The organism is Streptomyces sp. NPDC088116 (genome assembly GCF_044741745.1).
Taxonomy (GTDB): Bacteria; Actinomycetota; Actinomycetes; order Streptomycetales; family Streptomycetaceae; genus Streptomyces.
The window spans coordinates 113,817-171,487 of the sequence record NZ_JBIUTF010000007.1 but is presented as its reverse complement, the minus strand read 5'-3'; the positions used below and the strand labels follow the sequence as shown (position 1 = coordinate 171,487).

The following is a 57,671-nucleotide window of genomic DNA, read 5'->3' as shown; positions in this document are numbered from 1 at the left end:
CAGGCTCTTCGCCTTCGGCGCCGGGCACTCCTCGCTGGCCGCCCAGGACGTCGTCTACCGGGCCGGCGGGTTCGCCGTGATGAACCTGCTCTCCGTGCCCGGGGCGGTGGGCGTCGACGTCATGCCGGCCCCGCTCGGCTCCGCGCTGGAACGGATCGACGGGCTGGCGAGCGCCGTGCTCGACTCCAGTCCCGCCGCCGCGGGGGACATCCTGGTGATCATCTCGCTCTCCGGACGCAACGCGCTGCCCGTCGAGATGGCGATGCACGCCCGGGAGCTGGGCCTGAAGGTCATCGGCGTGACGTCGGTGGCGTACGCGACGCGGACCGGGTCCCGCCACCGCACCGGGACGTATCTGAAGGACCACTGCGACATCGTGCTCGACAGCGGGATCGCGGTCGGGGACGCGGAGTTGACGGCCGACGGCATCGAGGCCCCGTTCGCGCCCGCCTCGACGGTCGTCACCAGTGCCCTGATGCAGGCGATGATGGCCGCCGCCGCGGGCGAGCTGGCCGAGCGCGGCATCGAGCCCCCGTTGCTGCGGTCGGGCAATGTCGACGGCGGGCCCGAGTGGAACCGCCGGGTGATGACCGAGAACGGCGACCGGATCTTCTACCGCCACCGCTGAGGGCGCGAGTACCGCCGCATTCGTGAGTACCGCCCGATCGCCGAGAGCGCGAGCCGTCGCGGGCTCGGCTCGGGTCCAGCCCTCGGGGGCGGTTTCGCATCCGGCCCCGCCCCGAACCGGGACCGGTTTCGCGTTCGGTGTCGCGTTCGGTTCCGGCTCGCCCCGATCTTCAGGTTCGGACCAGCACCGGAACTCGACCTGATAAGTAAGGCCGAGGTAAAGGGTTTTTATTTCAATCGCGTTAACTGACGTAACGGGCCGCACACGAGGCGACTGTCGGTGACCGGAACCTCAGGGGCAACACCGCAGGCTGCGAAGACCGCCCTCCGTGCGCCCCAGGTCGCACAGCCCTCCACCACGCACTACTTTGCGTCACGAAAGACCCGCTTGGCGAAATTTTGATCTTTCATGGGAAGGTAATGTTGAGGCAAAGTAGATGAGGCTGCGTTGAGGCATCATCGAAGCAAGCGGCTTGCCGCGCCCTCAACGGCGCTGTAAGCGGTGATGAACACCGGCCCGTCCGTGCCGAGAGGCATGACCAGCGGACGGCCGGACCAGAGCAGGACGGAACGGAAAGGGCGAGCAGTGAAAATCCGAGCGGACCGCGAGTCCACCGTCAGACGCGGGACAGCCGCCGTCTGACCCGGACCTCCGGGCCATCGCACGGCCGGCCGACCGGCGGTCGTACAGGGACTCCCGCGACTGCCGCGATCCGGCAGGAAGTGACGCCCGCTCAGCGCCCGGACATCTCCGATGTCCCGCCCTCTCCCACCTCTTCTACTTCCGCACCACCGCAGCACCGCAGCACCGGAAACACAGCAGGACGAAACACGGCACGACAGCAAGACCGACCGCAGCAACATCTGTCACAACTCCCCCACTGACCCGACCACACCGCGCCTCGGCCAGACCGAGGGTGCAGGAGGCAGGCCATCATGAAGTCACTCATCGACAACGCACGTTCCTTTTCCGCCCAGGTGGCGGAGCGCCACGAGGAGTTCCGCGAGCTGGCAGCAGGCCAGGCGCCCGAGGTGCTGTTCATCACCTGCTCGGACTCCCGGGTCATCCCGTCCCTGATCACCGGCGCACGTCCGGGTGAGCTGTTCGAACTCCGTACGGCGGGCAACATCGTTCCCCGGTACGACGAGGACCGCCCCTGCGGCGAGACCGCCACCATCGAGTACGCGCTGCGCGTGCTGGGTATCCGCGACATCATCGTCTGCGGGCACTCGCACTGCGGCGCCGTCGGCGCCCTCGTGCACGGCACCGACCTGTCCACGCTGCCCGCCGTCCGCGGCTGGCTCGACTACGGAGTCTCGGGGCTGCCGTCCGACAACGGCCTCGCCCACGCGGTACGCCACCACGCGGCGGCACAGCTCGACACCCTCCGCGAGTACCCGGCGGTCCAGGAGCGCCTGGCCGAGGGAACCCTTTCCCTGCACGCCTGGTACTACGAGGTGGACACCGGCTCCATCAGCACCCACCGAGCTGAGCTGGACGGAGAGTTCAGACCGCTCTGAGACCAACTCAGCAGCGCGTCCTCCCCGTCGGCCGTCCGTACGCGGACCGCACAGCTAGGAAAACCAACCCTCATGTTCACCTTGTTGAAGGACAAGACCGTCCTGAGGCGCGACATACTCGCGTCCCTCGTCGTCTTTCTCGTAGCCCTGCCACTCTGTGTCGGTGTGGCGGTGGCCTCCGGTGTACCCGCCGAACTCGGCCTGGTCACCGGCATAGTCGGCGGAATCGTCGTGGGCTTCCTGCCCGGCAGTTCGCTCCAGGTCAGTGGCCCCGCGGCCGGTCTGACCGTGCTCGTGTACGACGCGGTCCAGGAGTTCGGCCTCGGCGTGCTCGGCGCCATCGTCCTCGTCTCGGGCCTGCTCCAACTCGCGCTCGGCGCCTTCGGCTTCGGCCGCTGGTTCCGTGCCATCTCGGTCGCCGTGGTCCAGGGCATGCTGGCGGGCATCGGCCTGGTGCTCGTCCTCGGCCAGGTGTACGCCATGGCCGACACCGCGCAGCCGTCCGGCGGCCCCGGCAAGATCGCCGGACTGCCCGGACTGGTCGGCGACATCTTCACGAACAGCACGGCGCTGACCGCGTTCGCCATCGGCGCCGGGACCATCGCCGTCCTCGTGGTGTGGCCGAAGCTTCCGGCCCGGGTCCGCGTCGTACCCGGTCCGCTGGCCGCGGTGGCGCTCGCCACCGGTGTGACCATGCTGCTGGACCTGTCCATCGCCAAGGTCGAGGTCAAGGGTCTGCTGGAATCGATCAGCCCGCCCGGCCTCGGCGAATTCGGCGAGCTGGCGAGCGTGGCCGCGATCGGCAGCGTGCTCGCCTTCACCCTGATCGCCTCGGCGGAGAGCCTGTTCAGCGCGGCGGCGGTGGACCGTATGCACGACGGTCCGCGCACCGACTACAACAAGGAACTGATGGCGCAGGGCGTGGGCAACACGATCTGCGGGGCGCTCGGCGCGCTGCCGATGACCGCCGTCATCGTGCGCAGTGCCGCCAATGTCCAGGCGGGAGCCCGGACTCCGCTCTCCCGGATCCTGCACGGCCTGTGGCTGCTGCTGTTCGCCGCGCTGCTGCCCGCCGCGATCGGGATCATCCCGCTGGCGGCGCTCGCCGGTGTCCTGGTGCACGCCGGCTGCAAGCTGGTGCCCTTCAAGGACATCGTGCCGCTGTGGCGTGAGCACCGCGGTGAGGCGATCATCCTCGCCATCACGGCGGTGGCCGTCCTGGTCACGAACCTCTTCGAGGGTGTGATCCTCGGACTGCTGCTCGCGGTGGTCAAGACGGCGTGGGAGATCTCCCACCTGCACGTCGACGTACGCGAACTGACCGGTGGCCGGATGGTCGTGTCCGTCACGGGCAACGCGACGTTCCTGCGGCTGCCCCGGATAATGGAACAGCTGGAGGAGCTGCCGAAGGACCAGCCCATCGAGCTGGACCTCTCCGGCCTCCGCCACCTCGACCACGCGTGCCGCATCTCCCTGGAGAACTGGGCGCTGCGCCACAACGACGCGGAGACGGAACCGGTCAAGATGCTGCCGCCGCTCGCGGCCGCGGTGCCGGAGGCCGCTGCGGCGGGCACGGAGAGCAGCACCAAGGCCGGGGCTTCCTGACGCTCCCCGGGGAGGCACGGAGCCGTACCTCCCCGGGTACAGCGGAGGCACGGCAGAGGCACTGCTGTAGGCACTGAGCGGTACGACACGACGTCCGGCGGCATCAAGTCGCCGGGCGTCGTCTCGCGTCGGGACGCGCTTCGCGTGATCCCGCGCATCCCGGACCACGCGCATCCGGTTCAGCCGGACGCCGTCCGGGCGAGATCCAGCGCCGCCGCTATACGGCCCGTGACCTCCTCCGCGTACACCGCGTCCGGCCGCTCGAACGGGCCCCGGCTCGCTCCGCGCAGGAAGGTCACCACACCCAGCGACCGGCCCCGGCTGCGCAGCACCGTGCACAGGGCGTGCACCGAGTCCGGCGGCCACTGGCGCGAGGCCGCCCACGCCGAGGACGGAAGGGAACCGGACCGGGGCGCTCCGCTCGGAGCGCCGCCCGACGGGACGGACCCGGGCGGCGCGGCAGCCGCCGCGGGGGCGCTCGCGCGCACCGAGCCGATACGGTCCATCGCCTGGAGCGCCGGATGCCCGGCCGCGTACCGCACCGGGATCTCGCCCCCTTCGACCGGCGCGCTCGGCCCCGATTCACCGCCCGTGGGGGTCGCCACCGTACGTATCAGCCGTACCGGAGCATCCGGCCCCGAGGGGGCCGCGCCCGTACCGCCCGCCGCGCCGTCGGAACGCGATGGGCGCGCGCCCGTCGGCCGCCCCCGCTCCTCCAGCACCACATCGATCAGGGCGTGATCGGCGAATCCCGCCAGCGCGAAGTCCAGCTGGACCGTCGCCGCCTCCATCGGGTCCTCGCACTCCGCGGCCGCCCGCCCCGCCCGGTGCAGCTGGCCGGCGCGGAAGCGCACCCGGTCCGCTCCCCGCACGGCCAGCTTCGCGTCGGTCACGTCCTGGAACATCCAGCCCACGCCCAGCGGCACGGGCTCCTCCGCCAGTGGGGACGCCAGCCGCAGGAAGCCGCTGCGCCAGCAGCGGCGCTCCTCGCCCTCCGCCGTACGGACCGTCACCCACAGGTCGGCGGGCGATGTCGGCGCCCCTTCGGCGAGCACGTGGTGGAGCGCGGCCTCCAGCTCCTCGACGCCGTGGACGAGCAGCTCGGCCAGCGGGCGGCCCAGTACCGACGTACGCCCGGAGCCGAACGCCTTCGCCGCCTGCCCGTTGATCACGGTCGGCCGCAGATCGACATCGACCAGGACGACGCCCCAGGACGCCTCCTCGAAGAGCGCCTCGCTGAGCGCGATGGTCCGTTCCAGGTCGATCTGCGCGTGGACCTCGCTGAACGCGGAATACACCCCTGCTGGCTTGCCGTCCGATCCGCGCACCCTGGCGGTCTGCGTGCGCAGGAGCACCCGGCCGCCGTCCTTGCGCAGCAGCGCGAACTCGTCCACCTGCCGCCCGGGGGCGCCCATCACGGCCATCAGCCGGCCCTGCACCTCGTCCGCGTCGGCGGTCCGTACCGCCCACCCGGCGAAGCCCTGCCGTCCGACGGCCTCCTCGGCGGACCAGCCGAGTATGCGCTCCGCCTCGCGGTTCCAGTGCGTGATCACCCCGCCCGCGTCGAAGGCGAACAGGGCGGCGTCCATGCCGTCGAGCAGCGCCGCGAGCAGATCCGCCCCGGGCCCGTCCCGCTCCGCGCCGGGCACACCGTCCGAGCCGGCCCCGGGCACGGTGTCCGCCTCGGGATCGGGCTCCGGTCCGTCGGGTCCGGGCACATCGGTGGTCTCGCTCCGAGAAGCACTCATCCTGGCACCCCCTGAAGGGCGTCTCCGCCTGGTGCAGACACACGTCCGGTCATTGAACTCGAACGTGACCCAGCACACACAAGGTTCCCCGAAATCGTTACGTCCAACAGTCTCCGGCAGGTTCTCCGCCCGCACGTCCAACAGTCTCCGGCAGGTTCTCCGCCCGCACGTCCAATTGTCGGCCCCGGCCGCTCCGGCCGCACGAGCGGTGTGCGCGGGCGGCGTACATCGGCGGCGTACGCGGGCGGCCCGGCGCGATCTTCACCGCCCGGTCCGGCAGGCGTCAAAATCCTCGTAAATCACTTGTGACGCCCCCGGACGGGTTCCTAGTGTGTGGAGCACACAAGAAGGGAGGTGGTTCGGCAGATGTATGCAATCCGGACGCGTGAGGTGACTGCGGGCTAGCGCCCGTTCGTCGCACTCTGTGCGGTGCCGGCTCCGCCGGCCGAAATCCCAAGCAGTCACCGCCCCGCAGGTTCGCCGGTACGTCCGGCCGGCTCCTCCCCGGAGGAACCCGAGCCTGCGGGGTTCTGCTTTCCCCGTACCGCCCGCCGTGTCTTCGGGCGACGCGCCGCCGCTACGGGCAGAGCCGCTCCACCCGCCACACACTCCCGTCGCTCTCGTCACTCACGTACCGCAGCCGGTCGTGCAGCCGGTTCGCGTTGCCCTGCCAGAACTCGACCGTCCGGGGGGTGACGCGGTAGCCGCCCCACTGCGGGGGCACCGGCACCTGCTCGTCCTGCGGGTAGCGGGCCGCCAGCTCCTCGTAGTGCCGGAGCAGGGCCTCGCGGGAGGCGATCGGGGCGGACTGGTCGCTGGCCCAGGCGCCGAGCTGGGAGCCGTGGGGGCGGGTGCGGAAGTACGCGGCCGTCTCGTCGCGGCCGATACGGGCGGCCATGCCCGTGACGATGACCTGGCGGGCCAGCGGGTGCCAGGGGAAGAGCAGCGAGACGTAGGGGTTCGCGTCGATCTCGGTGCCCTTGCGGGACGTGTAGTTCGTGAAGAAGACGAAGCCGCGGTCGTCGTGCTGCTTCAGCAGGACCGTACGGGAGGACGGGCGGCCCTCGGGGGTGGCCGTCGAGACCACCATCGCGTTCGGCTCGTGGAGGCCGGAGGCCGCGACGTCCTTGAACCAGTGGGCGAACTGATCCATCGGAGTGGGGGCGAGATCCGACTCCAGAAGCGGAGTGCTGCGGTACTGCTCGCGCATGGCTGCGGGATCCAGAGTCTGCTGAAGAGGGACGTACGGCGGCTCGTACGGAGGCTGCTGCGGCGTCTCGTGCGGGGTCTCGTGAGGCACGGGAACATCCTGCCGCAGGCCGAGTTTGCCCGGCGCCGAGCGCCGCTAATCCCCCGCGCGGAAAGTCTGGAAGTGTGCCGGTCATCACGCTTCCCCGCACCGGGGGAACTCGCGAAAATCTTGGAACGGGCCGCTGTGGCCCCCGTACATCGGGGCTATCGTTCCTGCCTTTGGGATCAGCCCCGCCCGACGAGACCGCACACACCGAGACACGCGTACGCCGAAGCACGTCGCCGCCATCATGAGGAGCCGCCTGATGTCCGACTTCGACACCTCCTTTGTCCCCGGACTCGAAGGAGTCGTCGCCTTCGAGACGGAGATCGCCGAACCGGACAAGGAGGGCGGCTCGCTCCGCTACCGCGGCGTCGACATCGAGGATCTGGTCGGGCAGGTGTCCTTCGGGCAGGTGTGGGGTCTGCTGGTCGACGGGGCGTTCGAACCCGGTCTGCCACCGGCCGAGCCCTTCCCCATCCCGGTCCACTCCGGTGACATCCGGGTCGATGTGCAGTCCGCGCTGGCCATGCTGGCGCCCGTCTGGGGCCTGAAGCCGCTTCTCGACATCGATGAGCGCACGGCCCGCGACAATCTGGCGCGGGCCGCGGTGATGGCCCTGTCGTACGTCGCCCAGTCGGCCCGCGGGCAGGGCCGGCCGATGGTTCCGCAGCGCGAGATCGACAAGGCGGACTCGGTGGTCGAGCGCTTCATGACGCGCTGGCGCGGGGACCCGGACCCGAAGCATGTGCGGGCCGTCGACGCGTACTGGACCTCGGCCGCCGAGCACGGCATGAACGCGTCCACGTTCGCGGCCCGCGTCATCGCCTCCACCGGCGCGGACGTGGCGGCGGCCCTGTCCGGCGCGGTCGGCGCGATGTCGGGACCGCTGCACGGCGGCGCGCCCTCGCGGGTCCTCGGCATGATCGAGGAGATCGAGCGCACGGGCGACGCGTCCGGGTACGTCAAGCGGGCCCTGGACAAGGGCGAGCGGCTGATGGGCTTCGGCCACCGGGTCTACCGGGCCGAGGACCCGCGGGCGCGGGTCCTGCGGCGTACGGCGAAGGAACTGGCCGCGCCCCGGTTCGAGGTGGCTCAGGCCCTGGAGAAGGCCGCGCTGGCGGAGCTGCACGCGCGGCGGCCCGACCGGGTGCTGGCGACGAACGTGGAGTTCTGGGCGGCGATCATGCTGGACTTCGCGGAGGTCCCGGCGCACATGTTCACGTCGATGTTCACCTGTGCCCGTACGGCCGGCTGGTCGGCGCACATCCTGGAGCAGAAGCGGACGGGCCGGCTGGTGCGGCCTTCGGCGCGTTATGTGGGGCCGGGGGCGCGGGAGCCGCGGGAGATCGAGGGATTCGGCGAGGGGTAGGGCGGGGGCCCGGGGCGGGGCGTGTTGCGGCTTCGTACGTCCGGGTCAGCCCAGTACCCGGTCCAGGATCAGCGACCACTGCGCCACCACCCGGTCCCGCCGCGCCCTGTCGTCCGTCAGCAGCGTCGCCAGGCCCAGCCCCCGCGCCATGTCGAGCAGCCCCTGGACGGTTTCGCGCACCCCCGGTACGGATTCGTCGGCGCCCAGCAGCTCCACCGCGATCCGGTGCGACTCACGGCCGACGCGGGACTCCAACTCGGTTACCCGGGGCCGTAGTTGATCCTCGTCGGAGGCCGCCACCCACAGGTGCAGCGCGGCGCGGAACAGCGGGCCGATGAAGAGGTCCACGATCCCCTCCACCGCCTCCCGGCGGTGCGCGGGGCCGGCCGGGACCAGGGCGCGCAGTGCGGACGACCGTTCCTCGGCGACGTATTCGACGGCGGCGGTGAACAGGTCCTCGCGCGTCGGGAAGTGGTGCTGGGCCGCGCCGCGCGAGACACCGGCCCGCTCGGCGACGACGGAGACCGTGGAGCCTGCCCAGCCGTACTCGGCGAGGCAGGCCACGGCGGCCTCCAGCAGCCGTCGGCGGGTGGCGCGGCTGCGGTCCTGCTGGGGCGCGGCGCCGCGCGCGGGCCCCGGGTTCACAGCACCCATGAGGCGTCCCGTCGTTCGAGGAACGCCGTGATGCCCTCGCGGGCCTGTGCCGACATGAAGAGCGACGCGGAGCGCTGGACGGCGTCCTCGGCGTACCGGTCGAAGGCGTCCAGCACCCCGACCGTCAGCAGCTTCTTGGATTCCGCGAGCCCCTGGGGCGAGGCTCTGCGCAGCCCGTCCAGTACGGGCGCGAGCGCGGCGTCCACGTCGTCGGCGGCCTCGGTGATCAGCCCGGCGGCGGCGGCGCGCGCCGCGTCGAAGACCTCTCCTGTGAGGTAGTAGCGGGCCGCCGCGCGCGGTTCGACGCGGGCCAGGAGCGGCAGCGCGATCACGGCCGGGGCGACTCCGATCCGTACCTCCGTGAACGCGAAGTCGGAACCACGGTCCGCGATGGCGATGTCACAGGCGCCGAGCAGCCCGAGCCCGCCCGCCCGGACATGGCCACTGACGCGGGCGACGACCGGCTTGGGCAGTTCGACGATCTGCCGCATCAGGGCGACGAAGGTGTACGGGCTCGCCGGTGCCTTGAGGTCGGCGCCCGCGCTGAAGGTGGTGCCGGTGTGGGTGAGGACGACGGCGCGTACGGAGGGGTCCTCGGCGCACGCGGTGAGGGCGTCGCGCAGGGTGCCGACGAGCCGCGCCGACAGGGCGTTGCGGTTGGCCGGCGAGTCCAGGGTCAGGGTGGCGATGCCCCGCTCGTACGCGGTCGTGACCAGCGGCGGCGGGGGCGTCGGCGGAGGCGTCACCCGGTCCTTCGCTGGGTCGCTCGCGGGGCCGCCGGCGGGATGCGTCACGTCTTCTTCTCCCTTTCGCGGTCCCGCCGTTCACGGTCCCGCAGCTCACGTCTGAGGATCTTGCCCGAGGCGGCGCGGGGCACACCGCCAATGAATTCGACCCGTCGGACCTTCTTGTATGGAGCGACGCGCTCGGCGACGAACGTCATCACGTCATCCTCGGTGAGCGCCTCCGTACGGGACGGGCTCACCGTGCCCAACGCGTCGGACTGTCGAACAATGTATGCCTTCGGCACCTCGTCGCCGTTCGCGTCACGGACGCCGATCACCGCCGCGTCCGCGATGGACTCGTGCGTGAGCAGGTCGCGGGGGCCGCATCTCTGTTTCTGGAAGCCGTAGAACACTGAACGGCTCCGGAAGTCCAACCAGTCCTCTGAAGAGTGGCCCGGCCTGATCCAGTGCAGCTGGTAGAGCTACGTCGGCAGGGTCGATGATCGCCCATTCGCATTTCCCGGAGTGCCCTCGCCATAGGCAACAGGCCGATAACCGATATCCGTCGCGTCGAATGGCGCTCTCCAGCGACAACATGACGAGTTTCAGGTCAATCACCCGCCGGGACGTGCAGCACTACGACACTGCGCTTCTCCCGAAGACATGAGGAGGCCCCGGTCATCTCCCACGGGGGAGGGAGACGGCCGGGGCCCGTTCAGGGCCGCTCAGCGCGGCGGGGGCTGCTGCTGGCTCCGAGACGTGGCCGGCGGAGGCCCGCCCGGCGGATCAGGCCCCGACGTAATTGCCGGAACGACTACCCTCCTTGGTGTTCCCCTCCTCTCACGATGGTTGGGAGCCGGCGCCTCGGCCACGTGACCTTTGCCAGAGTGAGCGTGGTCGGGGCGTCATCCCGCGTACTGCGGGAAGTAGGTGGGTTTCGTTTCGATGTGCTCGGCGGCGAGTTCCGGCACCGTGAGGTTGCCAGTAACCAATACGTCCTGGTTGCACCAGGGGCCGCCGAGCTCCACGAGCCAACCACCAGGCTCCATCTCCCAATCCGCGTCGGGGAGCCTCCGAACAACGTCACTGCCGCAGATGAACGCACGGAAAGCCTGAGAGACGATCCACTGTGCTTTTCTCGATTCCGAGGCCCCGTCTGAATGGCACCTCTCCGCCATCCGCCAGAGCTTTCGCCAGTTGACTCCGGGCGTCAGTGGACCGATGTAGGCGACCTGTTGGTTGTCTACGAGAGTGCTTGCGTAGCCGAAGACGGGCCCGAACAGTGAGAAGGCAAGCACCCTTCCCCGGCCCTTTGATCCTTCGGCAGATGCCATTGAATCTCCCCTTTATGCCTAAAGTTCCGACAGTGAGGGCCGGACTGTAGCGGCTGGCACTGACATTGATGCTGATACTCAGGTTCCGGTGGTCGTGGCTCGGGCACTGACCGACAGCGGCCGGCATCAGCAGCAAGGGCCGTCGCCGCAGCAGGTCGGTTCGTTGCAGTCGGCCTTGGTGCCCCACAGGGAGTTGTCGACCTCGTAGCCGTGGGCGCGGACCTTCGCCACAACGTCCACCATCGTTGCCCTGTCCCGGTAACGGGACTTGGGCGCGTGGTGGATAAAGCGGCCGTACCGCGTCTGGCAGAACTCGGCGTACTCCTCCGTATGGAGCATGAACGTGTGCCATCCTGGGTCGACGGCCTGCGAGGGAGACATGCCCTCTCCGGTCTGGCCCATCACGTCCAGGAACGCCAGAGCCTCACTCATGATCCGCTCGGCTGTAGCGCGCTCGTGCCCGTACTCCTCGGCACAGAAGTTCGTCAGGCGCTCGAACAGTTCGGGCGAGACGAGGTCTTGGCCGTGCCGCAGAGCGACCGGCCTTTCAGGTGCGACAGTCATGGGAATTCCGTTCCTCCATCCGATCTGGCATGTCCTTGCCAACCCACCCCGGTTGCTCCTCACCGACGGGGACAACCGGAGCGGGAGTCTTGTCAGCCGCCGTAGAAAAGCCGGCCTTCGCGGTATCCCTTTTCGTGAAGATTTTCCCCAGACATCGTCGGCGCAGCCGTCATCGCGCAGCGGTGGCCCGCGCGCCGTCGGAGTCCATCACTTGCAGGAACCCACCCGCGCTCTCGACCTTGCGCGCCACCTCGTCGAACTCCTGCGGAACAGGAGAGATCATCGACCGCCACGGCGTCAGCAGTACGCCCGCTTCCCTCCTCTTGATGCGCTCGAGGGCCTGCGCAAGTCCGGTACGGCCCTCGGGCTTGTTGAGTCTGTCGCGGTCCTCGATCTCTGCCGCGATCTCCCACCCGAACGCCTCGGCGTACCCGTGGCACCGGTCTTGCTCTGCGCTGAGGTTCGCGTTCGGCGCCCCGCACAAATAGATGACTACTCGGAATCTGCTGACTTTGGCTGACACATCGTCAGTCGGGATGAGAGTGGTCTGATTCGTCATGCCGCTTGTTCCCTCCATTGCCCCTTGTTGTCTGGCGATTCCTAGTCAACGGCGTCTGTGACATCCTGGACAGGTGAAACAGGGGGGTCCGCCATCGCATGACCCCGGTGATTTTTACCTTCATCCGTGTCCCTGAGGATGCTCAGAGCTACCGTGAAGACATGCCACAGTTAAACCGGAAGCTCGCAGACCGGATTGCTGATCTCGGCTTCAGCCAGGCCGAGTTAGCACGTCACATCAATGTCGAGATCGAGCTTCTGACCGGGACGCCGGGCAACGTCACCGATGCGGATGTACGCCGATGGGTACGCGGCGCGACCAAGTGGCCGCAGGATCGCATCAGGCTCTGTCTGGAACGGGTTCTCTCCGCTCGTGCCGAGGATCTAGGGTTCGTGCCGCGCAGGAAGAGCACTGCACCACCGGAGGAAGATCCCGTGCAGCGTCGTACGCTCCTCGCCGTGGCGAGTGGTTCCGTCCTTCCCGTTGGGACCTCAGGCACCAGCGGCCGTGCACGACTCGGCGTCAATGACGTGCGGCGTTTCCATCAGGACTATGTGGCAATCCTTCGTCATGACGATGCGGGTCGGGGCTCACAGAAGGTGGAGAACCTTGCGGTAGAACTGGCTACCCGAGTCCAGTCCGCTCTAGCACTGTCAACCGCCTCAACTCGCGTACGGGACATGCTTCATCGACTCGCCGCTGCGGTCATCAGCTCGGCCGCCTTCGCCTCGATCGATGGCAGCGCACCGCAGCGGGCACGCGCACATCTCGACAAGGCCCTGACCTTCGCCGGCCTGTCCCGGGACAGTGAGGCGATGTATCACGTCTGGAACTACATCACCCTGACGTCCACTCAGCGGGAGAATCACGCCGAAGCTATCGCCGGCGCAGAGGTCATGAAGCGCTCGTCAATCGCACGGCGAGACCCGCTGTACGCCTCTCTCGGACACATGCGCAACGCCAACGGACTGGCGCGCCTGCGGCGACAGTCTGAGGCTCTGCGCGCCCTCAACGATGCCGAGCACGCCTTTGCACGCACCACCGACCAACAGCGGCCCGAGTGGATCAGGTTCTACGACAACAGCGAACTTGACGCCCTGTCCTCGTTCATATGGTCGGCACTCGGGGATCATGGAAGGGCCGAATACTGCCTGCACCGCACCCTCGCGGCCATCCCAGACGACATGATCCGTAACCGAGCCTTGTACACCGCGCACTTGTCCCTCACCCAGGCCAGGCAAGAGGACTTGGAACTTGCCTGCGCGACAGGCCGGAAGGCACACACGATGCTTCCCTCGCTGTCCGGATCACGGCGCACGATCAACACCCTGGCAGCCACACGCAAGGTGCTCGTAGCCTCGGGCTCGAAGGCCCCCGAAGTCGCCGAGTGGATTGAGGAGTCTGCCCAATGGATCTGAAGCGCTACACGCACGCGGACGCACGGGACGTGCGTTCTCTGCTACTGGACATCCACGACGAGGCATACGCCGACGATCCGGACCCGTTCCACTCGCGTGAGCGCTTCTCCTACTTCGTCGACCTCTGGTCCGCGCGGGAAAACTGGCAGTGCGTTTCGGGTTGGGAAGACGGAGGCCCGGTTGGCTATGCGTACGGCTCCACGTTCAAGCCGGGTGGCTGGTGGAAGGGCCACCGGCGCCCCTCCGGCCTCAGGGGCTCCGTGTTCGCGTTGTCCGAACTCATGGTGACTCCCAAATGGCGCGGTACTGGACGTGCACAGCAAATTCATGACGAACTGCTCACGTCGGTCTCAGCCGACATGGTGACGCTCCTGGTGGAGGCTGGGCACCCCAGAGTTCAGGCGTTGTATGAGCGCTGGAACTACAGCAAGGCGGGCGAGGCAAAGCCCTCTGACGACTCCCCGTTGTATGCCGTCATGGTCCGAAAGCTGTAAGCGGGCTGCAAGCTCGCCTGCTTTCGTCAGATCCGACCGTACGGCTACGACTGCGTGTCAGTACGACTTGGGGAGGCCCAGGGACTGGTGGGACACGTAGTTGAGGATCATCTCCCGGCTGACGGGCGCGATCCGGGCCACGCGGGCGGCGGTGATGAGGGACGCCAGGCCGTACTCCCGGGTGAGACCGTTGCCGCCGAGGGTGTGTACGGCCTGGTCGACGGCCTTGACGCAGGCCTCGGCCGCCGCGTACTTGGCCATGTTGGCCGCCTCGCCCGCGCCGGTGTCGTCACCCGCGTCGTAGAGATGGGCGGCCTTGCGCATCATCAGGCGCGCGAGTTCGAGTTCGATATGGGCCTGGGCGAGGGGGTGGGCGATGGCCTGGTGGGCGCCGATGGGCTCCTTCCAGACCTGCCGGGTCCTGGCGTACTCGACGGCTCTGCCCAGGGCGTAGCGGCCCATGCCGAGGGCGAAGGCGGCGGTCATGACGCGTTCCGGGTTGAGGCCCGCGAAGAGCTGGCGCAGTCCGGCGTCCTCGTCACCGACGAGGGCGTCGGCTGGCAGCCGTACGTCGTCCAGCACCAGCTCGAACTGCTTCTCCACGGCGTGCAGTTCCATGTCGATCCGTGAGCGCCGGAAGCCTTCGGCGTCGCGCGGGACGATGAAGAGGCACGGCTTGAGCGTGCCGGTCCTGGCGTCCTCGGTGCGGCCGACGACGAGGGTCGCGTCGGCGAGGTCGACGCCGGAGACGAAGACCTTCCGGCCGTTCAGCACCCAGCCGGTCCCGTCCCTGCGTGCCGTCGTCGTGATCCGGTGGGAGTTGGAGCCGGCGTCGGGCTCGGTGATGCCGAAGGCCATGATGCGGGAGCCGTCCGCGAGGCCGGGCAGCCACTGCCGCTTCTGGGCGTCCGTACCGAAGCGGGCGATCACGGTGCCGCAGATGGCCGGTGAGACGACCATCAGGAGGAGAGGGCAGCCCGCCGCCCCCAGCTCCTCCAATATGAGCGAGAGTTCGGCGATACCGCCGCCTCCGCCTCCGTACTCCTCGGGCAGGTTCGCACCGAGGTGGCCGAGCTTGCCCGCCTCGCGCCAGAGGGTCTCGTGGTCGTAACCGCGTCCGTGCCGGCGGCCGAGAGCGGCGACGGCCGCACGGAGCGCCTGGTGTTCCTCGCTCTCCACGAGGCCGCCGGTCACGGCGTGCGTGGCGGTGTCGGTGGCGGTGGCAGTGTCGGTGGCGGTGTCGTTCACGCTGTGGCTGCTGCTCATGAAGACGGTTCCTCCGGTACGTCGCTGACGACAGCGAGCAGGGCACCGACCTCGACCTGACGGCCGGGGACGGCGTGGAGCGCGGTGAGCGTGCCGGAGGCGGGGGCGGTGACGGGGTGGTTCATCTTCATGGCCTCCAGCCAGACGAGCGGCTGCCCGGCGGTGACGGCGACGCCCTCCGCCAGTCCGTCCGCGAGCCGTACGACGGTCCCGGGCATGGGCGCGAGCAGCGATCCGGGCTCGGCCCGCCGGCCGCTGTCGGGGAAGCGGGGGCGGGCGAGGAGGCGGTACGAACCGGCGGCGCTGTCCACATGGACCTCATGATCCTCGTCGCCGTACGTCCGCACCGCGAAGTGCCGTACGACTCCGTCGAGTTCGCCGACTTCGAGACGGACGCTGCCGGGTGCGACGGCGACGACTCGTACGTCCTCGGCCTCGACTTCGAAGCCGTCCCGGGTCGCCCGGTAGCGGACCTCGTGTTCCCCGTACGTCTTACTCTGCGCCGGTGCCCCCACGTTGCGCCACCCGCCGATCCGCGCCGGGACAGCGTCCCGGGTGGCGCGGGCGGCGGCGTCCGCGAGCGCGGCGGCGACGGCCGCGTACCGCTCGCCGGGCGCGGGCACGGTCAGCGCGTCCAGGTGCCGCTCGTAGAACCCGGTGTCGAACCTCCCGGCCACGAAATCGGGGTGGCCCAACGACCGTACGAGCAGCTCCCGGTTGGTGACCGGCCCGTGCACCCGGGCCCGCCGCAGCGCGTGCCGGAGCTTGCGCAGCGCCCCGGCACGGGTGGGAGCCCAGACGACGATCTTGGCGAGGAGGGGGTCGTAGTGCACCCCGACCGTGTCACCGTCCGCGTAACCGGTGTCGACGCGCAGCCGCGGCGCGGCGGGGGCGGCGGCGAAAGCGGGCGCGGAGACGTCCGGGAACTCCAGCGCGTGCAGCGTGCCCGCCTGCGGGGTCCAGCCGTTCGACGGGTCCTCCGCGTAGAGGCGCGCCTCCACCGCGTGCCCCAGCGCGGGCGGGGCGTTTGGCGGCAGTGCGGCGCCCTCCGCGATGTCGATCTGGAGCGCGACCAGGTCCAGCCCGAACACCTCCTCCGTCACCGGGTGTTCGACCTGGAGGCGGGTGTTCATCTCCAGGAAGTACGGGCGGCCCGCCGCCGAGATCAGGAACTCGACCGTGCCCGCGCCCCGGTAGCCGACGGTCCGGGCGGCGGCCACGGCCGCCTCGCGCAGTACGGCGCGCAGCTCGTCCGGGAGGCCGGGCGCCGGGGACTCCTCGATCACCTTCTGGTGCCGTCGTTGCAGCGAGCAGTCGCGCGTGCCCAGCGCCCACACCGTGCCGTGCGCGTCCGCCAGGATCTGCACCTCCACATGCCGGCCGCGCTCCACGTACGGCTCCGCGAAGACCTCCCCGTCCCCGAAGGCCGACCGCGCCTCCTCGGCCGCCACCTTCAACTCGCCTGCGAGTTCGGTGAGTTCGCGGATCACACGCATGCCCCGGCCGCCACCGCCGGCCGCCGCCTTCAGCAGCAGCGGCAGGTCCGACTCCGTCGCCGCGTCCGGGTCCACCGGTGCCGGCAGCGGTACGCCCGCCGCGCCCATCAGCTCCTTCGCCCGCGTCTTCGACGCCATCGCCTCGATCGCGGCGGGGGGCGGCCCGATCCACACCAGGCCCGCGTCCTGCACGGCCCGCGCGAATTCCGCGTTCTCGGAGAGGAAGCCGTACCCGGGATGCACGGCGTCCGCGCCCGCCGCCAGTGCCGCCCTCACGATCAGATCGGACCGCAGATATGTCTCGGCGGGCGCCGACCCCGGCAGCCGTACCGCCGCGTCCGCCTCCCGTACATGCAGCGCGCCCGCGTCGGCGTCGGAGTACACCGCGACCGTCCCGATGCCCCGCTCACGGCAGGTGCGGAAGACGCGGCAGGCGATTTCACCCCGGTTGGCCACCAGGACCGTGCTGATGCCGATGTCGATCATGTCTCGCCTCACATCCGGAAGACGCCGAAGCCGCCCCGCACGCCCTCCACCGGAGCGGTGTGGACGGCGGACAGGCACAGGCCGAGGACCGTGCGGGTGTCGCGCGGGTCGATGACCCCGTCGTCGTACAGCCGCCCGGACAGGAACACCGGCAGCGACTCGGACTCGATCTGTCCCTCCACCATCGCGCGCAGGGCCGCGTCCCCCTCGTCGTCGTACGGCTGTCCCTTCGCCGCCGCCGACGCGCGCGCCACGATCGACAGGACGCCCGCGAGCTGCTGCGGCCCCATCACCGCCGACTTGGCGCTCGGCCAGGCGAAGAGGAAGCGCGGATCGTAGGCTCGGCCGCACATGCCGTAGTGCCCGGCACCGTACGACGCGCCCATCAGGACGGACAGATGAGGGACCGTCGAATTCGACACGGCGTTGATCATCATCGCGCCGTGTTTGATGATGCCGCCCTGCTCGTACTCCTTGCCGACCATGTAGCCGGTGGTGTTGTGCAGGAAGACCAGCGGGATGTCGCGCTGGTTGGCCAGCTGGATGAACTGCGCGGCCTTCTGCGACTCGGCGGAGAACAGCACCCCCCGCGCATTGGCCAGCACCCCGACCGGATAGCCGTGGAGCCGGGCCCACCCCGTCGCCAGGCTCGGCCCGTACAACGGCTTGAACTCGTCGAAGTCCGAGCCGTCCACGATCCGCGCGATGACCTCGCGAGGGTCGAAGGGGATCCGCAGATCGCCGGGGACGATCCCGAGCAGCTCGTCCTCGTCGTACTTGGGCGGTTCGGCCGGGCCCGGATCGGGGCGTGCCTTGCGCCAGTTGAGCCGGGCGACGATCCGCCGCGCCTGCCGCAGCGCGTCCGGCTCGTCCAGCGCGAAGTGGTCCGCGAGTCCTGACGTACGGGCGTGTATCTCGGCGCCGCCGAGGGATTCGTCGTCGCTCTCCTCGCCCGTGGCCATCTTCACCAGCGGCGGTCCGCCGAGGAAGACCTTCGACCGCTCCTTGATCATGACGGTGTGGTCGGACATCCCGGGGACGTACGCCCCGCCCGCCGTGGAGTTGCCGAAGACGACCGCGACGGTCGGGACACCGGCGGCGGAGAGCCGGGTGAGGTCACGGAACAGGGCCCCGCCGGGTATGAAGATCTCCTTCTGGGAGGGGAGATCGGCGCCGCCGGACTCGACCAGGCTGATGACGGGCAGGCGGTTGGCGTCCGCGATCTGATGGGCGCGCAGGGCCTTCTTCAGTGTCCAGGGATTGGACGAACCACCGCGTACGGTCGGGTCGTTGGCGGTGATCAGGCACTCGACGCCCTCGACCACGCCGATGCCGGTGACCATGGAGGCGCCGATGGGGTAGTCGCTGCCCCAGGCGGCGAGCGGGGACAGTTCGAGGAACGGGGTGTCCGGGTCCAGGAGCAGTTCGATCCGCTCGCGGGCGAGGAGCTTGCCGCGTTCGCGGTGCCGGGCGACGTACTTCTCACCACCGCCGGCGAGTGCTAGGGCGTGTTCGGTGTCGAGTCGCGCGAGCTTGTCGAGCATGGCCCGGCGGTGGGCGGCGTAGTCGGGGGACGCGGGGTCGAGGGCCGAGGGGAGCACGGTCACAGCGGTACCTCCGGGATCGGGCCTCGCTCAGTGGGGCCTTCCGTGATCAGGGCCTCGGGGATGTCCATGTATCGCGCGCGCAGCCACTCGCCGAGGGCCTTGGCCTGCGGGTCGAACCGGGCCTGCGCGGCGACGCCTTCGCCGAGGAGTCCCTTCACGGTGAAGTTGAGGGCACGCAGGTTGGGCAGGATGTGGCGGACGACGGTCAGCTCCTGGCTCTCGGGGATCAGCCGCCGGAACCGGTCGACCGTCAACTCATGGGCCAGCCACCGCCAGGCGTCCTCGCTCCTCACCCAGACGCCGACATTGGCGTCCCCGCCCTTGTCACCGCTGCGGGCGCCCGCGACCAGGCCGAGGGGCGCGCGGCGGGTCGGCGTACCGGCGGGCAGCGGCTCGGGCAGCCGCGCCTCGGACACATCCTCAAGTGGTCTGGTACGTAAGGGAGTCGGCACCGCGATCCGGCGCCCGTCCGGCAGCACCGCCGTGTGCGGGACCTCCGCCGCGTCCACGTACACCGCTTCGAAGACTCCGTACGGCGTGCCCTTCCCGGGCGGGGCCGTCACATGGAAACCGGGGTAGCTGCCCAGCGCCAGCTCGACCGCCGCCCCGCTGACCGCCCGCCCCACCGCCTTCTCGTCGCTGTCGCGCACGACGAGCCGGAGCAGCGCGCTGGCGCTCTCCTCGGTGTCCGCGTCGGGCCGGTCGGTGCGGGCCAGTTCCCACCGGACCTCCGCCGGGCGCCGGGCGCCCTTGCCGAGCGCCTCCTCCACCTGTTCGCGTACGAGCCGGGCCTTGGCGTCGATGTCGAGCCCGGTGAGGACGAGGACGATCTCGTTGCGCCAGCCGCCGATCCGGTTGAGCCCGGCCTTGAGCGTGGGTGGCGGCGGCTCGCCGCGTACGCCCGAGATCCTGACCCGGTCGGGGCCCTGGCGCGTCAGCCGTACGGTGTCGAGGCGGGCGGTCACGTCGGGGCCGGCGTACCGGGCGCCCTGGGTCTCGTACAGCAGTTGGGCGGTGACGGTACCGGGATCGACGACGCCGCCCGTGCCGTCGTGCTTGGTGATGACCGCCGAGCCGTCGGCGTGGATCTCGGCGAGGGGGAAGCCGGGCCTGCGCATGAGCCGTGCGGTGTGCTCGGTGAAGAACGCGTAGTTCCCGCCGGTCGCCTGCGTCCCGCACTCCAGGACGTGCCCGGCGACGACCGCGCCCGCGAGCGCGTCGAAAGCGGCACCGGCCCGCGCGTCACGGGCCCGCGCGTCACCGGCCCGCGCGGCATCGGCCCACGCGTCACCGTCTTGCACCGCCAGGTCCCAGCCGAAGTGGGCGGCGGCGGGGCCGGTCACGAGCGCCGCGTCGGTGACACGTCCGGTGACGACGACATCGGCGCCCGCGCGCAGGCAGGCGGCGATCCCGGCGCCGCCCAGGTAGGCGTTGGCCGTGAGGACGCCGTCGCCCCGACTTCCCCGTAATAACCGGCCCCCGGGCGCCAGCAGGTCGTCGCCCTCGACATGGGCGACGCGTACGGGAACACCGACCCGTTGAGCCAGCTCCCTTACGGCAGTGGCGAGTCCGGCCGGGTTCAGACCGCCCGCGTTGGCGACGATCCGCACGCCCCGCTCGTGGGCGAGCCCGAGGCCCTCCTCCAGTTGCCGCAGGAAGGTCTTCGCGTAACCGGCGTCCGGGTTCCGCATCCGGTCCCGGCCGAGGATGAGCATGGTCAGCTCGGCGAGATAGTCACCGGTCAGAACGTCGAGCGGGCCGCCGGTGAGCATCTCGCGCAGAGCGTCGAAGCGGTCGCCGTAGAAACCGGAGGCGTTCCCGATCCGCAGTACGTCTCCGGAGCCGGGACCCGAGCCGGAGCCGGGGTCGGAGCCAGGACCGGGGTCGAAGCCGGGGGCGGGGTCGGAGCCAGGACCGGGGTCGAAGCCGGGGGCGGGACGAGCGACAGCGTCGGACACAGGTGCGCTCCCCTCGGGACACAGCGGTGTGCGTGCCCGGAGCATGCCAGCGCCCGGAGAAACAAGCAAGCGTGATTGCTTTGGAGGCGGCGCGGACAGCTGGAACGGCGTCCTACTCCTTGCGGGCCCGTCGCCCGATCTGTGTACGTACCGCACCCATGCTCGCCACGACGACCAGCGCGATCGCCAGCGCGTCCGTGGCGGAGAGCGCCTGGTTCAGGAGCAGGAATCCGGCGGTCGCCGCTATCGCCGGTTCGAGGCTCATCAGCACGGCGAAGGTCGAGGAGGGCAGCCTGCGCAGGGCGAGCAGTTCGAGGGTGTAGGGGAGGACGGAGGACATCAGCGCCACCACCAGGGCGAGCCCCAGCGTCGACGGCACCAGCAGCTTCGACCCGGACTCCACGATCCCCAGCGGCAGGACGAGCAGCGCGCCGACCGCCATCGCCAGCGCCAGCCCGTCGGCCTGCGGAAAACGGCGGCCGGTGCGCGCGCTGAAGACGATGTACGTCGCCCACATGGCACCCGCCGCCAGCGCGAACGCCGCGCCCACCGGGTCGAGCCGGTCGAAGCCGCCACCGCTGAGCAGGACCACGCCGCCGAGCGCGAGCCCCGCCCACAGGACGTTGATCAGCCGACGCGAGACGATCACGGAGAGCGCGAGCGGACCGAGGACTTCCAGGGTGACGGCCGCGCCCAGCGGGATACGGTCGACCGCCTGGTAGAAGAACCCGTTCATGGCGGCGAGGGCGACGCCGAAGGCGAGGACCGTGCCCCAGTCGGCGCGCGAATGCCCGCGCAGGGCGGGCCGGCACACGAGAAGCATCACGATCGCGGCGAGCCCGAGCCGCAGCGTGACCACACCGAGGGCTCCGGCCCGCGGCATCAGCATGACCGCGATGGCGGCCCCGAACTGTACGGAGAGCCCGCCGGCGATGACGAGGGCGACGGGCCCGAGGGCGCGCTTGGGAGCGGCGCCCGGGGCAGCGGCACCCGCACCACCCGTGCCACTGATGCCTTCGGCGCCTTCGGCACTTTCGACGGTACCCGCGGCTTCCGGCAGCGAGACGGCTGCGGCGGCGGTCACGGTACGCGGCTCGTCTTCCACCGGGTTCCTTCCCTGGTTCCTGTGCGTCCTTCGGCCCCTCGGCAGCGCTTCGGCAGCACTCCGGCAGGACCCCGGCCATACCTTAGTTCAACACACTGAACCAAGGATGCAACATATTAAACCTCGGCCACCGCCCCGCCCACTCACGCTACGGCTCCCCTCCACACCCGTAAAAAGCTGACCGGTCCGCCGTCACGCTCCGCCGCCCCCGTCGACCGCTTCGGCGTCCTCGGTCGTACGACCCCCGAGATCCGGCCAGGTGCCGGGAGCCACATGACCGTCGAGGGGTTCAGGAGTTCGAAGAGTTCGAGGGTTCTACGCTCGCTCAGTGAACAGATGGATGGGACAGCTCCCTAACACCACCACCGTGCGGCCCACCGAAACGCCCTGACCGAAGGACGACCTCTCGTGCGCGGAGTCAGCCTCGCCCTGTCCGAATCCGTTCCTCGGCCGGGGCGCGAACCGGCCATGCCCGCGGAACCCCCCAAGCCCCAGGAACCCCAGCCCCAGGAACCGCAGGAACCCGAGGAGAAAGAGCTACGGACCGGGGACAGTGGAGGACTTCGGCGACGGGCCGCGATGTGCGTTCGCCGCCTCGATCCGTACGTCCTGGCCGTGGTCCTGTTCGGCGCCTACGCCTCCCTCTCCGTGGCGCGCTTCCGGAACCTGGCGACGATGTCCTGGGACCTGGGCATATTCGAGCAGGCGATACGCGCCTACGCCCACCTGCGGGCGCCCGTGGCCGATCTCAAGGGGCCCGGCACGAACATCCTCGGCGACCACTTCAGTCCCGTGACCGCGCTGCTCGCTCCCGCCTACCGGATCTTCCCCTCCCCCCTCACCCTGCTGGTCGCCCAGGCGGCGCTCCTCGCGCTCTCCGCCGTCCCCGTCACGCGGGTCGCCGCGCGGTTCCTCGGCCGGGCCGGTGGTCTCGCGCTCGGCATCGCGTACGGCCTGTCCTGGGGGATCCAGCGGGCCGTCAACTTCGACTTCCACGAGATCGCCTTCGCCGTCCCGCTGATCGCCTTCTCCCTGGAGGCCCTGCTGACGCACCGCCGGCGGGCCGCGCTGCTCTGGGCCGTCCCGCTCCTCTTCGTGAAGGAGGACCTGGGACTGACCGCCGCCGCGATCGCCGTGGTCGTGGCGCTACGGGCCCGGCGTGCCTCACCGCGTACCGCCGTGGTGGCCCTCACGGTCGCGGGTCTCATGGCGGTCGCCGCGCTGCTCACCTTCACCGTCGTCATACCGGCCTTCAACACCGGCGACACATACGACTACTGGGACAAGGTCAACAACGAGTACGGCCCTCTCGACGGCGCGGGCGTCAAGATCCGTACCCTCCTCTGGCTGCTGCTGCCGACCACCGGGCTGCTCGCGCTGCGCTCCCCGCTGCTGCTGGTCGCGCTGCCCACTCTCGGCTGGCGTTTTCTGTCCGGCGAGCCTCATTACTGGGGCACGGACTGGCACTACAGCGCCGTGCTGATGCCCGTCGTGACGATGGCGCTGGTGGACGCCCTGGAGCGGGCCCGCCTCAGCCCCCGCCCCTGGCTGCGCGCGTACGCCCACCGGCTCCCGGCGGCCGTGGCGTCCGCCGCTCTCGCCCTGACCACGTCCCTGCCGCTGTCCGTCCTGGCCGAGCCCGGCGCGTACCGGACGAACCCGCGGGCCACCGCCGTGGAGGACATGCTGGGGCGCATACCCGACGGTGCCACGGTCGAGGCCGACATAGTGCCGGGCAGCCGTCTCACCTCACGCTGCCGGGTGTTCTGGCTGGGCGACACCGAGGGCAGGAACCCGCACTACATCGCGCTGCGCAGCACGAACGACCGTGACCCCGTCGCGTACGCGCGCCAGCTGCACCCACGGGCCGTCTACTCCCTCACGGCGGAGACCGGCGGCTACGCGTTGCTGACGCGTGTCGCGCCCGCGCCGGCCCGCGCCGGCTGAACCGGCCTCCCCACGGCCCCCGTCACTCCCTCCCGTGCTCCGGCCCCTTCTCCCTGTCCTTCTCCTTGTCCTTGTCCTTCTCCTTCTCCAGGACTCGTGCCTCCTCCAGCCCCTCGGCCAGAACCTCCGCCAGGTGCCGGGACCGGTGGCCGCCCAGCTGTTCCAGCTGGGTGCGGCAGGAGAAGCCGTCCGCCAGGATCTCCGTCCGCTCCCCGGACTTCTCACCCGCCGCCTTCTCCGCCGCCCGCACCGACGGCAGCAGCTGGTCCTCCGCGCACGCCACCGAGACCTCGTAATGGCCGCGCTCGAAGCCGAAGTTGCCCGCCAGTCCGCAGCAGCCCCCGCTCAATTCGCCGGACAGGCCCGCCCGTTCGCGCAGCCTGCGGTCCGCCTCGTCGCCCAGCACGGCGTGCTGGTGGCAGTGCGTCTGGCCCGCGATCCGGCGGTCCAGCCTGGGCGGCCGCCAGCCCGGGGCGCACTCCTCCAGGGCCTGCGCGAACGTCCGTACCGACGCGGCCAGCCGCGCCGCGCGCGGGTCCTCGCCCAGCAGTTCCGGCAGGTCGGTGGTGAGCGCGGCGGCGCAGCTCGGCTCCAGGACGACCACCGGCAGGCCAGCGTCCAGCAGCGGTTCCATCAGGTCCAGCGTGCGGCGCATGACCGTACGGGCCCGGTCGAGCTGGCCCGTCGAGACATACGTCAGCCCGCAGCACACCCGGCTGCCCTGCGGCGGCGGCACGATGCCGATACCGGCCGCCTCCATCACCCGTACCGCCGACCGCCCGACCGACGGCGAGAGGTGTTCCGTGAAGGTGTCGGGCCACAGGACCGCCGTACGGCCGGTGGCGAAGACCTCCGTCCGGTCCTTCATATGGCGCCGCAGCCACCGCCCGAACGTCTCCGGCGCCAGGGTCGGGATCGTACGTTCCGGAGCGATGCCGCCCAGGCGCTTGGCGAGGTCCGCCAGCGGCCGTACCCGCGCCGCCGCGTTCAGTACGCGCGCGAAGGGCGCCGCCCCGCGCAGCCACTGCGGCAGCCGGCCCATCGCGTAGTGCGCGGCGGGCCGGCGCCGGCCCGCGTAGTGGTGGTGCAGGAACTCCGCCTTGTACGTGGCCATGTCCACGCCCACCGGGCAGTCGCTGCGGCAGCCCTTACAGGACAGGCACAGGTCCAGGGCGTCCCGTACCTCCGTGGAGCGCCAGCCGTCCGTCACCACCTCGCCCGCGAGCATCTCGTGCAGCAGCCGGGCGCGTCCGCGCGTGGAGTGCTGTTCGTCGCCCGTCGCGCGGAACGACGGGCACATGACACCCGGCCCCGAACCCGGCTCCGCGCCGGGCCCGCCGACCCGGCATTTGGCGACGCCCACGCACCGGCGTACGGCCGCCGAGAAGTCCCCGCCGCCCGGCCCGTCGTGCGGATAGCCGAAGGCGACCTCGACGCGTTCGCGCGGCAGTACGGCGAAGCGCAGGTTCTCGTCGAGCCGGGCCGGACGGGCCAGGACTCCGGGGTTCATGCCGCCCGCCGGGTCCCACACGTCCTTGAACCGGCCGAAGAGCGCGACCAGTTCGTCGCCGTACATCTTGGGCAGCAGCTCCGCGCGCGCCAGCCCGTCGCCGTGTTCGCCGGAGAGCGAGCCGCCGTGCGCGACGACCAGCGACGCCACCTCTTCCGAGAAGCGCCGCAAGCGCCGGACGCCGTCCTCGCTCAACAGGTCGAAGTCGATACGGACATGGATGCAGCCGTCCCCGAAGTGCCCGTAGGGCGTGCCGCGCAGGCCGTGGTCCGCCAGCAGGGCCCGGAAGTCGCGCAGATAAGCGCCGAGCCGGGCGGGCGGCACCGCGCAGTCCTCCCAGCCGGGCCACGCCTCGGAGCCGTCGGGCATCCGGGTCGCGGTGCCGGCCGCGTCCTCCCGTACCCGCCACAGCGCCCGCTGCCCGGCCGGGTCGTCCACCACCGCGCCGTCCAGGGCGTCGGCCGCGCGCAGGATCGCCGAGGCGGCGGCCCGCGCCCCGGCGGGCGTCTCGCCACCGGTCTCCACGAAGAGCCAGGCGCCGCCGCGCGGCAGGTCGTGACCGCCGCGTACGAGGTCCTCGGCCATGCCCTCGACGGTCAGCGGCCCGTACGGCAGCAGCCCGGCGGCGGCTTCGGCGGCGGCGCTCTCGTCCGCGTATCCGAGAATGGCGAGGGCGCGCGCCGGGGGCGCCTGGACGAGCCGCACGGTCGCCTCGGTCACCACGCCGAGCGTGCCCTCGCTGCCGCAGAAGGCGCGGGCCAGATCGACGCCGGCCTCGGGAAGCAGCGCGTCCAGCGCGTATCCGGAGATCCGGCGCGGCAGATCGGCGGTGAAGCCGGTGCGCAGGAGTGCGAGATGCCGGTCGACCAGGTCGCGCAGCCCCGCGCGCAGCGGGTCGGGCAGGCCGTCCCAGCCCCGGCCCAGGCGCGCGGCCTCGCCGCCGTACGTCGCGACCGACAGCGCGTGGATATTGTCGGCGGTCGTCCCCCAGGCCACCGAGTGCGAGCCGCACGCGTTGTTGCCGATCATCCCGCCGAGCGTGCAGCGGCTGTGCGTGGACGGATCGGGGCCGAAGGTCAGCCCGTGCGGGCGGGCGGCGGCACGCAGATCGTCCAGTACGACGCCGGGCTGGACCACCGCCGTACGGGCCGCCGGGTCGACCGACACGATCGCACGCAGATGGCGGGTGAGGTCGAGCACGACGCCCACGCCCGTGGCCTGCCCGGCGATCGAGGTGCCGGCGCCGCGCGGGAGGACTGGCACGCCGTGTTCCCGGCACACCGCGAGCGTCGCCGCCACGTCCGCCGCGTCGCGGGGTGCGACGACGCCGACCGGTACGCGCCGGTAGTTGGACGCGTCCATGGTCATCAGTGCCCGCGCGGCGGCGCCGAAGTCCACTTCGCCGCGGACGGCTGCCCGCAGCTCCCGGGCGAGTGCCGTCGCCGCCGATACGGAAGCCGAAGTGGAAGTCGTCGCCTGTGCCGAAGTCGACGCCGAAGCCGCCGGCGGAACCGCCGCTGCCGTTTCTCGATGCTCAGCCATGGCCCCAGGATGCCTCTGCCGCACCCTTACAGCCTGTTCTTGCTGCTTTGTCACGACTGGGACAGCGAAGAAAAGGAGCGTGAGGGTCCCAAATTGATCGCCAATTCTCATATAGTGGCGACCGTTTGAGCATTATTCAACGGTGCCTGAGATTGAACAGTGCCCGTGTCTTCCCCGAAAGTGCCCGTGTCTTTCCCGAACTTGTCTCTCCTGTCTACGAGGTAGCCGACTTTGCGCCCCTCACTCCGGTCGACCGCACCGGCCCTGCTGATATCGGCCGCCGCCGGCGGCCTGCTGTGCTGGTGGGCCGTGTCCGTCGCACCCGCCTCGGTACAGACCCCGCTGGCCTGGGGCGCGGGAGCCGCCGCCGTGGCGCTGAGCGCGGCCCTCACCGCCGCCGCTCACGCCCGCTGGACCGTAAGGCGGCTCCGCGAACAGAACGCCGCCCTCTCCCTGCGGGCCGACCAGCTCACCGCGGATGTCCGGCGGGCCGCGGAGGACGTACGGCGTACGGCCGCCGAGGCGCGGCGCGCCACAGAGGAGGCCGCCCGCAGCGAGGCCAACCGCGCGGCCGCCGTCTCGATCGGCGCCAATGCCGCCGGACGGATGCAGGCACTCGCGACGAGCGTGCTGGCCGACCTCCGCGAGATGGAGAACCGGCACGGCGACGAGGCCGTGCTCGGCGACCTCCTCCACCTCGACCACCGCACCGCCCAGGCGGGCCGGCTCGCCGACTCCGTCGCCGTCCTGACCGGTGCGCGCTCCGGCCGGCGCTGGGCGAAGCCGATCGTGATGGAGTCCATCCTGCGCGGCGCGATGGGCCGGATCAGCGGGTACCAGCGGGTACGGCTCCACTCGACCAGTGAAGTCGCGGTCGCGGGCCACGCGGCCGAGGGCGTCATGCACGCCCTCGCCGAACTCCTCGACAACGCGGCCAACTTCTCGCCGCCGACCGCCGAGGTCCATGTGTACGTGGAGGAGGTCCCGGCCGGAATCGTCATCACCGTCGAGGACAGCGGGCTGGTGATGAGCAACGTCCAGCTGCGCCGCGCCGAACGGGCCGTGGCCTCCGAGCAGTCCGGGCAGTCCGGGCAGTCCGGGCAGTCGGACCTCAGCGGTCTGTCCGGCACCCGTCTCGGCCTCGCGGTGGTCGGCCGGCTGGCCCGCAAGCACGGGCTGACGGTCTCCTTCCGGCCGTCCGCCCGGGGCGGCACCGGCGCGCTGATGATGCTGCCGCAGGAGCTGATCACGCACCTGCGCGGGGACGCCCCGGGGCAGGCGCTCGTCCTGGCGACGGCGCCGGAACTCCCCGCGTCCGCCGCCCCGGCGACACCCCCGGCACGGACGTCGGCCCCGGTTCTGGCGGCGAGCCCGGCCCCCGCTCCGGCCTCGGCCCCGCTACCCGCTCCGGCCTCGGCACCCGCCCCGGCCGCGGCCTCGGCACCCGCCTCCGCCGGATCCGCCGCCGACGCGCCTGAGGTCTCCTCGACCGGATCGAAGCCGTCGGTGGACTCGGAGTCCGAGTCCACCTCCGAGATCCCCGAGCTGGGCGAGAGCGGCCTCCCCAAGCGCCGCCGCGGCCGTACCCTCGCCGCCTCCCTGCGCCGTACCGCCGAGAACAAGCCCCGCCCCCGGGCCGCGGCGGGAACCGCAGACACGTCGTCCGACAGCTCCACCGCGCCGGCCGGCTCCACCCCGGCCGCCCCGACGCCCGCCTCACGGGCGGCCAGGTTCAGCAGCTTCCGCAAGGCCGTACAAGCCACCCCACCGCAATCGGCCAACCCCACGCATCCGGAAGGCGACCCCCGATGACCGGCACCACCACCGACGAGAAGCTCAACTGGCTCCTGGAGAGCCTGCTCCAGCGCACGCCGGGCACGCGCCACGCGCTCGTCCTGTCCCGGGACGGCCTCAAGCTCTGCCGTACGCCCGAACTCTCCGTCGACCAGGCCGACCAGCTCGCCGCCATCGCGGCCGGCATCCAGAGCCTGTCGCACGGCGCGTCCGTCGAGTTCGGCAACGGCGAGGGCGGCGTACGGTCCGCCATGACCGAGTTCTACGGCGGCCTCCTGCTGATCGTGGAGGCCGGGGACGGCGCCCATCTCGCGGTCGTCGCCGCCGAGGACTCCGATGTCGGCCTGGTCGGCCACAACATGAGCGAACTCGTCGAGCAGCTCGGGGAGCACCTGAGCGCGCCGCCGCGCACACCGTCCGGACAACAAGAAGGCCAAGGCAGCGTGCGGGTATGAGCCGCCCCGGCCGGGACGACTCCCCCGACCGGCTGTACACCCTCACCGGAGGGCGCAGCCGGTCCGACACGGGCACCTTCGACCTGGTGACGCTGGTGGTCGCGGAGTGCGATCCGACGCCCGGCATGCAGTCGGAGCACGCGGCGATCCTGCGTCTGTGCCAACGCCCGACGGCCGTCGTGGAGGTCGCCGCCGAGCTTGCTCTGCCCGGCAGCATCGTCCGGATCATGCTGGCCGACCTGCTCGACACCGGCCGGATCAGCGCCCGTCATCCCCGAACGGCCAGGGCGGCCGACCGACTCCCCGACCCCACCATCCTGGAGCAGGTGCTCGTTGGACTCCGCAACCTCTGAACGGCCCACCGGTCCGTCCACGGCCCGGCCGTCCCTGGCCAGTACCGCCGACAACGGCCTGAAGATCGTCATCGTCGGCGGCTTCGGTGTCGGCAAGACCACCATGGTCCGTTCCGTCAGTGAGATCCGTCCCCTCAACACCGAGGAGACGATGACCCGCGCGAGCGAGGGCATCGACGAACTCGCCGATCTCGAAGGGCTCCAGCGCAAGACCACGACCACCGTCGCGTTCGACTTCGGCCGTATCTCCCTCGACGCGCGCTCGGTGCTCTACCTGTTCGGCGCCCCGGGGCAGGAACGGTTCTGGTACCTCTGGGACCGGCTCTTCTCCGGGACCCTCGGCGCGGTCGTCCTCGCCGACACCCGCCGTCTCTCCGACTCCTGGTACGCCATCGACCGCCTGGAGCACCACGGCACGCCCTTCATCGTGGCGTGCAACGACTTCGGCGGTCCGGTCCACACCGAGGAGCAGATCCGCGAGGCGCTCGACCTGTCGCCCGATGTGCCGCTGGTGGAGTGCGACGCGCGGGACCGGTCGTCCAGCAAGTACGTACTGATCACGCTGGTCGAGTACCTCCACGACCTGGCCTCGAAGCGAGCGGCGGACCTGGCCGTGGACCCGGCCCTGAACCCGACTGTGGACCCGGCCCTGGAGCCGGCCGCGGCCCCGACCTCGGAGACCACACCGTGACAACGCCGACCGACCGCGACGGCCTGGAGCCCGAGGCCCCGCAACCCGATCCCGACGAGACCGGGGCGTCGGTGACCGGCTGCCCCGCCCACGGAGGTTCCGGGATACCCCTGAGCGGTACCCGCTTCCAGACCGAACCCACCAGCCTCTACCGGAAGATGAGGCGCGACCACGGAGCCGTCGCCCCCATCGTCCTCGACGGCGACATCCCGGCCTGGCTGGTCCTCGGCTACCGCGAGGTGCACCAACTCACCAGCGACCCGGTGCTCTTCACCCGCGACTCCGAGGTCTGGAACCAGTGGGACCGCATACCCGAGGACTGGCCGCTGCGGCCGATGATCGGCCGTAATCAGCCGTCGATCCTCTACACGGTCGGCGAACGGCACCGCGAACGCGCCGCGATGATCAGCGACGCGCTCGAAGAGGTCGACCCGTTCCTGCTCCGGCAGCACGCGGAGCGGTTCGCCGACGAACTGATCGACGGCTTCTGCGCCGAGGGCCGTACGGACATCATCGGCCGGTACGCGATGCTCCTCCCGGTCCGTATCCTCGCGAAGATCTTCGGCTTTCCCGACGAGCAGGGCCCCGGCCTGGTCACCGCCCTCAACGACATGGTCGACGGCCGCGAGAGGGCGCTGGCCGGCCAGCGCCATCTCGGCGAGTCGATGACGGGGCTGCTCGCCGAGAAGCGCGCCGTCCCCGGCACCGACGTCACCTCCCTGATGCTGGACAACACCGCCGGCTTCACGGACCAGGAGGTCGCCGAGGATCTGGTGGTGCTGATCACCTCGGCCCATCAGCCCACCGCCGACTGGATTGGCAACTCGCTGCGGCTGATGCTCACGGACGACCGGTTCGCCGCGTCCCTCTCCGGCGGCCGGCACAGCGTCGCCGAGGCCATGAACGAGGTCCTCTGGGAAGACACCCCCGTCCAGAATGCCATCGGCCGCTGGGCCACCCGCGACACCAGTCTCGGCGGCTGCCTCATCAAGGCCGGCGACCTGGTGCTCCTGGGGATCGCCGGCGCCAACTACGACCCTCAGATCCGTACGGACAGCTCCACGCTCACCGGCGGCAACAACGCCTTCTTCTCCTTCGGGCACGGCGAACACCGCTGCCCGTTCCCCGCGCAGGAGATCGCCGAGGTCATCGCCCGGACGGCCATCGAGGTACTGCTCGACCGGCTCCCCGACATCGATCTCGCGGTGTCCGCGCAGGACGGTCTCTCCTGGCGGCCGTCACCGTGGCTGCGCGGTCTCGCGGAGCTGCCGGTGCGTTTCACCGCCACTCCCGCGCTCGGAGGTACGTCATGACCTGCCCCCACGCGAACCGCGCGGCCGAGGCCGCCGCGCGCGCAGACGGCCGGTTAACCCCGGGCCCGTCAGGCCCGCACCCGTCGGTCCCCGACCCGCCAGGCCCGCACCCGTCCGTCCCTGCCCCCATCGTCCTGGATCCGCTCGTCACCGACCTGGACGCCGAGAGGGCCGCGCTGCGCGCGGCGGGCCCGCTCGCCCGGGTCGAGCTGCCGGGCGGGGTGGCCTGCTACGCCGTCACCCACCACGCCGAGGCCCGTCGGCTCCTCACGGACCCCCGGCTGGTGAAGGGCGTCGACGCCTGGGGCGCCTGGCGGCGCGGTGAGATCCCGTCGGACTGGCCGCTGATCGGGCTGGCCAACCCCGGCCGGTCCATGCTGACGGTGGACGGCGCGGAACACCGGCGGCTGCGCACCCCGGTCGCGCAGGAGCTGACCGCGCGCCGGGTGGAACGGCTGCGGGCGGGCATCGAACGGCTGACGGACGGCCTGCTGGACCGCCTCGCCGCGCACGACGCCCACGCCCCCGCCGAACCCGTCGATCTGAAGGCGGAGTTCGCGTATCCACTGCCCATGAGCGTCATCAGCGAACTGATGGGGGTGGACGCGGCCGACCACCCCCGGCTGAAGGCGCTCTTCCGGAAGTTCTTCTCCACTCTGACCCCGCCGGAGGAGGTCCCGCCGATGATGGCGGACCTCGGCGCGCTCTTCGCCCGGATCGTCGAGTCCAAGCGGGCCGCCCCGGGCGACGACCTGACCAGCGCGCTGATCGAGGCGTCGGAGAACGGTGACCGGCTGACCGGCGAGGAGATCGTCAACACCCTCCAGCTGATGGTCGCGGCCGGTCACGAGACGACGATCAGCCTGATCGTCAACGCCGTGGTGGCGCTCAGCACCCACCCCGAGCAGCGCGCACTCGTCCTCGCGGGCGAGATCCCGTGGGAGAACGTGATCGAGGAGACACTGCGCTGGTCGTCGCCGTCCTCGCACGTCCTGTTCCGGTTCGCGACGCAGGACGTGGAGGTCGGCGACGCCGTCCTCCCCAAGGGCGAGGCGCTGATCGTGTCCTTCGGCGCGATCGGCCGCGACGAGGCGCGGTACGGCCCGACGGCCGACGCCTTCGACGCGACCCGCACCCCCAACCGCCACATCTCCTTCGGCCACGGCCCGCACGCCTGTCCGGGCGCCGCGCTGTCCCGGCTGGAGGCCGGAGTGGCGCTCCCGGCCCTGTACGCGCGCTTCCCCGAGCTGGACCTGGCGGTCCCGGTGACGGAGCTGCGCAACATGCCCGTGGTCACCCAGAACGACCTGTTCGAGTTGCCCGTACGGCTACGGGCCTGACCTGACCGACGGCGCACCGCCGGCCCTGAGCACCGTCCACGGGCCGACGGCGTGCCGTCTCCCCGCCCCCGCCTCCCTCCCCGCCCCCGCCTCCCTCTCCTCCCTCTCCTCCCTCTCCTCCCTCTCCTCCCTCTCCTCCCTCTCCTCCCTCGCTTCGACGTCTCACCTGCCGGTCCCCTCCCGTCTCACTGGACGTCCCTCGCCTGTCTCATTCCGCCTCCCCCGATGTCTCACCCGACGGACGCGGTTATCGGCCGCGCGGCGGAAGAGGCTACGCTCCGCCCGTGGCCGATATCGAGATTCCCGCTGACATCAAGCCCGCCGACGGCCGTTTCGGCGCAGGCCCCTCCAAGGTCCGGACGGAGGCCGTGGAAGCGCTGGCCGCCACCGGTACGTCCCTCCTCGGCACGTCCCACCGCCAGGCCCCGGTCAAGAACCTGGTCGGCGCGGTGCGCGACGGTGTACGGAGCCTCTTCGAGCTCCCCGAGGGCTACGAGGTGATCCTGGGCAACGGTGGCTCCACCGCCTTCTGGGACGTCGCGACCCACGGACTGATCGAGAACAAGTCCCAGCACCTCACCTTCGGCGAGTTCTCCTCCAAGTTCGCCAAGGCCGCGAAGCTCGCGCCGTGGCTGGCCGACCCGACCGTCATCTCGACCGACCCCGGCACGCACCCGGAGCCGCAGGCCGAGGCGGGTGTCGACGCCTACGCGTTCACCCACAACGAGACCTCCACGGGTGTCGCGGCCCCCGTCAAGCGGGTCGCGGGCGCCGACGAGGGCTCGCTCGTCCTGGTCGACGCGACCTCCGGCGCGGGCGGTCTGCCGGTCGACATCGCCGAGACGGACGTCTACTACTTCGCCCCGCAGAAGTCCTTCGCCTCCGACGGCGGCCTGTGGATCGGCGTCTTCTCGCCCGCCGCGCTGGAGCGCGCCGCGCGCGTCCACGCGTCCGGCCGCCATGTCCCGGAGTTCTTCTCGCTCCCGACGGCGATCGACAACTCGCTGAAGAACCAGACGTACAACACTCCCGCGCTCGCGACGCTGTTCCTGCTCAACGAGCAGCTGACCTGGCTCAACTCCCAGGGCGGCCTGGACTGGTCGGTCCGTCGTACGGCCACCTCGGCCCGCAACCTGTACGGCTGGGCCGAGGCTTCCAAGTACGCCTCCCCGTTCGTGGTCGACCCGGCGAAGCGCTCGCAGGTCATCGGCACGATCGACTTCGCGGACGAGGTCGACGCGTCGGCCGTCTCCAAGGTCCTGCGCGCCAACGGCATCGTGGACACGGAGCCCTACCGCAAGCTGGGCCGCAACCAGCTGCGCGTGGCGATGTTCCCGGCCATCGACCCGGCGGACGTCGCGGCCCTGACGGCCTGCGTCGACTATGTGATCGAGCGTCTCTGACCTCGCCTCTCACTGACGGCCCTGTACGCGGATCCAGTTTCCGCGTGCGGGGCCGTCAGCCTTTGCGGCGCCGCCACTTGAAGCCGAGGAACAGCACCGCCAGGCCCGCGAGAACGATCGCGCCCAGCGTGGCGTTGCCCTGCCCTCCGGCGCCGCCCGAGCCGTTCGCGTCGCTCCCCCCGATCAGGGAACTGCCGTTGCCCGAAGGGGAGTCACCGCCGGAGTCCTTGTCCAGGTCCACCCGCTCCACCCCGCTCTGCTCGCCCTCGGAGCCGAACATCAGCGCGCTGCCGTCCGCCGTGTACGTCACCGACTCGGCCTGGCCCTGGATCGGTGCCCGTACCCGGTGGTCCGCGCCCAGCCGGCCGTTCTTCCAGGCATAGCCGCGCGCGCTGAAGTAGGAGCGCAGCACCAGCTCCTTGCCGTCCGGCGAGAACGCGCCGTCCGTCACCCACGGCACCTCGCCGATCCGCCGGAAGGTGTTCGACCCGGACGAGGTCAGCTCCGCCGGACCCTCGTACAGCCCGCCGCCGTTCTCGTTCTTCGAGGCGATGTAGACCCGGCCGGTCTTCGGGTGCACCATCATCGCCTCGGCGTCGCGCGGCCCGTCGGCGTACCGCACGGTGAACTGCGTCGCGCGCACGGTCGCGTCCCCGAGCCGCTCGGGCTCGGGGAACCGGTAGATCCACACATGGTCCCAGCTGCCGTTCAGGTTGTCGCCGATGTCGCCGACATACACGTTCCCGTCGGAGCCCACGGAAACGGCCTCCACATCCCGGGGATCGCCGACGCCCTTCATGGTGATCGTCGCGACCGTCTCGCCGGTCCTGGAGTCGACGGCGTAGATGTACGGCCCGTCGTCGCTGTCGTTGTGCGTCCAGTAGACACCGGGATGGCTACGGCTCGCGGCCAGCCCGCTGGACTCCGTGATCCGCGAGTCCTCGATCGTGAAGCTCTGGTCGGGCTTCCCGTCGGCGGCGACGGCGGCGGGCGCGCCCCACAGCACGGCGACGACGGCGACGAGAGCGGGACCGGGATGACGCGGAAGCGAACGCATGCCGACAGCCTGCCACCCCGCCCGCACCCGCCGCCCACCCGTCCGGAAACGAACGCGGACACCGGCGTGACCGTGGGCCCGGACGCCTGACAGCAACGCTGCGGGCGCCCGGACCCACGATCGAAGTCGCCCTGTCCGGATGGGATCAGGGAGCGTCGAGGTGGATCAGGGAGCGTCGATGAGGTCGTGCGGCGGCGCGGTCACCTTACGGGCGTTGGGCTCCCCGCTCAGGATCACCTTGCGCAGCGCGACGTTGTTGGTCAGATCCGTCTCGTGCAGCCGCTTCTCCGGGTTGGCGATCACCTGGATGTAGTAGGTGCCGTTCGGGAGGTCGGTGACGTCGAACGACTGCCCCGGACGGTACTGCGTGTACGTGTCGCCGGAGCCGACGTCGAGCACCTCACGTACGGAGATCGAGCTCTGCACACCGCAGGCGGTCGACAAGTCCGTGTTGTTCGGGTGCCAGTTGGCGTTCTTCACCGTGTAGTCGACGGCGTCGGTGTTGGCCAGGCAGAAGGCCTCCTTGCCACTGCGCACGATCTCGGCCTGGTCCGCGCTCAGCAGCCGGTAGCTGGCGAAGTCGGTGAAGTGCCAGTGCTCGTGGCCCTTGCGCGCGTCCCACTCCATGGTGCCCGAGGGGGCGTATCCGACCTGCTTGCCGTCGGCGTCGTAGAAGTACTGGTAGGCGTCCATCAGGTCCTTGCCGGGGCTGCGGAACCCGTCCACGACCAGTGGCGCGGGGCCCGCGTTCCAGACGTTGGCGCTGAAGACCATGTAGTCCTTGCCCGGGACGTCCCCGTCCTCGCCGTCCGAGATGCCGATGTCGTACGCCGGCAGGGAGCGCAGGTCGGGCTTGGGCACGTCGGGCACGCTCGCGCGGCCGGTCGGGCGCTTGGCGTTGGGCTTGAGCGCGGGCGCGATCCGCGAACCGTCGGTGTGGCCGGACCCGTCACCGAGGTGCCGCATCTTCTTGCCGCCGGCCAGGAACGCGTGCGGCAGCGCGGGCGGAGTGGGAGCGTCCGCCCCACGGCCCTCGTGGTTCATGTGGCCGCTCGCCGCCATGGCCTGCGCGGGTGTGGCGGCGCCGTGACCGGCGTGACCCGACATCCCCGAGTGCCCGGAGTGGCCGGACGGCGCGGACTTGGCCCGAGCCGAGCCGGAACCGGAGGCCGCCGCCCCGGCGCCTCCCTCTTCCCCGGTGATCTCCCGTACGGTCACCTTGAGCGTCTTCGACTCGTCGGGCATGTCGAACAGCTCGCGGTACTTCTCCGTCACGGAGATCTTGGCGGTGTACTCGCCGACCGGCAGGTCGACCGGCTTGTCGTACCAGGCCTGGCTCGTGTTGCTCGCCCAGCCGTTCTCGACGCCCCACACCGATCCGAGGGTGAAGGGGTTCGTGGGGCAGCTCTCGGGATACTTCGAGGTGGCCGGGGCGTCATGACGGATCCGGCCGGACGCGTTGTTCGGGCAGAACGTCTGCTTGGTGCTCAGCACTTCGGCGCCGGACGCGTCGTCGAACGTCACCTGGAGGAAGTCCGGCAGCCCGGTGAAGTCCTTGACCAGACCCTCGGGAAGGGTCCTGGTCCGGGTCTCCGTTCCCTCCCGGATGATCTGCTCGGCGACGACGGGCGCCTTGTACGACGCGCGCTTCACCCGGAACTCGAGGGGTCCGCCGTCGGTGGAGACATACGTACCGAGATCCAGGTAGACGCCCGGTTCGCCTTCCCAGCGGTCGAGTGTGACCGAGTTGGAGGCGACGAGCAGGCCGATCTTGGGGGCGGACGGCTCACTCGCCCCGGCGACGGGCGCGGCTCCGGCCACGCCGGCGACCACGGAGAGCGTGGCGGCGGTGGCGACCGCCGAACGCCGTATTCGGCTGTGGGGCTGAGGTCTGGTCATCGAAATCCTCGTCTGCGAGTGCCGCGCGGGCACAGGGACATCGGGACGGACTGGCAACTCATGACCGGTCAACTCCCCTGCTTCCCGACGGGGTTCGACCACGCTGTGAGTCACCTGTGAGATCCGGGGGTCGCCACTTCGGGTTGTCTGCCACCGGCGAATTCCCGGATCGTTGGCCGAAAACGTGCCTTCTGATCGCCGATCAGGCCATCGTCGCGCAGCCCTGTCCCATCAATCCCCCGGGTGTGCTAAAGCCCCGCAGAGCCTTGCCCGCCCCTCGCCGAAATCAGATGTAACAGCGCTGTTGCATCTATAGGCTCGGCGTCGAACCCACACCACGCACCAGGGAGCCGCCATGCCTCAGACCCCCGCCCCCGACCCGCTGTACCCGCCCATCGAGCCCTACGAGCACGGCATGCTCGACGTCGGCGACGGCAACCTCGTCCACTGGGAGGTCTGCGGCAATCCGCGGGGCAAGCCCGCGCTCGTCGTCCACGGCGGTCCGGGCTCCGGCCGCGGCCCACGCTCCCGGCGGTTCTTCGACCCCGAGCGCTACCGGGTCGTCCTCTTCGACCAGCGCAACTGCGGGCGCAGCACCCCGCACGCGAGCGACCCCACCACCGACCTGCGCCACAACACCACCGGCCATCTCATCGCCGACATGGAGCGGTTGCGCACCCGTCTCGGAATCGAACGCTGGCTCCTGTACGGCGGTTCCTGGGGCTCGACGCTCATCCTCGCGTACGCCGAGACCCACCCGGAGCGGGTCTCGGAGATCGTCATCGCCGGGGTCACCACGACCCGGCGCACGGAGACCGACTGGCTGTACCGGGGTTCCGGGCAGATCTTCCCCGAGGAATGGGAACGCTTCCGCGCGGGCGTCCCGGAGAGCGAACCCGACGTCGATCCGGACGACCCCTGCGCTCTCCCGGCCGCCTACTCCCGCCTCATGGAGAGCCCCGATCCGGCCGTACGGGAGCGGGCCGCGGCCCACTGGTGCGCGTGGGAGGACGCCGTACTGTCCATGGAACCGAACGGCGTCCCCCACCCGTTCGGCGAGCGCCCGCCCGCCGACCGGCAGGCCGTGGCCCGGATCTGCGCGCACTACTTCTCGCACGGCGCCTGGCTGGACGAGGGCGCGCTGCTGCGTGACGCGGACCGGCTGGCCGGAATCCCGGGCGTACTGATCCACGGCCGGTTCGACCTGTCCACGCCCCTCGGCACGGCGTGGGAGCTGGCGCGCGCCTGGCCGGACGCGCGGCTGACCGTCATCGAGGACGCGGGGCACAAGGGCAGCGGCACCCAGCACCGCGAAGTGCGCGCCGCGCTCGACGCGTTCGCAGCGTTCGGCGGCTGAGGACGGTGGCCGTCGGCGGACGCGCCCCGACGGCCACAACCGGCGCACGGATCACGCCGACGACACGGACCACACAGGGTTGCCTGGAGTGCGCTCGAACGCGTTGGCTAGGGAGGCATGGAGTACACGCAGCTCGGACGCACGGGACTCAAGGTAAGCCGACTCGTTCTCGGCACGATGAACTTCGGTCAGTTCACCAACGAAGCCGACAGCCACACCATCCTGGACGCCGCGCTCGACGCCGGCATCAATTTCGTCGACACCGCCAATGTCTACGGCTTCGGCGCGAACAAGGGCCGTACGGAAGAGGTCCTCGGCACCTGGTTCGCCAAGGGCGGCGACCGCCGCGACAAGGTCGTGCTCGCCACCAAGGTCTACGCCAACATGGCCCCCGACGGGCCCCCGGCATGGCCCAACCACGACAAGCTCTCCGCCCTGAACATCCGCCGCGCGGTCGACGCCAGCCTCAAGCGGCTCCAGACCGACCACATCGACCTCTACCAGTTCCACCACATCGACCGCGACACCCCGGTCGAGGAGATCTGGCAGGCCATCGACACCCTGATCCAGCAGGGCAAGATCCTCTACGCGGGCTCGTCCAACTTCGCCGGCTGGAAGATCGCCCAGACCAACGAGACCGCCCGCCGCCTCGGCTCGTACGGCCTGGTCAGCGAGCAGTGCCTGTACAACCTGGTCGAACGTCGCGCCGAGATGGAGGTCATCCCGGCCGCGCAGGAGTACGGCCTCGGTGTCATCCCCTGGTCGCCGCTGGGCGGAGGCCTGCTCGGCGGCGCGATCCGCAAGGAGCGCGAGGGCGGTACGACCCCCCGTACGTCCGGTGGCCGCGCGGTGGCCGGGCTCGCCGACCCGGCCGTCCGGGCACAGGTCCAGGCGTACGAGGACCTCCTCGACAAGCACGGCGTCGACCCGGGCGAGGCGGCGCTGGCGTGGCTGCTCACCCGTCCCGGGGTGACGGGTCCGATCGTCGGCCCGCGCACGATCGAACAGCTCGAATCGGCCCTGCGGGCGGTCGAGGTGAAGCTCTCGGAGGAGGTCCTGTCCTCACTGGACGAGATCTTCCCGGGTCCGGGCCCGGCACCGGAGGCCTTCGCCTGGTAGGCCTCGTACGTACGATCCGGGGCGGCCCCGGCCGGTGTCTAACCGAACGCGGCCGCCACCGCGATGGTCGCGAACATCAGCACCAGCACGAAGGCCATGATCCGGTTACGGGTTTTGGGGTCCACGGGTCGAGGTTAACGGCCGGGTGCGGGGGACCCGTCGCCCGGGTCGGTTGTACGGGCCCGGCCGAGCGGGAGGCGCAGGATCGTCTCGTACCGCGGCTGCTCCCCCGGCACCCCGCTCACCGGCAGAACACTGCGTACGAGCGCCAGCTCGGCCACGCCCCACGGCGTGCCCTCGAAGCCGCTCAGCTCGTCGGCGTACAGCCGCAGGTCGGCGCCCGCACCACGGTTGCGCGCGAGCGTGAGATGCGGCCGGTAGTGGGGATGCTTCTCCTCCATCGGCACCCCGGCCCGGCGCGCGGCGGCATCGGCGCGCCCGGCGAGGAGCCGCATCCCGTCGACCCCGCCCGCGCCGAAGGTCCCGTCGGCGGCCCCGGCCCACAGCGCACGGTCGCCGAAGTGCCCGCCGCCCCGGATACGCAGGGAGAACGGCTCGGTACGGTACGCGGCCCGTCCGAGCCGCTCCGCCAATTCGGGCATCAGGCCGTCCTCGACCTCCCCCATGAAGGCGAGCGTGAAGTGCCAGCCGGCCCGCTCGGTCCACCGCAACCCGTCGGCACCGGGCAGCTCACGCAGCCGTACGACGGCCCGGTCCAGCTCCTGGACGGCTTCGGCGGGCGGCAGCACGGCGGCGAACAGTCTCATGCGCCGAGTCTCCCAGCCGCACCGGCCACACGGCGCGTGCCCCCCCTTCGCCCTGCTTCTCGTTATGGCGCAGAAGCACCACGATGACCGTCATCGAGACCGACAGGACCGCCATGGCCGACGAGAGCGACGAGAGCGACGAGAGCGACGAGCTGACTCTGGACAAGATGTTCGAGACGCTCGAAAAAAATGCCCGTCCCCGAGGGATACAAGGTCGAGATCGTCGGGGGGAACATCTTCATGTGGCCGCAACGGGACACCCATTGGGAGATCACTCTGGCGGTCATCGAACAGCTTCGGGCCCGGTATCCCGCGCAGGCGGGTCAAGTCGGATTCCGCGCTCGCCGGCCGGAGCCACCGGCACGTCACGCGGCCGTCGCCAGTTGCTCCTTCTTCGGTACGAACTCCATGTGCGGCCGGCCCTTACGCAGGTCGATCTTGAGGCGCACCCCGATCACCCGGGTCAGGACCAGGCCGATCGCCGCCGCCGCGAGGAGGGAGACCACGCCGCCCGTGGCGAAGCCGATCCGGGCGCCGTAGGTGTCGGTGACCCAGCCGAGGAGCGGGCCGCCGATGGGCGTACCACCGACGAAGACCATCATGTAGAGGCTCATCACCCGGCCCCGCATCTCCGGATCCGAGGCCATCTGGACGCTCGTGTTGGTGCTGACGTTGGTCGTCAGGCCGAGCATGCCGATCGGCAGGAGCAGCAGCGAGAAGAGCCAGACGGTCGGCGAGAAGGAGACCACGATCTCCAGCAGGCCGAAGGCCATCGCCGCGAGGACGAGCAGCCGCAGGCGGCTGGAGCGGCGGCGGGCCGCGAGCAGGGCGCCGGCCAGGGAACCGGCCGCCATCAGGATGTTGAAGAAGGCGTACATGCCCGCGCCGCCGTCGTAGACGTCATTGGCGAAGGCCGTCAGCCAGATCGGGAAGTTGAAGCCGAAGGTGCCGATGAATCCGACGAGGACGATCGGCCAGATCAGTTCGGGCTTGCCGCGCACATAGCGCAGCCCCTCCCTCAGCTGGCCCTTTCCGCGCGGTATTCGGACGGACGCGTGTAGCTCGTGCGAGCGCATCAGCATCAGGCCGATGAGGGGTGCGGTGAACGACAGGCCGTTCAGCATGAAGGCCCAGCCGCTGCCGACCGTGGTGATGAGCACACCGGCGATGGCGGGGCCGATGAGCCGGGCGGACTGGAAGTTGGCGGAGTTGAGGCTGACGGCGTTGCGCAGCTGGTCCGGGCCGACCATTTCGGAGACGAACGACTGGCGGGTCGGGTTGTCGACCACGGTCACCATGCCGAGCAGGAAGGCGATCAGGTAGACGTGCCAGACCTGGACGTTGCCGGAGAGGGTCAGGACGGCAAGGGAGACCCCGCACAGGCCGAGCGCGCCCTGGGTGAAGACCAGGAGTTGGCGTTTCGGGTAGCGGTCCGCGATGACGCCGCCGTAGAGGCCGAAGAGCAGCATCGGCAGGAACTGGAGCGCCGTCGTGATGCCGACGGCCGCCGAGGAGCCGGTGAGGCTGAGGACCAGCCAGTCCTGGGTGACGCGGGACATCCACGTACCGATGTTGGAGACGACGGCACCCGTCGCGAACAAGCGGTAGTTGCGGATCTTCAGCGACGAGAAGGTCCCGCCGCCGGTCTTGCCGGTCTTGCCGGTCTTGCCAGTGGTCTTGGGGTCCGCATCGGTGGCGGTGGCGGTGTCGGAACCGGTATCGGTATCGGAATCGGTGGCGGACGTGCTGTCCGCCGGGCCGCTGCCGGGCGTCGCGCCCTCGTGGGTCGCGCCGCTGTCCGTACAGCCTGGGTCCTGGGTCGTGCTGTCGTGGGTGGATTTCGGTGCGGGGGCGGAGTCTGCTCCGGATCCCGTACTCAAAGTGGGTTCGCCTCCTTGGAGCGCGCGGGTCACAGGTGGGCGAGCTTCTCCAGGACGGGAGCGGCAGCGCGCAGCTTCGCCCACTCGTCCTCGTCCAGGCCTTCAGCGAGGGACGCCAGCCAGACATTGCGCTTGCGGCGGCTCTCTTCGAGCATCGCCTCGGCCTCTTCGGTCTGGCTGACCACCTTCTGCCGACGGTCGTCGGGGTGCGGCTCGAGCCTGACAAGACCCTTCGCTTCGAGCAGCGCCACGATGCGGGTCATCGACGGCGGCTGGACATGCTCCTTACGAGCCAGTTCCCCCGGGGTGGCGGAACCACAACGGGCGAGCGTGCCCAGGACCGACATTTCGGTGGGGCTCAGCGACTCATCCACACGTTGGTGCTTCAGGCGCCGGCCCAGCCGCATGACGGCGGAGCGAAGAGCGTTCACGGCGGAGTCGTTCTCGTTCTCGATCTCGTCACCGTGGGACAGGTCAGGCATGTTTGTTAGCGTAACTCATTACCCATGCTAAATACCACCGGGAGGCCCTCCCGGTGGTGGATCACCTGTCCCGCGAAGCCCCCGCGCCCTACGTCAGCCCCAGCGCCGGCATCGCGTAGTAGAAGACGAAGACCGCCGACACGGCGTACATCGCCGCCGGCACCTCACGGCCCCGTCCGGTCGCCAGGCGCAGCACGCTGAAGGCGATGAAACCGATACCGATGCCGTTGGTGATCGAGTAGGTGAACGGCATCATCAGCATGGCCAGGAAGGCCGGGACGGCGATCGTGAAGTCGCTCCAGTCGATGTCCCGGATCGAACCGGCCATGATCAGGAAGCCGACCGCCAGCAGCGCGGGCGTCGCGGCCTGGGACGGGACCATCGTCGCCAGCGGGGTGAGGAACAGCGCCACCGCGAAGAGCCCGCCCGTCACGACGGACGCGAGCCCCGTCCTGGCACCCTCGCCGACACCGGCCGTGGACTCCACGAAGCAGGTGTTCGCCGAGGCCGAGCCCGCGCCACCGGCCGCCACCGCGATGCCGTCGACGAAGAGGACCTTGTTGATCCCGGGCAGGTTGCCGTCCTTGTCCATCAGCTTGGCCTCGTCGCCGACGCCGAGGATCGTGCCCATCGCGTCGAAGAAGCAGGACAGCAGCACGGTGAAGACGAAGAGGGCCCCGGTGAGAATGCCGACCTTCCCGAAGCCGCCGAAGGGGCTCACGTCGAAGATCAGCCCGAAGTCCGGGGAGGCGACCGGGTTGCCCGGCCACTTCGGGGCCGTCAGACCCCAGCTCGGCACCTTCGCCACCGCGTCGATGACCATCGCCACGACCGTCATCGTGACGATGGAGATCAGGATCGCGCCCCGCACCTTGCGGATGATCAGCACGAGGGTGAGCAGCACGCCGATGACGAAGACCAGCACCGGGAAGCCGTGCAGATGACCGTCGGAGCCGAGCTGGAGCGGCACCGTGGTGTGGGCCTCGTCCGGGATACGGGAGACGAACCCCGAGTCGACCAGGCCGATCAGCATGATGAAGAGGCCGATACCGATGGCGATGCCCTTGCGCAGCCCGAGCGGCACGGCGCTCATCACGCGCTCCCGCAGCCCCGTCGCCACCAGCAGCATCACCACGAGGCCCGCGAGGAGCACCATGCCCATCGCGTCCGGCCAGCTCATCCTGGGGGCCAGCTGGAGGGCGACGACGGTGTTGACGCCGAGTCCGGCCGCCAGGGCGATCGGCACATTGCCGATGACGCCCATCAGCAGCGTGGAGAAGGCGGCGGTCAGGACGGTCGCGGTGACCAGTTGGCCGTTGTCGAGCTGGTGGCCGTACATGTCCTTCGCGCTGCCGAGAATGATCGGGTTCAGCACGATGATGTAGGCCATCGCGAAGAAGGTGGCGAAGCCGCCGCGTATCTCACGGCCGACCGTGGAGCCGCGCTCCGTGATCTTGAAGAAGCGGTCCAGCCCGCCGGACGACTGCCCGGGGGTGGGCGGCTGGGCGTCGGAACCGACGGGCGCGGTGGCCGGGGAAGGCATGCGGAACCTCAGTCGTCGAACGAGAGGGGAAGAGAACGTGCAACTACGACGTACGGCGGGCAAGGACTACGGCAGTACTTGGTCAGATTCAGATGTCCAACCGATGCCCATTGGGTTTCCATGCGAACAAAATGAATCAGCCAAGAAACCGTTTCAGTATGAACAGAACGAACGAAGATCGCTATCTTCGCGCGTAGACCCATGTGCCGACTGGCCCGATGCCACCCGGGCAGGCCATCCGCACCGGCCCGCGTCGGCCCCCATCGGCCCGCATAGACTGACGCCATGACCGGTTCTTGGATGGGGACTCCCCACCGTGAGGCACCCGAGCCCTTCGAGGGGCCGGTCGTCGGCACCGTCCTGGGTGGCACGATCATCTGGTTCGTCCTCTTCCTCCTGCAACTCCCCTTCTACGGCTGGTACAGCGATCACGGGCACGCATGGTGGATCTGGACCTGTCTGGCCGGTTCCGGGCTCGGGCTCATCGGCCTCTGGTACGTACGAGGGCGGGACGCGGCGATCAAGCGCGCGGCGGCCGGGGCCGGAGGGGAAGCGGGGGACAAGGACGGCGGCACGGAAACCGGCCCGTCCCTCTGACCGGGCGCTCCACGTACCGACCCCGCTCCGTACCACCGTGAGACGTAACACCGTGGGACGACACCCCCTCGTCCCCGGGTCGGATCTCGCGCCGCTCGGCGGGTGAACCCGCCCCACCGGCCGTACCGTCGAAACCATGACGCAGCGGGCGAAGATCGACAGCGACGGCCCCGAGCCGCACGACCGTGGATCTCATGGCCCCGCCCCGCACACCGGCCCCGCCCCGCACATCAGCCCTGCCCCGCACACCGGCCCCGCCATCGACGCGGGCTCCGAGCTCGACCCCGTACACCCCATGAAGCCCCCGGCGTCCGCCCACCGCCACAGCGGCCTGACCCCCGCCGAGGTCGCGGAGCGGGTCGCCCGTGGCGAGATCAACGACGTCCCCGTACGCAGCAGCCGCTCCACGCGCGAGATCGCCCGCGCCAATGTCTTCACCCGGTTCAACGCGATCATCGGTGTGCTCTGGGTGGTCATGTTCTTCGTCGCACCGATCCAGGACACCCTCTTCGGCTTCATCATCATCGTCAACACCGGCATCGGGATCGTCCAGGAGCTGCGCGCCAAGCGGACCCTCGACAGCCTCGCGGTGATCGGCGAGGCGAAGCCGGTCGTACGGCGTGACGGTGTCGCCACCAAGATCCCCACCTCCGGGATCGTCCTCGGGGACCTGATCGAACTGGGCCCCGGCGACAAGGTCGTCGTCGACGGCGAGACGGTCGAGGCCGAGGGCCTCGAAGTGGACGAGTCGCTGCTCACCGGCGAGGCCGAAGCGGTGCCCAAGCGCCCCGGTGACCCCGTGATGTCGGGCAGCTTCGTGGTCGTGGGCTCCGGCGCGTTCCGGGCCACCAGGGTCGGGCGGGACGCCTACGCCGCCCAGCTCGCCGAGGAGGCCTCCCGCTTCACCCTGGTCGACTCCGAGCTGCGGGGCGGCATCAGCACGATCCTCAAGTACGTGACCTGGATGATGATCCCGACCGCGACCGGCCTGATCCTGAGCCAACTGGTCGTCAAACAGGCCGACTTCAAGAACTCGATCGCGCGCACCGTCGGCGGCATCGTCCCGATGATCCCCGAGGGCCTGGTCCTGCTGACCTCCGTGGCCTTCGCGATCGGCGTCATCCGGCTCGGCCGCCGGCAGTGCCTGGTCCAGGAACTGCCCGCCATCGAAGGGCTCGCGCGCGTCGACGTCGTCTGTCTCGACAAGACCGGCACGCTCACCGAGGGCGGCATGGACATCCGGGAGCTGCGACCGCTGGGCGGCGCGGACGAGTCGTACGTACGGAGCGTCCTCGGCGCGATCGGGGCAACCGACCCGCGCCCCAACTCCAGCCTCCAGGCGATCATCGACGCCTACGGCGAGCGCCGCCCGTCCTGGCCCGTCACGGCGGCGCTGCCCTTCTCCTCCGTACGGAAGTACAGCGGCGCGGCCTTCCGCGAGAGCGGGCCCTCGCAAGGCGCGCACCCCACCGGCTGGCTGCTCGGGGCGCCCGACGTCCTGCTGCCGGACCGCGATCCGGTGCTCCAGGAGATCGACCAGCTGAACGCGCAGGGCCTGCGCGTCCTGCTGCTCGCCCGTGCGGCCGGTGAGCTGGACGCCCCCGACGCGGCGTCCGGCGCGCGGGCGACTGCCCTCGTCGTCCTGGAGCAGCGGCTGCGGCCCGAAGCCTCCGACACCCTCGCGTACTTCGCCGACCAGGGCGTCGCCGCCAAGGTCGTCTCCGGCGACAACGCGGTCTCGGTCGGCGCGGTGGCCGGCAAGCTCGGCCTCCCGGACGCGGAGCACACGGTCGACGCCCGGCGGCTGCCCGCCGAACCGGAGGAGATGGCCGAGGTCATCGAGTCCCACGGGGTCTTCGGCCGGGTCACCCCACGGCAGAAGCGCGACATGGTCGGCGCGCTGCGCTCACGCGGGCACACGGTCGCGATGACCGGGGACGGAGTGAACGACGTCCTGGCGCTGAAGGACGCGGACATCGGTGTCGCGATGGGCTCGGGCTCCGAGGCGACCCGGGCCGTCGCCCAGATCGTGCTGCTGAACAACAGCTTCGCGACGCTGCCGTCGGTGGTCGCGGAGGGCCGCCGGGTCATCGGCAACATCACGCGGGTGGCGACCCTCTTCCTGACGAAGACCGTCTACTCGGTGCTGCTGGCGATCCTGGTGGCCTGCTTCCAGGTGGAATACCCCTTCCTGCCCCGCCACTTGACGCTGCTGTCCACGCTGACGATCGGCGTCCCGGCGTTCTTCCTGGCGCTGGCGCCCAACAAGGAGCGCGCCCAGCCGCACTTCGTACGCCGGGTGATGCGGTACGCGATCCCCTCGGGCGTCATCGCGGGGATCGCCACCTTCGCCACGTACCTCCTGGCCCGGAGCCACTACACCGGGGCGAACTCCCTGAACGCGGAGACGAGCGCGGCCACGCTCACCCTGTTCCTGGTCTCCATGTGGGTCCTGGCGATCGTCGCCCGCCCGTACACCTGGTGGCGGGTCTGCCTGGTGGTGTCGATGGGAGTGGCGTTCCTGGTGGTGCTCGGGGTGCCCGCGCTCCAGCACTTCTTCGCGCTGCGGCTGGTGGGTACGACGATGCCGTGGGCGGCGGTGGCGATCGCGGTGGTGGCGTCGGTGGCGCTGGAGTTCTGCTGGCGGTGGGTGGGGCGGCGGGGCCCGGCGTCCGGCGCGTCCACCGGATCCGGCGGCGCGTCCGGCGCACCCGGCGCGTCCGGCGGCGGGAACGCGAAAGGGCCCGGCCGGCTGCCGGGCCCTTCCTGAGCGAGAGCCGCGAGAGCGGCCCCGGACTACTTCACGTCGACGAAGTCACCGGTGGCGTTGACCGCCGGGGTCGTGGCCGTACCGGCGAAGCTCCAGCGCCAGTAACCGTCCTGCGCCGCCTTGACGGTGGTCTTCAGGGCCCCGGTGTTGGTGCCCTTCACCGTCTTGACGGTGGTGTAGGTGTTGCTGTTCTTCTTACGGAACTGAAGCTTCACGGGCTGGCTCGCGTAGCCCGCGTACTTGTTGGTGTCCCAGTTGGCACGGTCCAGCTTGCCGGTGACCGTGATGGTCTTGCCCTTCTTCACCGGCTCCGGGGCGGCGTTGACCGTCAGCCGCGAGAGGCGCTGGAACTTGACCGTGGCGGCACTCTGCTTCTCGACGACCTCCACGTCCTTGCTCAGCGCGGCGGAGTAGACCTTCCAGGTCGTGGCGTCCACGTTCCACAGGAGCAGCGGGTCGATGACGAAGGTGAGCGTGCAGGTCGAGGTGGTGGCGCTCGCGGCCTTGCACGTGGCCGCTTCCTCCTCCGGGACGAACCCGTAGGAGTTTTCGTCGTTGATGTCCGACCCGCCCGTCCAGATGAGCGCGAAGGCGTCCTCGATGCCCGAGTCGTCGGACGCCGTGATGGAGACCGACACCTTCTTGGCGACGGTCGTGCCGACCACGATGGGCTTGCCGCCGTTCACGACGGTCTTGCTGATCACGGGCGCGGCCTGCGCCGCCCGCGCCGAGCGGTTGTCCGCCTTCGGAGCGCCGGAGGCGCCCTGCGACCACGAAGCCGTGGGGAGCTTCAGCGCGGGCCGGTCGTCATGTGTCTGAGCCGCCTGGGACGCCGGTACGGCGAGGGCGGTCAGGGCCAGGGCGCCGGAGACAGCGGCAACAGTGGCACGAATACGCATGTATTCCCCAAGTGGAAAAGGGGTCTCGCGGTGCGGTCGTCCACCACGGCGGGACCCGTCTGGTCTGTGAGCCTCATGACTCGACAGACCAGACTCGGGCCGCATGTGAATGGTTGTACGCAAAGATGAAGTATCTGCGAAGATCACCCATTCCGACCGTCGAACTCGCCCGAAAAGGCGGCCGGTCGAGCCGAAGGCCGGCCCAACTCACCCGAGCCGACGCTCAGTCGAACCAGCGGTTACGCGCCAGCTCCTCCGTCCGCGACGGATCCTCCAGCAGCGCCGCCACCTCGAACCGCCGGGGCCACTGCCCCGCCGCCCAGGCGAGCCCCGCCGCCACGCCCTCCAGCGTCGCCGCGTGCACCACTCCGTCCGGCGTACGGCGCCAGTCCAGTTCGACGCCGCCCACGAGCAGCTCCTCGTGCTCGACGTACGTCTCGGGGGTACCCGCGCCCAGCAGGACATGGACCGGGTCCGGGACCGTGTGCTCCTCGCCCTGCGTGGTCACCTCCGCGACGACGCTCTCGCTCAGCCGCCGCACCTGAAGCAGCTCCGCCAGCTCGGCCACCCGCGTCGGCGACACCGGCAGCAGCGCCGACTCCCCCGCCAGCGGCAGCAGATCGGGCGCATCCGCGATCAGCGCGTCCGCCGCGTCGACCACCTGCGGCTCGCCGTCCACGACCGCGCGCAGCTCGTACGGCAGGGTCACCTGCTCCGGATCGAGGTCGGCGAGCGCCGTGTAGAGCGCGTGCAACTGCTGCGGGCTCACCTCCCGCGACGGATCGGCGAGCCGGCCGAGAAGTTCGGCCGCCCCGCCCGGCTCGTCGAGCAGCGCGGCGACCGACGTCCGTACGCCCAGCGCCCGCAGCACCTGCGCGTCGTCGAAACCCGTCGCGTCCACGGAGTCGTACAGCCCCGCCAGCAGCGGGTCCCCGCCCTTCGCCCGCAGTCCGGCCGGGCGCCGCCCGTCGAGTACGGGATGATCGCGCAGCCACCACGCGGTGTACGAACGCACCGTCTCCGTCGTGCCGTCGGGCAGCAGGATCCGTACGGGCTGGGTCAGCGCGTCCCGCAGCGGAGGCCGCGCCAGCAACGCCAGCGCCTGCGGCCACGCGTCGTCGTCCACCAGGTCCAGGTCCCGTACGGCCACGATCTCCGTGGCGACCGGCGGCACCGGCGTCTCGGGCAGCCGGTCGAGCACGTCCTCGCACCAGACATCGACGGCGTCCAGCAGCCCGGCGTCATCGGGCTCGGCGAAGTCCCCGTCGCGGGGCTCCAGTTCGTCCGGGTCCAGGACGATGTCCGTGGCCCGTACGAGCGCGAAGTCCGCCAGCACCCCGCAGGCGGCGAGCGGCTGTTCGCCCCAGCGCTCGGCCAGCTCGGCGTCGCAGAAGGCGAGTTCACCCTCGCGCACGACGGAGGCGAACGGGCTTCCGGGCAGCACGAGTTCACCGGCCGGAGCCGGCTCACCGTCCTCGTCGGTCAGCGCGAGCGCGCCCAGCCACGGCTCGTCCCCCGCCTCGAGACCGGCGTCCCGTACGAGCCCGAGCACGGTCTCGGCCAGTTCCTCGGCGTCGGGCGCGTCAGCGTCCTCGTCCCACACTTCCCCCACATCGAGCGAGGCAGCGACCGCCGCCCGCACCTGAGGGGTCGTCAGTACGGCGCGTGGCGTGGCGGGCAGCGCGCCCAGTTTCTCCAGCAGCGGGTGGGCGGCCTCGGGGTGCGCGACCTTCAGCCCCAGCCGGGCGAGGTCCGTGGCCCCCTCGGAGTCGGGCAGCGGCAGCAGGACCTGGCGCGGCCCGATGGTCGTACGCCCGTCGGCCAGCGGGACCGGCAGTCCGGACAGCCGGTCGGGGTCGACGCCCGCGAGCGACTCGTACAGCCGTCGCCACCAGGCGGGCGGACGTTCGGCGCCCGCGATCCGCTCGATGGCGTCACCGAGCGGCAGCCGCCCCACGCCGAGCGTACGCAGCTCGGCCCGCCGCTCGAACCCGGCGGGCAGCAGCGTCGGCAGCACCTCCGCCAGGACGCGTACGGTGTCGGCGCCCGCGCCCTCCACAACCTCCGCCTCGAAGGGCCGCAGCGCGGTCAGCTCCTCGCTCGGCCCGGCCGGGGCGAGGAACGCGACCCGGGGCAGCCGCTCCAGGATCGCCGCCCGCAGCCGGCCGTCCAGCTCGCCCTTGCCCAGCGGGCCCGGCACCAGATCGATGGTGCCGGTGGTCACCGGCTCCCAGCCGCCGAGCAGTTCGGCGTACGCCTCGGCGGCCTGCCCGACCAGGAAATCGGTCAGCGGTCCGGGCGCGGGATGGCGCCGGGTGGTGTCCAGCGGCAGCGAGGCGATCAGCAACGCGGGTACGCCGAGGGGCTCGTCGGTGGGCGTCGGCGCGTGCACGACGGGCGCGGTACGGGGCCGGGCCGGGGCGCCCTCGCCGTCCACGGGCACGGCCCAGGTGACGGACCAGTGCGGCCGCAGCCGCTCCTCGACGGGGCGTCCTTCGAGGAGGGCGGGGTCGGTCGCCCCGTGGCGGCCGACGACGCGCCAGCGGTGGGTGGCGCCGCTCGCGCTGTCGTCGACGTCGACGTACGGGCCGTCCTGCGACCGGCGCAGGACCCGCTCCCCGTCGGGGGTCTCGATCGCGACCTCGGCGAGCCCGGTGAGCGTCAGCAGCAGGGCGTCGTCGACCCCGGCGAGCAGCCGCTCGACCAGATCGGCGGCCGTACCGTCGCGCAGCGGCAGGATGACGACGGTGTCGTACCCCTCGGGCGCGGTGCCCTCGGCGGGCAGCGGCAGCCGCAGCAGCGGTACGTGGCCTTCGCGGCGCCGCAGTTCGTTCCCGAGGCCGGGGCTCGCCTGGGCGACCTGCCCGGTCAGCTCCCGGGCCTCGGCGAGCGACCAGCGGACTCCGCCGTGCCGCCCGACGAGCGCGGGCTCGTCACTGACCGCGAGCACGGCGGCGAACCCGACACCGAACCGTCCGACGGCACTCTCGTGCCCCTCCCGCTTGGCGGAGGCGCGCAGCGTGCTGAGCGACTCGACGCCGGCCGCGTCGAGGGGGGCGCCGGTGTTGGCGGCCACCAGTACGGCGGGGCTGTCGGCCGTGCCCGGCCGCAGGGTCAGCCTGAGCCGCCCCGGCACCCCGGCGCGGGCGGCGGCGTCGGCGGCGTTCTGGGCCAGCTCCACCACGAGCCGGTCGCGGTAACCGCCGAGCGCGAGGTCCTCCTCGGCGTTGGCGTCCTCCCGGAACCGCGCGGGACTGGCCCCCCACGCATCGAGCACCCCACGCCGCAGCCGCGCCGTTCCGAACGGGTCGGCCCCCTCGGTCGTCCTGACGCTCACGCTGTGACTCCGCTCTGTCCGCCTGCGCTGTAGGTGAGTGCCCGAAGGTATCGCGGGTCGCCGCTCGACGGTGGCCCGGGGCGCCGCGGACGCCCTCGTGGCACCCGCACCAGCGGCACGCCGCGACCTGTGTCCACCCTGCCGGGCGGAGGGCACCGCTTGCGCACCCTCAGGCCCTGTCCGGCCGGTCTTCGCCCGGCCCGGAACGCCGCGGCGGGCGCCACCTCGCCGCGATGCCGGAACGCCCACAGGAAACCACCCCGCGGGCACCCCGGCGCCTTGCGATCCACGGCGCCGGACACCCGGGCCGATCCGACAGGACCGACCGGACAGCCCTCAGGGCCTCTCGTTTGGATCTTGCCGGGCTCGCGTGCCCCGGCACCGCGCCTCGCCGCGTTGTCGTCACTCCACGACTCCCCCACTGCCTCAAGGGCGTGGGAGGTGCCCCCGCCGCGTCGCCTCACTCCTCCGCCTTGCGATCCACGGCACCAGACCCCGCTCCCTGATCCGGCCTGATCCAAACGAAAGACCCTAGGTGAACCCTGACCAGCCTGCCCCACCGACAACGTGGGTGCTCGCTCCATGTCCCGGAGGTACCGGCGACCCACATGATCAGGCCATGAGTACGCGACGCAAACATGTACGGGCTCTTGTCTCCGGCACGGCCGTCCTCGGGATGGCCACGGCCCTGATCGCGCCGGCGGCGGCCACCGAGACGCACAGCCGTCCCACGGAGGCCGGGGCCATCCTGAGTGTCGAGGAGGAGAGCACCGTTTCCGCGGCCACGGTGGCCGAGAGCCTGAAGAACGCCGGAATCGACAACTCCCGGGTCCGGTACGACGTGACCTGGTACCGCGTCCTCTACCGCACCACCGACAGCGCCGGCGCCCCCACCGTCGCCAGCCAGCTCGTCGTCCTGCCGCACAGCCAGGACCGCGCGCTGCCCGTCGTCTCCTGGCTGCACGGCACCACCGTCCACAAGGGCGATGTCGCCTCGGTGAACCCGAACTCCAGCGACCGGCGCGCCGCCCTGCTCTTCGCGTCCACCGGGCGGGCGGTCTCCGCCCCCGACTACGTAGGTCTCGGCAAGGGCGACGGATTCCACCCCTACGGCGACCCGGGCGCCACCGTGGCCGCCTCCGTCGACGCACTGCGCTCCGCACGGACCCTCGCCCACCGCAAGGGACGCGAACTGGAGCGGAAGGTGCAGATAGGCGGGTTCTCCCAGGGCGGGCCCGCGACGATGATGGTGGGCCGGGCACTCCAACAGGCAGGCCCGGACGGCTACTTCCGGCCGGGCGCCCTCGCACCGGTGGGCGGCCCCTTCGACCTGAGCGCCTTCGAGGCCGCCGCGGCGGACGACAGAATCGCCAACTCCGGTCTCTACCTGGCCTATTTCGTCACCGCCTGGAACAGGATGTACGGGCTCTACGACTCCCCGAGCGAGGCGTTCCGTACCCCGTTCGACCAGAAGGTGGAGCGGCTCTTCGACGGCCACCACACCGGAGCCGACATCCAGCGCGAACTGCCCGCCGCCGCGAAGGACCTGTTCACCGCGGACTTCCTGGACAAGATCCGCAAGCCCGGCGGTGTCCTCAAGGACAGACTGCGCGCCCTGGACAACACCTGCGACTGGCGGCCGGACGTACCCGTACAGATCTTCCACGCCAAGGGGGACAAGGACGTCGCCTTCACCAACGCCGAGCACTGCGCGACCCAGTTGACGAAGAACCACGCCGCCCACCGGCTCACCGATGTGGGCGACCACGACCACAACAGCTCGGTGAAACAGGCACTGCCCCGCATCGTCGACTTCTTCGACGAGCAGCGACCGGCCGGCTAGGGCCTCCTGTGACGATGGACCGAGCCGTTCTCCGGGCCGGCCGAGGCGCGGTTCGTCTCAGGCACGTGGGGTGATCTCGGCCGCGGTCACGTCCGCGAGTCTCCGCGCGGTGTCGAAGTGGGGGGTGAGACGGGTCTTGGTCATGGCGAAGGAGGTGCCGGTGGCGGTGTCGGCATAGACATAGCTGCCGCCACCACCGACCCAGCCGAACGTCGTAGGTGTCTCGTCCGGCCGAGTACCGATGCGGCCGAGCGGATACCCCAGGGCCAGCCGCACATGGTTGCCGAACACCTGGTCCGTCCCCTCGAAGGCCACCGCCGTCAACTCCTCGAGCTGGTGTGAATCAATGAGCCGGCCGTCGAGGACCGCGGCGTTCATGGCGGCGATTCCCCGCGCGGTGAACGTGCCGACCGACGGGATGTCCGCTCGCAGGATCTCGTCACTGTTGCCCATGGCCGCGGTCGGTCGCAGTTCCCAGGGCGCGAGAACGGTATCGCCGTCAGGTGGGGCGACCGGGGGCGGTGCGCCGTCTTCGAGTCGCGCCAGCCGGGTCAGATCGGTTCGGGGCACACCGAAGTACAGGTCACCGTCGATACCCAGCGGCACGGTCACCCACTCGCGCAAGAGCTGCCGCATCGGTTTGCCGGTGGCCCGGCGCGCGACCTCGCCGACGAGGAAGCCGAAGGTGAACGAGTGGTACCCCGTCTCGGCCCCGGGCCGCCACCGCGGTTCGGCGCCGGCGATCGCGGTGCAGACCCGCGACCAGTCGGTCAGGCCGGCGGGGCCGATGCCACAAGGCATCGCCGGCACGCCGACCGAGTGCGTCAGCACGTGCCGAAGAGTCGCGGTCGCCTTGCCATGGGCCGCGAACTCCGGCCACAGGCCGGCCACCGGTGTGTCGTACCCGATGGCACCGGTCCTGACGAGCAGGTGAGCGATCAGCGACGTCATGACCTTGCCGGCGGAGAAACTGAAGAACGGAGTCTCCGGGGTCACCTCGCGCCCGGTCCGACGGTCGGCGATGCCTGCGACGGCGTCGACAACGAGAGCACCACGGTGGTAAACGGCAACCTGCAAGCCGGTTTCGGCTCCGGTATCAACGAGTTCGTCGAGGACGCTTTGGACCTCTCGCTGCGGTGAGGGCATGATCGTCACCGGCCCGGCCACGTGCGGCGAGACCGGTCCAGGACCGCCGCCGCGGACGTCCGCGGCGTCGCCCGCGCGCCTGGAGACGGAAACGGCTCCGGCACAGCATCCGGTTCGCTGTCCAACATGTCACATCCTCCATGAGGCAGGCTCGCCGACCGGCACCGGAGAAGCAGCACCGGCAAGCCGACCCGGCATGGCCTCCGGTAGGCGTCATGTGCCGTCTTGATGATGACCTGAACTCGCCCAGAAACTCATCGGTCCGCGCGCGCACCGGCAAGCCGTTGCAGCGTACTCACTCGCTCACAGCCCAGGGCCGTTACTCTCCTGGAAGCGCAGCCGCCGAATCGCGGAAAGCGAGATGGACGACGAGCCGCTGCGGAGGGCCGTGGCCTCAAGATCGGGTGGCTGTGCCACTCGGCCTCGGCGACGGCCCCACCGGGAGTAACGGAGGGGGATTTCAATGGAGTCGCAGGGCCGGTCTCATCAACGACGCGAGCGGATCGACATAATTGCCTCCTGGAGCCGGTCCGGGATCCTGGAGGAGCGCCGGCGTCTGCTCATCGAGGAGCAGTTCGCCGAGCGGGTGGCGCGCACACGCTCCCTCTTCTTCGTGCCCCTCCCGCTGCAATATTCGGACGACCTCTGGTACAACACACAGGTTTCCTTCCTCATGGAAGCCTTCGACGCCTTACCTCGACGCCCCGATATCGCCTTCGATTCCGTATGGAAAGTGCTCGAAAAGTCCTCAGTCGCATGGTTGCCCACCCCTCCAGACGGACGGATCAATATCACGAAAGCGCTGGGGAACTTGAGTGCCGAACCCCTGTTGTCCGGCCCCATCGCGGAAACGGTGCTCGGCAGCATCCCCAGCCAGACCTGCGTGTTCCTCTTCAAGCGGCTCGTCACCCAGGAGCCGGCCGGAAGCAGCGACAAGGCCCGTAAGAGGCTGTTGCAGGGCTACAGCACCGGTGATCCTTTGCCCGTCGAGATCAAGAACTTCCTCACCCTCGTCGAGGAAAAATACGGTGACCCGGCGCCAGAGACCGCTCGCCGCGGATCCATGCTGCTCCGTCGGGCCCTGTCCGGGGAATCTCTCGACATCGCAGGGACTCCGGTCGCTCTCTCATTCTCCGCCCGGCTGCGCATCCTGCTGTGCGGCCTGCTGTACACCGCCCGGAACGAACGGTTTCACGGAGAGTCCTTCTCTCCCTTCTACAGCAGTGCGGCGACCATCAAGACCTATACGCACCCGCACTACTTGTTCCTGGCCGCCTACGCTCTGACCCATCTCACCTGGGTGCACAGCGGTCGTTCTCACGCCCTGCCGCTGGACGCCATCGAGGAAAACACCGTCACCAATTTCCGCGAAGCCCGAAAGCTCTATGCGCACCATTGGACCGGCTGACGGCCTCACGATGGCAACCACAGCGGCGATACGCGGGTGCCCGGGTTGTCGGTGATCCGTAGGCGATGTGTCGGGGGCCGCTGGAACCGTGGGCGTCGAGCTGCTCCACAGGGCAGCCCCAGCCGCCTTCAACAGCAAGGGAGCCCCGCCGCCATGTCGCCCACGTCCTCCAACCTGCCCTGGGATGTTCGCCGTTCGCCGCGTGCCGATGGCAGCGTCTTCCTGGTCACCGGCGGCAACGCCGGCATCGGGTACTTCGTCGCGGAGCAGTTGTCCGCGACCGGAGCCACTGTCGTACTGGGCAGCCGGAACCCCGCGAAGGCCGAAGTCGCCACGGCCTCGATCCGCACCCGGGTACCTGGCGCGCGGGTGCGGGCCGTACGGCTGGACCTCGCCGACCTCTCCTCGCTCAGAACAGCGGCGGAATCACTGGATGTGGAATCCCTCGACGCGGTGGTCCACAACGCCGGCGTCGCGCTCGACGACCCGCCGCGCCGGGAGACCGGGGACGGTCACGAGCTCATGTTCGGCACGAACCACCTCGGGCACTTCGCGCTGACCCACTGGCTGATGCCGCTCTTGTCGGCCGCACCGGAGGCCCGCGTCGTGACCGTGGGCAGCTTCGCGGCGAAGTCCGAGCGGCTCGACCTCGACGACCTTCAGTCCTCGAAGGACTACCGGCCCAAGCGCGCCTACGGACGCTCCAAGCTGGCGCAGATGCACTTCGGCCTCGAACTCGACCGCCGCCTGCGCGCCGTCGGCAGCACGGTGGCAAGCGTGGTGGTCCATCCCGGCGGCGCGCTGGACTCCCTGACCCCGTCCCGGCCGCCAGTCCATGTGCGGACCGCCGGCGCGCGGCTCCGCGCGGCACCAGCCGCTTTCCTCATCCAGGGCAAGCACGCCGGCGCATGGCCCGCGGTCCGAGCCGTACTCGACCCGACCGTGCGCGGAGGGCAGCTGTGGGGACCTCGCGTTTTCGGTCTGCGCGGCAAGCCCCGATGTGAACCGGCGTGGAAGCACCTCACCGATACCTCCGCAGCGGCGCGGCTGTGGGACGCCAGCCGTGACCTGACCGGCGTCGACCTATGTCCCCGATGACGTCAACTCGCCACAAACCCGGGCGCATTGAGCGGAACGACCGACTGCCGGAGGGCGCCCACCGGCGGGAGGGGGCCGGGGGTGCAGGAGGTGCGTGTCCGGACACTGAAGCGTGATGTGTGGCGCACACCGGCCCGCACCCGAAGAACAAAGCCGCACGCGCCGTACATCATGCCGTCCGAACACGCGCCTCCGGAGGCCCCGGCCCCCGCACCCACCACCAACCGGCGCCCACGCCGGACAACGGCACCACCGGCCCGAGCCCGAGCCCAGAAACGGCCCAAGGCCACG

Annotated in this window: 43 protein-coding genes and 2 pseudogenes (1 of these 45 only partly in view); 22 read left to right on the top strand and 23 right to left on the bottom strand. The window is 70.7% G+C overall.

Going from position 1 to position 57,671, the window contains the following annotated elements:
• The 3 genes from ACIOJD_RS27040 to ACIOJD_RS27030 form a co-directional block, all read left to right on the top strand.
• A protein-coding gene (locus ACIOJD_RS27040) for an SIS domain-containing protein (protein ID WP_401918254.1) crosses the window boundary here: on the top strand, window positions 1–628 show its 3' portion. The gene continues 131 nt to the left of window position 1, outside the view; only the last 628 of its 759 coding nucleotides appear in the window; its start codon lies beyond the left edge, outside the window; its stop codon occupies window positions 626–628.
• A 935-nt stretch (window positions 629–1,563) separates the two neighbouring features.
• Entirely contained in the window at window positions 1,564–2,148 is a 585-nt protein-coding gene (locus ACIOJD_RS27035; RefSeq protein ID WP_401918253.1) for a carbonic anhydrase, read from the top strand.
• Between the two features lie 72 nt (window positions 2,149–2,220).
• Entirely contained in the window at window positions 2,221–3,753 is a 1,533-nt protein-coding gene (locus ACIOJD_RS27030; protein WP_401918251.1) for a SulP family inorganic anion transporter, read from the top strand.
• 179 nt (window positions 3,754–3,932) lie between these two features.
• Here ACIOJD_RS27030 and ACIOJD_RS27025 read toward each other — a convergent pair whose 3' ends face one another.
• On the bottom strand, window positions 3,933–5,501 hold the full coding sequence (locus ACIOJD_RS27025) for a PAS domain-containing protein (RefSeq protein ID WP_401918250.1): 1,569 nt from the start codon (window positions 5,499–5,501) through the stop codon (window positions 3,933–3,935).
• Between the two features lie 577 nt (window positions 5,502–6,078).
• Window positions 6,079–6,711, bottom strand: a complete 633-nt coding sequence (gene pdxH / locus ACIOJD_RS27020; RefSeq protein WP_401918838.1) for a pyridoxamine 5'-phosphate oxidase — start codon at window positions 6,709–6,711, stop codon at window positions 6,079–6,081.
• 346 nt (window positions 6,712–7,057) lie between these two features.
• Here pdxH and ACIOJD_RS27015 point away from each other — a divergent pair, with 346 nt between their 5' ends.
• On the top strand, window positions 7,058–8,164 hold the full coding sequence (locus ACIOJD_RS27015) for a citrate synthase 2 (protein ID WP_401918248.1): 1,107 nt from the start codon (window positions 7,058–7,060) through the stop codon (window positions 8,162–8,164).
• Window positions 8,165–8,209: 45 nt separating this feature from the next.
• Here ACIOJD_RS27015 and ACIOJD_RS27010 read toward each other — a convergent pair whose 3' ends face one another.
• The 6 genes and pseudogenes from ACIOJD_RS27010 to ACIOJD_RS26985 form a co-directional block, all read right to left on the bottom strand.
• A complete protein-coding gene (locus ACIOJD_RS27010; RefSeq protein WP_401918246.1) occupies window positions 8,210–8,818 on the bottom strand; it encodes a TetR/AcrR family transcriptional regulator in 609 nt (202 codons plus the stop codon).
• Complete coding sequence (locus ACIOJD_RS27005) at window positions 8,806–9,564, bottom strand: enoyl-CoA hydratase family protein (protein WP_401918836.1); 759 nt, start codon at window positions 9,562–9,564, stop codon at window positions 8,806–8,808. The genes ACIOJD_RS27010 and ACIOJD_RS27005 overlap by 13 nt, the downstream gene beginning before the upstream one ends.
• A gap of 44 nt (window positions 9,565–9,608) precedes the next feature.
• Window positions 9,609–9,914 (bottom strand): annotated as a pseudogene (locus ACIOJD_RS27000) (hypothetical protein); the annotation flags it as partial.
• Between the two features lie 534 nt (window positions 9,915–10,448).
• On the bottom strand, window positions 10,449–10,877 hold the full coding sequence (locus ACIOJD_RS26995) for a hypothetical protein (RefSeq protein ID WP_401918245.1): 429 nt from the start codon (window positions 10,875–10,877) through the stop codon (window positions 10,449–10,451).
• A gap of 126 nt (window positions 10,878–11,003) precedes the next feature.
• A complete protein-coding gene (locus ACIOJD_RS26990) occupies window positions 11,004–11,441 on the bottom strand; it encodes a glycine-rich domain-containing protein (RefSeq protein ID WP_401918243.1) in 438 nt (145 codons plus the stop codon).
• A 169-nt stretch (window positions 11,442–11,610) separates the two neighbouring features.
• The gene (locus tag ACIOJD_RS26985) at window positions 11,611–12,000 is read right to left on the bottom strand and encodes a recombinase family protein (RefSeq protein ID WP_401918241.1); all 390 of its coding nucleotides are present in this window, start codon (window positions 11,998–12,000) and stop codon (window positions 11,611–11,613) included.
• Window positions 12,001–12,098: 98 nt separating this feature from the next.
• Here ACIOJD_RS26985 and ACIOJD_RS26980 point away from each other — a divergent pair, with 98 nt between their 5' ends.
• Window positions 12,099–13,418, top strand: coding sequence for an XRE family transcriptional regulator (locus ACIOJD_RS26980; protein WP_401918239.1), 1,320 nt, complete (start codon window positions 12,099–12,101; stop codon window positions 13,416–13,418).
• Complete coding sequence (locus ACIOJD_RS26975; protein ID WP_401918238.1) at window positions 13,409–13,912, top strand: GNAT family N-acetyltransferase; 504 nt, start codon at window positions 13,409–13,411, stop codon at window positions 13,910–13,912. The genes ACIOJD_RS26980 and ACIOJD_RS26975 overlap by 10 nt, the downstream gene beginning before the upstream one ends.
• Before the next feature lie 57 nt (window positions 13,913–13,969).
• On the opposite strand, the gene ACIOJD_RS26970 is transcribed toward ACIOJD_RS26975, so the two are convergent.
• The 5 genes from ACIOJD_RS26970 to ACIOJD_RS26950 form a co-directional block, all read right to left on the bottom strand.
• Window positions 13,970–15,178, bottom strand: a complete 1,209-nt coding sequence (locus ACIOJD_RS26970) for an acyl-CoA dehydrogenase family protein (RefSeq protein WP_401918236.1) — start codon at window positions 15,176–15,178, stop codon at window positions 13,970–13,972.
• Entirely contained in the window at window positions 15,175–17,160 is a 1,986-nt protein-coding gene (locus ACIOJD_RS26965) for a biotin carboxylase N-terminal domain-containing protein (RefSeq protein ID WP_401918234.1), read from the bottom strand. The genes ACIOJD_RS26970 and ACIOJD_RS26965 overlap by 4 nt, the downstream gene beginning before the upstream one ends.
• A gap of 8 nt (window positions 17,161–17,168) precedes the next feature.
• A complete protein-coding gene (locus ACIOJD_RS26960; protein WP_401918232.1) occupies window positions 17,169–18,767 on the bottom strand; it encodes an acyl-CoA carboxylase subunit beta in 1,599 nt (532 codons plus the stop codon).
• A complete protein-coding gene (locus ACIOJD_RS26955) occupies window positions 18,764–20,770 on the bottom strand; it encodes an acyclic terpene utilization AtuA family protein (RefSeq protein ID WP_401918231.1) in 2,007 nt (668 codons plus the stop codon). Before ACIOJD_RS26955 ends, ACIOJD_RS26960 begins: the two co-directional genes overlap by 4 nt.
• Before the next feature lie 67 nt (window positions 20,771–20,837).
• A complete protein-coding gene (locus ACIOJD_RS26950; RefSeq protein WP_401918230.1) occupies window positions 20,838–21,830 on the bottom strand; it encodes an EamA family transporter in 993 nt (330 codons plus the stop codon).
• A 579-nt stretch (window positions 21,831–22,409) separates the two neighbouring features.
• On the opposite strand from ACIOJD_RS26950, the gene ACIOJD_RS26945 reads away from it, so the two are divergent.
• Complete coding sequence (locus ACIOJD_RS26945; RefSeq protein WP_401918835.1) at window positions 22,410–23,777, top strand: DUF2079 domain-containing protein; 1,368 nt, start codon at window positions 22,410–22,412, stop codon at window positions 23,775–23,777.
• Window positions 23,778–23,799: 22 nt separating this feature from the next.
• Here ACIOJD_RS26945 and ACIOJD_RS26940 read toward each other — a convergent pair whose 3' ends face one another.
• Window positions 23,800–26,649 carry an FAD-binding and (Fe-S)-binding domain-containing protein gene (locus ACIOJD_RS26940; RefSeq protein ID WP_401918833.1) on the bottom strand — a complete coding sequence of 950 codons (2,850 nt, stop codon included), beginning with the start codon at window positions 26,647–26,649 and terminating at the stop codon, window positions 23,800–23,802.
• 411 nt (window positions 26,650–27,060) lie between these two features.
• On the opposite strand from ACIOJD_RS26940, the gene ACIOJD_RS26935 reads away from it, so the two are divergent.
• The 7 genes from ACIOJD_RS26935 (at window position 27,061) to serC (ending at window position 34,178) form a co-directional block, all read left to right on the top strand.
• Window positions 27,061–28,641 carry a sensor histidine kinase gene (locus ACIOJD_RS26935; protein ID WP_401918228.1) on the top strand — a complete coding sequence of 527 codons (1,581 nt, stop codon included), beginning with the start codon at window positions 27,061–27,063 and terminating at the stop codon, window positions 28,639–28,641.
• Complete coding sequence (locus ACIOJD_RS26930) at window positions 28,638–29,078, top strand: roadblock/LC7 domain-containing protein (protein WP_401884633.1); 441 nt, start codon at window positions 28,638–28,640, stop codon at window positions 29,076–29,078. Before ACIOJD_RS26935 ends, ACIOJD_RS26930 begins: the two co-directional genes overlap by 4 nt.
• Window positions 29,075–29,431: a DUF742 domain-containing protein gene (locus ACIOJD_RS26925; protein WP_401918226.1), complete on the top strand. Its 357-nt coding sequence runs from the start codon at window positions 29,075–29,077 to the stop codon at window positions 29,429–29,431. The genes ACIOJD_RS26930 and ACIOJD_RS26925 overlap by 4 nt, the downstream gene beginning before the upstream one ends.
• The gene (locus tag ACIOJD_RS26920; protein WP_401918224.1) at window positions 29,412–30,122 is read left to right on the top strand and encodes a GTP-binding protein; all 711 of its coding nucleotides are present in this window, start codon (window positions 29,412–29,414) and stop codon (window positions 30,120–30,122) included. Before ACIOJD_RS26925 ends, ACIOJD_RS26920 begins: the two co-directional genes overlap by 20 nt.
• Window positions 30,123–30,193: 71 nt before the next feature.
• On the top strand, window positions 30,194–31,435 hold the full coding sequence (locus tag ACIOJD_RS26915) for a cytochrome P450 (protein WP_401918831.1): 1,242 nt from the start codon (window positions 30,194–30,196) through the stop codon (window positions 31,433–31,435).
• Window positions 31,432–32,775, top strand: coding sequence for a cytochrome P450 (locus ACIOJD_RS26910; RefSeq protein WP_401918223.1), 1,344 nt, complete (start codon window positions 31,432–31,434; stop codon window positions 32,773–32,775). The genes ACIOJD_RS26915 and ACIOJD_RS26910 overlap by 4 nt, the downstream gene beginning before the upstream one ends.
• 284 nt (window positions 32,776–33,059) lie before the next feature.
• Window positions 33,060–34,178, top strand: coding sequence for a phosphoserine transaminase (serC, locus tag ACIOJD_RS26905; protein WP_401918222.1), 1,119 nt, complete (start codon window positions 33,060–33,062; stop codon window positions 34,176–34,178).
• A gap of 55 nt (window positions 34,179–34,233) precedes the next feature.
• Here the strand turns inward: serC and ACIOJD_RS26900 are convergent, their stop codons facing one another.
• Together ACIOJD_RS26900 and ACIOJD_RS26895 are read right to left on the bottom strand one after the other, a co-directional pair.
• The gene (locus ACIOJD_RS26900; RefSeq protein WP_401918220.1) at window positions 34,234–35,235 is read right to left on the bottom strand and encodes a WD40 repeat domain-containing protein; all 1,002 of its coding nucleotides are present in this window, start codon (window positions 35,233–35,235) and stop codon (window positions 34,234–34,236) included.
• 165 nt (window positions 35,236–35,400) lie between these two features.
• Window positions 35,401–37,134 (bottom strand): lysyl oxidase family protein, encoded by a 1,734-nt coding sequence (locus tag ACIOJD_RS26895; protein ID WP_401918218.1) that lies wholly within the window; start codon window positions 37,132–37,134, stop codon window positions 35,401–35,403.
• 355 nt (window positions 37,135–37,489) lie between these two features.
• Between ACIOJD_RS26895 and pip the strand changes: the two genes are divergently transcribed.
• Together pip and ACIOJD_RS26885 are read left to right on the top strand one after the other, a co-directional pair.
• Window positions 37,490–38,491: a prolyl aminopeptidase gene (gene pip / locus ACIOJD_RS26890; RefSeq protein ID WP_401918217.1), complete on the top strand. Its 1,002-nt coding sequence runs from the start codon at window positions 37,490–37,492 to the stop codon at window positions 38,489–38,491.
• Window positions 38,492–38,608: 117 nt separating this feature from the next.
• Window positions 38,609–39,610, top strand: a complete 1,002-nt coding sequence (locus tag ACIOJD_RS26885; protein ID WP_401918215.1) for an aldo/keto reductase — start codon at window positions 38,609–38,611, stop codon at window positions 39,608–39,610.
• A 134-nt stretch (window positions 39,611–39,744) separates the two neighbouring features.
• Here the strand turns inward: ACIOJD_RS26885 and thpR are convergent, their stop codons facing one another.
• Window positions 39,745–40,377 (bottom strand): RNA 2',3'-cyclic phosphodiesterase, encoded by a 633-nt coding sequence (thpR, locus tag ACIOJD_RS26880; protein WP_401918214.1) that lies wholly within the window; start codon window positions 40,375–40,377, stop codon window positions 39,745–39,747.
• Between the two features lie 83 nt (window positions 40,378–40,460).
• Here thpR and ACIOJD_RS26875 point away from each other — a divergent pair.
• Window positions 40,461–40,711 (top strand): annotated as a pseudogene (locus ACIOJD_RS26875) (Uma2 family endonuclease); the annotation flags it as partial.
• Between the two features lie 31 nt (window positions 40,712–40,742).
• Here the strand turns inward: ACIOJD_RS26875 and ACIOJD_RS26870 are convergent.
• From ACIOJD_RS26870 to ACIOJD_RS26860, 3 genes are all read right to left on the bottom strand, one after another.
• Window positions 40,743–42,257, bottom strand: a complete 1,515-nt coding sequence (locus tag ACIOJD_RS26870) for an MFS transporter (RefSeq protein WP_401918212.1) — start codon at window positions 42,255–42,257, stop codon at window positions 40,743–40,745.
• Between the two features lie 29 nt (window positions 42,258–42,286).
• Window positions 42,287–42,739: a MarR family winged helix-turn-helix transcriptional regulator gene (locus ACIOJD_RS26865; RefSeq protein WP_401918211.1), complete on the bottom strand. Its 453-nt coding sequence runs from the start codon at window positions 42,737–42,739 to the stop codon at window positions 42,287–42,289.
• A gap of 88 nt (window positions 42,740–42,827) precedes the next feature.
• A complete protein-coding gene (locus tag ACIOJD_RS26860; RefSeq protein WP_401918209.1) occupies window positions 42,828–44,282 on the bottom strand; it encodes an NCS2 family permease in 1,455 nt (484 codons plus the stop codon).
• Between the two features lie 285 nt (window positions 44,283–44,567).
• Here ACIOJD_RS26860 and ACIOJD_RS26855 point away from each other — a divergent pair, with 285 nt between their 5' ends.
• Window positions 44,568–44,879 carry a DUF2530 domain-containing protein gene (locus tag ACIOJD_RS26855; RefSeq protein WP_401918208.1) on the top strand — a complete coding sequence of 104 codons (312 nt, stop codon included), beginning with the start codon at window positions 44,568–44,570 and terminating at the stop codon, window positions 44,877–44,879.
• 136 nt (window positions 44,880–45,015) lie between these two features.
• Window positions 45,016–47,649 carry an HAD-IC family P-type ATPase gene (locus tag ACIOJD_RS26850; protein ID WP_401918206.1) on the top strand — a complete coding sequence of 878 codons (2,634 nt, stop codon included), beginning with the start codon at window positions 45,016–45,018 and terminating at the stop codon, window positions 47,647–47,649.
• Window positions 47,650–47,675: 26 nt separating this feature from the next.
• Here ACIOJD_RS26850 and ACIOJD_RS26845 read toward each other — a convergent pair whose 3' ends face one another.
• Together ACIOJD_RS26845 and ACIOJD_RS26840 are read right to left on the bottom strand one after the other, a co-directional pair.
• Window positions 47,676–48,548: a DUF5707 domain-containing protein gene (locus ACIOJD_RS26845; protein ID WP_401918205.1), complete on the bottom strand. Its 873-nt coding sequence runs from the start codon at window positions 48,546–48,548 to the stop codon at window positions 47,676–47,678.
• A 223-nt stretch (window positions 48,549–48,771) separates the two neighbouring features.
• Complete coding sequence (locus tag ACIOJD_RS26840) at window positions 48,772–51,885, bottom strand: sacsin N-terminal ATP-binding-like domain-containing protein (protein WP_401918204.1); 3,114 nt, start codon at window positions 51,883–51,885, stop codon at window positions 48,772–48,774.
• Window positions 51,886–52,504: 619 nt separating this feature from the next.
• On the opposite strand from ACIOJD_RS26840, the gene ACIOJD_RS26835 reads away from it, so the two are divergent.
• A complete protein-coding gene (locus tag ACIOJD_RS26835) occupies window positions 52,505–53,728 on the top strand; it encodes an alpha/beta hydrolase family protein (protein WP_401918203.1) in 1,224 nt (407 codons plus the stop codon).
• 57 nt (window positions 53,729–53,785) lie between these two features.
• On the opposite strand, the gene ACIOJD_RS26830 is transcribed toward ACIOJD_RS26835, so the two are convergent.
• Window positions 53,786–54,874 (bottom strand): serine hydrolase domain-containing protein, encoded by a 1,089-nt coding sequence (locus tag ACIOJD_RS26830; protein WP_401918201.1) that lies wholly within the window; start codon window positions 54,872–54,874, stop codon window positions 53,786–53,788.
• Window positions 54,875–55,337: 463 nt separating this feature from the next.
• On the opposite strand from ACIOJD_RS26830, the gene ACIOJD_RS26825 reads away from it, so the two are divergent.
• Together ACIOJD_RS26825 and ACIOJD_RS26820 are read left to right on the top strand one after the other, a co-directional pair.
• Window positions 55,338–56,282, top strand: a complete 945-nt coding sequence (locus ACIOJD_RS26825) for a hypothetical protein (protein WP_401918199.1) — start codon at window positions 55,338–55,340, stop codon at window positions 56,280–56,282.
• A gap of 153 nt (window positions 56,283–56,435) precedes the next feature.
• A complete protein-coding gene (locus ACIOJD_RS26820; protein ID WP_401918198.1) occupies window positions 56,436–57,380 on the top strand; it encodes an SDR family NAD(P)-dependent oxidoreductase in 945 nt (314 codons plus the stop codon).
• Window positions 57,381–57,671 lie beyond the last annotated feature (291 nt).

Bases quoted from the DNA above. Each gene is read 5' to 3' on its own strand.
- ACIOJD_RS26970 (WP_401918236.1), bottom strand. From the start codon at position 15,178: ATGAGCAGCAGCCACAGCGTGAACGACACCGCCACCGACACTGCCACC.
- ACIOJD_RS27010 (WP_401918246.1), bottom strand. From the start codon at position 8,818: ATGGGTGCTGTGAACCCGGGGCCCGCGCGCGGCGCCGCGCCCCAGCAG.
- ACIOJD_RS26835 (WP_401918203.1), top strand. From the start codon at position 52,505: ATGAGTACGCGACGCAAACATGTACGGGCTCTTGTCTCCGGCACGGCC.
- pip (WP_401918217.1), top strand. From the start codon at position 37,490: ATGCCTCAGACCCCCGCCCCCGACCCGCTGTACCCGCCCATCGAGCCC.
- ACIOJD_RS26860 (WP_401918209.1), bottom strand. From the start codon at position 44,282: ATGCCTTCCCCGGCCACCGCGCCCGTCGGTTCCGACGCCCAGCCGCCC.
- ACIOJD_RS27035 (WP_401918253.1), top strand. From the start codon at position 1,564: ATGAAGTCACTCATCGACAACGCACGTTCCTTTTCCGCCCAGGTGGCG.
- ACIOJD_RS26980 (WP_401918239.1), top strand. From the start codon at position 12,099: ATGACCCCGGTGATTTTTACCTTCATCCGTGTCCCTGAGGATGCTCAG.
- thpR (WP_401918214.1), bottom strand. From the start codon at position 40,377: ATGAGACTGTTCGCCGCCGTGCTGCCGCCCGCCGAAGCCGTCCAGGAG.
- ACIOJD_RS26965 (WP_401918234.1), bottom strand. From the start codon at position 17,160: ATGATCGACATCGGCATCAGCACGGTCCTGGTGGCCAACCGGGGTGAA.
- ACIOJD_RS26975 (WP_401918238.1), top strand. From the start codon at position 13,409: ATGGATCTGAAGCGCTACACGCACGCGGACGCACGGGACGTGCGTTCT.
- ACIOJD_RS27015 (WP_401918248.1), top strand. From the start codon at position 7,058: ATGTCCGACTTCGACACCTCCTTTGTCCCCGGACTCGAAGGAGTCGTC.
- ACIOJD_RS26850 (WP_401918206.1), top strand. From the start codon at position 45,016: ATGACGCAGCGGGCGAAGATCGACAGCGACGGCCCCGAGCCGCACGAC.
- ACIOJD_RS26925 (WP_401918226.1), top strand. From the start codon at position 29,075: ATGAGCCGCCCCGGCCGGGACGACTCCCCCGACCGGCTGTACACCCTC.
- ACIOJD_RS26945 (WP_401918835.1), top strand. From the start codon at position 22,410: ATGTGCGTTCGCCGCCTCGATCCGTACGTCCTGGCCGTGGTCCTGTTC.
- ACIOJD_RS26910 (WP_401918223.1), top strand. From the start codon at position 31,432: ATGACCTGCCCCCACGCGAACCGCGCGGCCGAGGCCGCCGCGCGCGCA.
- ACIOJD_RS26955 (WP_401918231.1), bottom strand. From the start codon at position 20,770: ATGCTCCGGGCACGCACACCGCTGTGTCCCGAGGGGAGCGCACCTGTG.
- ACIOJD_RS26855 (WP_401918208.1), top strand. From the start codon at position 44,568: ATGACCGGTTCTTGGATGGGGACTCCCCACCGTGAGGCACCCGAGCCC.
- ACIOJD_RS26990 (WP_401918243.1), bottom strand. From the start codon at position 11,441: ATGACTGTCGCACCTGAAAGGCCGGTCGCTCTGCGGCACGGCCAAGAC.
- ACIOJD_RS26985 (WP_401918241.1), bottom strand. From the start codon at position 12,000: ATGACGAATCAGACCACTCTCATCCCGACTGACGATGTGTCAGCCAAA.
- ACIOJD_RS26885 (WP_401918215.1), top strand. From the start codon at position 38,609: ATGGAGTACACGCAGCTCGGACGCACGGGACTCAAGGTAAGCCGACTC.
- ACIOJD_RS26895 (WP_401918218.1), bottom strand. From the start codon at position 37,134: ATGACCAGACCTCAGCCCCACAGCCGAATACGGCGTTCGGCGGTCGCC.
- ACIOJD_RS26825 (WP_401918199.1), top strand. From the start codon at position 55,338: ATGGAGTCGCAGGGCCGGTCTCATCAACGACGCGAGCGGATCGACATA.
- ACIOJD_RS26830 (WP_401918201.1), bottom strand. From the start codon at position 54,874: ATGCCCTCACCGCAGCGAGAGGTCCAAAGCGTCCTCGACGAACTCGTT.
- ACIOJD_RS27025 (WP_401918250.1), bottom strand. From the start codon at position 5,501: ATGAGTGCTTCTCGGAGCGAGACCACCGATGTGCCCGGACCCGACGGA.
- pdxH (WP_401918838.1), bottom strand. From the start codon at position 6,711: ATGCGCGAGCAGTACCGCAGCACTCCGCTTCTGGAGTCGGATCTCGCC.
- ACIOJD_RS26995 (WP_401918245.1), bottom strand. From the start codon at position 10,877: ATGGCATCTGCCGAAGGATCAAAGGGCCGGGGAAGGGTGCTTGCCTTC.
- ACIOJD_RS26930 (WP_401884633.1), top strand. From the start codon at position 28,638: ATGACCGGCACCACCACCGACGAGAAGCTCAACTGGCTCCTGGAGAGC.
- ACIOJD_RS26820 (WP_401918198.1), top strand. From the start codon at position 56,436: ATGTCGCCCACGTCCTCCAACCTGCCCTGGGATGTTCGCCGTTCGCCG.
- ACIOJD_RS26845 (WP_401918205.1), bottom strand. From the start codon at position 48,548: ATGCGTATTCGTGCCACTGTTGCCGCTGTCTCCGGCGCCCTGGCCCTG.
- ACIOJD_RS26900 (WP_401918220.1), bottom strand. From the start codon at position 35,235: ATGCGTTCGCTTCCGCGTCATCCCGGTCCCGCTCTCGTCGCCGTCGTC.
- ACIOJD_RS26865 (WP_401918211.1), bottom strand. From the start codon at position 42,739: ATGCCTGACCTGTCCCACGGTGACGAGATCGAGAACGAGAACGACTCC.
- ACIOJD_RS26940 (WP_401918833.1), bottom strand. From the start codon at position 26,649: ATGGACGCGTCCAACTACCGGCGCGTACCGGTCGGCGTCGTCGCACCC.
- ACIOJD_RS27030 (WP_401918251.1), top strand. From the start codon at position 2,221: ATGTTCACCTTGTTGAAGGACAAGACCGTCCTGAGGCGCGACATACTC.